The sequence below is a fragment of the Candidatus Hydrogenedentota bacterium genome, assembly GCA_019695095.1.
In the GTDB taxonomy this organism is placed as follows: domain Bacteria; phylum Hydrogenedentota; class Hydrogenedentia; order Hydrogenedentales; family SLHB01; genus JAIBAQ01.
Genome location: JAIBAQ010000034.1, coordinates 1 through 40,421, shown reverse-complemented (window position 1 = coordinate 40,421; position 40,421 = coordinate 1). Strand labels below are relative to the sequence as shown.

At 59.3% G+C, this 40,421-nt stretch carries 27 protein-coding genes; 17 read left to right on the top strand and 10 right to left on the bottom strand.

Annotation, left to right across the window (positions count from 1 at the left end; translation table 11 throughout):
* Positions 1–16 precede the first annotated feature (16 nt).
* The 7 genes from K1Y02_08155 to K1Y02_08125 form a co-directional block, all read right to left on the bottom strand.
* Positions 17–2,809, bottom strand: a complete 2,793-nt coding sequence (locus K1Y02_08155) for a hypothetical protein (GenBank protein MBX7256322.1) — start codon at positions 2,807–2,809, stop codon at positions 17–19.
* A gap of 178 nt (positions 2,810–2,987) precedes the next feature.
* Positions 2,988–5,045 carry a hypothetical protein gene (locus K1Y02_08150; GenBank protein ID MBX7256321.1) on the bottom strand — a complete coding sequence of 686 codons (2,058 nt, stop codon included), beginning with the start codon at positions 5,043–5,045 and terminating at the stop codon, positions 2,988–2,990.
* An 83-nt stretch (positions 5,046–5,128) separates the two neighbouring features.
* Positions 5,129–5,641, bottom strand: a complete 513-nt coding sequence (locus tag K1Y02_08145; GenBank protein ID MBX7256320.1) for a chemotaxis protein CheW — start codon at positions 5,639–5,641, stop codon at positions 5,129–5,131.
* Between the two features lie 46 nt (positions 5,642–5,687).
* A complete protein-coding gene (locus K1Y02_08140) occupies positions 5,688–6,137 on the bottom strand; it encodes a hypothetical protein (GenBank protein MBX7256319.1) in 450 nt (149 codons plus the stop codon).
* Between the two features lie 253 nt (positions 6,138–6,390).
* Positions 6,391–7,800, bottom strand: a complete 1,410-nt coding sequence (locus K1Y02_08135) for a sigma-54 dependent transcriptional regulator (protein MBX7256318.1) — start codon at positions 7,798–7,800, stop codon at positions 6,391–6,393.
* Positions 7,801–7,995: 195 nt separating this feature from the next.
* Complete coding sequence (locus K1Y02_08130; GenBank protein MBX7256317.1) at positions 7,996–9,531, bottom strand: response regulator; 1,536 nt, start codon at positions 9,529–9,531, stop codon at positions 7,996–7,998.
* Between the two features lie 253 nt (positions 9,532–9,784).
* On the bottom strand, positions 9,785–10,828 hold the full coding sequence (locus K1Y02_08125; protein MBX7256316.1) for a ketose-bisphosphate aldolase: 1,044 nt from the start codon (positions 10,826–10,828) through the stop codon (positions 9,785–9,787).
* A gap of 226 nt (positions 10,829–11,054) precedes the next feature.
* Here K1Y02_08125 and ispH point away from each other — a divergent pair, with 226 nt between their 5' ends.
* The 10 genes from ispH to K1Y02_08075 all read left to right on the top strand — a co-directional run bounded on the left by ispH (position 11,055) and on the right by K1Y02_08075 (position 24,852).
* Positions 11,055–11,984, top strand: a complete 930-nt coding sequence (gene ispH / locus K1Y02_08120) for a 4-hydroxy-3-methylbut-2-enyl diphosphate reductase (protein MBX7256315.1) — start codon at positions 11,055–11,057, stop codon at positions 11,982–11,984.
* A 209-nt stretch (positions 11,985–12,193) separates the two neighbouring features.
* The gene (locus tag K1Y02_08115; protein MBX7256314.1) at positions 12,194–14,611 is read left to right on the top strand and encodes a sigma-70 family RNA polymerase sigma factor; all 2,418 of its coding nucleotides are present in this window, start codon (positions 12,194–12,196) and stop codon (positions 14,609–14,611) included.
* 557 nt (positions 14,612–15,168) lie between these two features.
* Positions 15,169–16,164: a type I glyceraldehyde-3-phosphate dehydrogenase gene (gap, locus tag K1Y02_08110; GenBank protein ID MBX7256313.1), complete on the top strand. Its 996-nt coding sequence runs from the start codon at positions 15,169–15,171 to the stop codon at positions 16,162–16,164.
* Between the two features lie 71 nt (positions 16,165–16,235).
* A complete protein-coding gene (locus K1Y02_08105) occupies positions 16,236–17,468 on the top strand; it encodes a phosphoglycerate kinase (GenBank protein MBX7256312.1) in 1,233 nt (410 codons plus the stop codon).
* A 147-nt stretch (positions 17,469–17,615) separates the two neighbouring features.
* Positions 17,616–17,888 (top strand): 30S ribosomal protein S15, encoded by a 273-nt coding sequence (gene rpsO / locus K1Y02_08100; protein MBX7256311.1) that lies wholly within the window; start codon positions 17,616–17,618, stop codon positions 17,886–17,888.
* A gap of 147 nt (positions 17,889–18,035) precedes the next feature.
* The gene (gene pnp, locus K1Y02_08095) at positions 18,036–20,342 is read left to right on the top strand and encodes a polyribonucleotide nucleotidyltransferase (protein ID MBX7256310.1); all 2,307 of its coding nucleotides are present in this window, start codon (positions 18,036–18,038) and stop codon (positions 20,340–20,342) included.
* A 288-nt stretch (positions 20,343–20,630) separates the two neighbouring features.
* The gene (locus K1Y02_08090) at positions 20,631–21,905 is read left to right on the top strand and encodes an insulinase family protein (protein MBX7256309.1); all 1,275 of its coding nucleotides are present in this window, start codon (positions 20,631–20,633) and stop codon (positions 21,903–21,905) included.
* Positions 21,902–22,354 carry a dUTP diphosphatase gene (gene dut, locus K1Y02_08085; GenBank protein MBX7256308.1) on the top strand — a complete coding sequence of 151 codons (453 nt, stop codon included), beginning with the start codon at positions 21,902–21,904 and terminating at the stop codon, positions 22,352–22,354. The genes K1Y02_08090 and dut overlap by 4 nt, the downstream gene beginning before the upstream one ends.
* Before the next feature lie 235 nt (positions 22,355–22,589).
* Positions 22,590–23,207: a glycerol-3-phosphate 1-O-acyltransferase PlsY gene (plsY, locus tag K1Y02_08080; GenBank protein ID MBX7256307.1), complete on the top strand. Its 618-nt coding sequence runs from the start codon at positions 22,590–22,592 to the stop codon at positions 23,205–23,207.
* 343 nt (positions 23,208–23,550) lie between these two features.
* On the top strand, positions 23,551–24,852 hold the full coding sequence (locus tag K1Y02_08075) for a neutral/alkaline non-lysosomal ceramidase N-terminal domain-containing protein (GenBank protein ID MBX7256306.1): 1,302 nt from the start codon (positions 23,551–23,553) through the stop codon (positions 24,850–24,852).
* 97 nt (positions 24,853–24,949) lie between these two features.
* On the opposite strand, the gene K1Y02_08070 is transcribed toward K1Y02_08075, so the two are convergent.
* Positions 24,950–26,149 (bottom strand): Gfo/Idh/MocA family oxidoreductase, encoded by a 1,200-nt coding sequence (locus tag K1Y02_08070; protein MBX7256305.1) that lies wholly within the window; start codon positions 26,147–26,149, stop codon positions 24,950–24,952.
* Positions 26,150–26,441: 292 nt separating this feature from the next.
* Between K1Y02_08070 and rnk the strand changes: the two genes are divergently transcribed.
* On the top strand, positions 26,442–26,858 hold the full coding sequence (rnk, locus tag K1Y02_08065; GenBank protein ID MBX7256304.1) for a nucleoside diphosphate kinase regulator: 417 nt from the start codon (positions 26,442–26,444) through the stop codon (positions 26,856–26,858).
* A 69-nt stretch (positions 26,859–26,927) separates the two neighbouring features.
* Here the strand turns inward: rnk and K1Y02_08060 are convergent, their stop codons facing one another.
* Positions 26,928–30,005, bottom strand: a complete 3,078-nt coding sequence (locus tag K1Y02_08060) for a sigma-70 family RNA polymerase sigma factor (protein MBX7256303.1) — start codon at positions 30,003–30,005, stop codon at positions 26,928–26,930.
* Positions 30,006–30,207: 202 nt separating this feature from the next.
* Between K1Y02_08060 and K1Y02_08055 the strand changes: the two genes are divergently transcribed.
* On the top strand, positions 30,208–31,320 hold the full coding sequence (locus K1Y02_08055; GenBank protein MBX7256302.1) for a DUF418 domain-containing protein: 1,113 nt from the start codon (positions 30,208–30,210) through the stop codon (positions 31,318–31,320).
* Between the two features lie 87 nt (positions 31,321–31,407).
* Positions 31,408–33,084, top strand: coding sequence for a cellulase family glycosylhydrolase (locus K1Y02_08050; GenBank protein MBX7256301.1), 1,677 nt, complete (start codon positions 31,408–31,410; stop codon positions 33,082–33,084).
* On the opposite strand, the gene K1Y02_08045 is transcribed toward K1Y02_08050, so the two are convergent.
* A complete protein-coding gene (locus tag K1Y02_08045; GenBank protein MBX7256300.1) occupies positions 33,059–33,793 on the bottom strand; it encodes a class I SAM-dependent methyltransferase in 735 nt (244 codons plus the stop codon). The two genes, K1Y02_08050 and K1Y02_08045, sit on opposite strands and share 26 nt — an antisense overlap.
* Positions 33,794–34,215: 422 nt before the next feature.
* Between K1Y02_08045 and K1Y02_08040 the strand changes: the two genes are divergently transcribed.
* The 4 genes from K1Y02_08040 to K1Y02_08025 form a co-directional block, all read left to right on the top strand.
* Positions 34,216–36,264: a right-handed parallel beta-helix repeat-containing protein gene (locus tag K1Y02_08040; protein MBX7256299.1), complete on the top strand. Its 2,049-nt coding sequence runs from the start codon at positions 34,216–34,218 to the stop codon at positions 36,262–36,264.
* 29 nt (positions 36,265–36,293) lie between these two features.
* Positions 36,294–37,418, top strand: a complete 1,125-nt coding sequence (locus tag K1Y02_08035) for a hypothetical protein (protein ID MBX7256298.1) — start codon at positions 36,294–36,296, stop codon at positions 37,416–37,418.
* Positions 37,419–37,457: 39 nt separating this feature from the next.
* A complete protein-coding gene (locus K1Y02_08030) occupies positions 37,458–39,116 on the top strand; it encodes a LamG domain-containing protein (protein ID MBX7256297.1) in 1,659 nt (552 codons plus the stop codon).
* A gap of 638 nt (positions 39,117–39,754) precedes the next feature.
* On the top strand, positions 39,755–40,421 hold a 667-nt coding region (locus K1Y02_08025), incomplete at its 3' end, for a helix-turn-helix domain-containing protein (GenBank protein ID MBX7256296.1).

Sequence of the window (40,421 nt, the reverse complement as noted above, 5' to 3'; positions counted from 1 at the left end):
ATACCTTCTGTCCCGCTTAGAAGTCCTTCATCTCATCGTCATCCAGAGGCAATACCTGCTCGGGGTTGGCTACGTGTGACCGCGCCGGCGCCGATGCCAGCGCTGTCCTGCCAGTGGAACCGGATCGGCGGTCGATGCTCTTGATCGCATGGCCCGGTGCTGCTGCTCGCCGCGCGCCATGCCCGCTCGAAGTACGCCCGCCGTTGTATCCCAGGTCATCGTTTGCCGCGGCACGGCCCCTGATCAGCGCCGTAAGATTGGCCACCATCTCGTTCAGTTCGCGCGCCTGGGCCGACAACTCCTCGCCCGCCGATGCAGCCTCCTCCGAGTTTGCCGCTGTCGTCTGCGTTACCTTGTCCATCTGCGCGACAGCCGTCGAAATTTGCTCGATACCCTGCGCCTGCTCATTGCTGCCCGCGGAAACCTCTGCCATCAGCGCAGCCACGTTTCCTACCGAACCCGCAATCTGCTCCAGGATCGCTGCCACCTCCTCGGACGCGGCCACACCCCGATCGGAGTTTTTCTTCGACTCGTCAATCAGTGCCGCCGTGTTCTTGGCTGCCTCCGCGCTGCGCTGGGCCAGGTTGCGCACCTCCTCGGCCACAACCGCGAATCCTTTGCCCGCATCGCCGGCGCGCGCCGCTTCCACCGCCGCATTCAACGCCAGCAGATTCGTCTGGAACGCAATTTCGTCGATGGTCTTGATGATCCGTGCCGTCTCGTCCGACGATGACTTGATCTGGGCCACCGCTTCCATCATGCCCTGCATGGCCGCGCGCCCTTTGTCTGCTCCGTTGCGCGCTTCGATGGTCATGGAGTTCGCCTTTATTGCATTGTCCGCGTTCTGGCGCGTCATCGACGTCAGCTCTTCCAGCGACGCAGAGGTTTCTTCGAGCGATGACGCCTGCTCGCTTGCGCCTTCCGCCATCGACTGACTCGCCTGCGCCACCTGCTGCGACGCGCTGTTCACCTGCGCCGCGCCTTCCCGCAAGCCGCCAATGATGCCCGTGATCGAGTGTGTAATACTCCGCGTTATCAAGAGCGCCAGCACGATGCCAATCGCCGCCGAAATACAGAAACCAATCACTATCTGCGTTGATGCGTCAGAAACTGCCGCCGTCGCTACCCGCGCCGTATCCTCCATCCCAAGCTTGGCTGTGCTCTCTGCCTGTGCGAGAACTTGATCGCCCGCTTCCTGCCGCTTCGCGCCGAGTTCGGCCAGTTCCACCATGGCATCATGTAGAACCGTCATTGCCGCCTTGTATTCCTGTGCGGCCGCCCGCGTCTTCTCGATCTGCTCCAGGTTGGCGGCCTGAGTCGTGATGGGAACCAGTGACGCCAGTTCCTTCTCTATTTCATCCAGGTTCCCGAACGCACCCTCAATGAGCTTGGGGTCGCGCGATGCCTGCGCCTTCCACACGGCCACCCGCGTCTCTTGTCCTAGATTGGCAACCCTGTTTGCCGTGGCAATCTTGCCCAGCCGTTGCATCAGCTTTTCGGGAGCCGACGCAACCTTCGTCGGTCCTGCGTGTGAGGTCTCGCCGGCCGCAACGTGCCCAGGCGCGCCCGCCGGTTCCGCAAGAAGGCTGCCCAGGCGCGGATGCGGCCCCAGCCACTCGACCTCGCCCGAGTCCAGGTGATACATTGCGCCAATGACCTTCGTCTTGCCCGCCTTCACCCGTTCCTGAATGGCAGGACTGCGGCGCAGCATGTCCTCGATCGACTGCCATACGTTCGCGCGAATCGACGCGTCTACCAGCGCGTCGCCCGACAGATTCGCCGCGCCTGCCTTCGCCGCGGCTACCGCCGGGCCGATGTTGTCCACCAGACCCGGCAGGTTGCCGTGGAGCGCTGCATTCGTTGCAACCGCCGTCACCGCGCCGCATTTCGTGTGCCCAAGCACCACAAGCAACGGCGTCTCAAGATGGTCCACTCCATACTCGCTTGAGCCGATTTCGTCCGTGTCGCAGACATTCCCCGCCACGCGCACTACAAAAAGCGTCCCGATCCCCTGGTCAAAGACCACTTCCAGCGGAACGCGCGAATCCGAACACCCGATGATAGTGGCGATTGGCTTCTGACCGTTCTGTGCCGTGTCCGTTCTCCGGCTCGCCGTCGCATCCGGGTGCTGGCTGGCGCCGGCCACAAACCTGCCGTTCCCTTCCTTCAACTTCTGTATCACCGCATCGCCGTCCGGACACTCCGGCACCGCCACCGGGGCCGCCTCGGTCTCTTTGGCGGCCGCGGCATGCTGAGCCGGCTCGGCCTGCGTGGCCGCGGGTGCGGCCTCGCCCGTGATGTCGCTCGCCATGCTCTTTTCCTGGCCTGCCAGGTACAAAGCGCACTGCTCCATAAATGTCTGGGCCGCCTCATTAAGCTTTGTGCGGCTTTCCGTGATGGCCGTGATCTTTTCGTTGGTCTGCTTGGCGAGCCGTTCATACTCCAGCGCGTGCTCCTCGGCGACTGTCGCGGCCTCCAGCAGCTTCGCCAGGCGCGGAGTGCTTCCCCCCAGCGTCTTCGCGTCCGTCAAATACTTCTTTACCGCATCCAGATTCTTGTTCGTCTCTTCCCAGTACTTGGGTTCCTCGCTCAGAGCGAACCCGCGCATCTGGTACATCGTTTTGAGTGAATTGCGCTCCACCTCGTTTGCCACTTCAACTTCGGGGAGGTTCTCCGTCGTCAGATGAGTCACCTGCTGTCGAACTGCCCCGATGTTCCAAACGGCCAGAGCGCCCAGAAGGCCCATCAGAATCATCAGGATCCCAAAGCCCCCGGCAATCTTTTTCCCAAGCGTCATGCCTGAATACATTCGTTTCTCTCCTCTAGCAGTTTTTCGATGGCATTGCGGAAGGTACGCTGTTGCTCGTGTGTAGTCCGCGGCGACATTTCCCAGTTCCGCCCATGCATCGCGCACTCACAATCTCGGAGGTGTGGAGTCCCGGCCGGTCGAAACCGGCCGGGATTACCACTCGTTCCACTCGATAGCCCTAGAAGTCTTTGATGTCCTCGTCAAGAGGAATCACTTGCTCCGGACTGGCTACGCGTGAACGCGCCGACGGCGCCGCCAATGCGGTGCCTGTCGAGGACTTGGAGCGACGGTCTCCGTTGCCGCCTGAGAAACCGAGCGTGGCGACACGGCGTTTACCGGAACCGAGAGCAAGTCCGTTCCCGTCGCTCCTAAGATCTGCTTCCGCTGCCGCGCGCCCTTTGATGAGCGCGGTCAGCGAGGCCACCATTTCATTCAATTCGCGGGCTTGCGCAGACAGTTCCTCGCCCGCGGAAGCCGCTTCTTCCGAATTCGCTGCTGTTGTTTGCGTTACCTTGTCCATCTGTGCAACCGCCGTCGAAATCTGATCGATGCCTTGCGCTTGTTCATTGCTACCCGCGGACACTTCGGCCATCAGCGTTGCGACCTTGCTGACCGAATCGGCGATCTGCTCGAGGATCGACGCGACTTCGTCGGAGGCCGCCACGCCGCGATCGGAGTTCTTCTTCGATTCGTCTATCAGGGCAGCGGTGTTCTTTGCCGCTTCCGCGCTGCGCTGCGCCAGGTTGCGTACTTCCTCGGCGACCACCGCAAAGCCTTTGCCTGCGTCGCCCGCCCGTGCCGCTTCCACCGCCGCATTCAGCGCCAGCAGATTCGTCTGGAACGCGATTTCGTCAATGGTCTTGATGATGCGCGCAGTCTCGTCGGACGATGACTTGATCTGGGCCACTGCTTCCATCATCCCCTTCATGGCCGCGCGGCCCTTGTCGGCGCCGTTGCGCGCTTCGATGGTCATCGCGTTGGCCTTGTTGGCGTTCTCCGCGTTCTGCCGGGTCATCGAAGTGAGTTCTTCGAGAGACGCGGAAGTTTCTTCCAGCGATGACGCTTGTTCGCTCGCGCCTTCCGCCATCGATTGGCTCGCCTGGGCTACTTGCTGTGAAGCGCTATTAACCTGCGCCGCGCCTTCGCGGAGATTGCCGATGATAATTGTGATCGCGCGCGTGATGCTGCGGGTGATGAGCAATGCCATTACAATGCCAATCGCCACGGAGATGCAGAATCCAATGATGATTTGGGTGGAAGCATCCGACACCGCCGCCGTCGCCACGCGAACCGTGTCGTCCATACCCATCTTCGCCGTACTCTGGGCCTGGTCGAGCACGGCTTGCGCAGCCTCGCCCCGTTTCGTCGAAATATCGGCGAGCTTCGTCATGGACCCGACAAGTTCTGTCATGGCTGTCTTGTATTCCATTCCGGCCGCATTGCACTCTTCGATGCGCTTTAGGTCCTCTTCCAGGTGCGTGATCGGCTTGAGGGATTCAAGCAACTTGGCGATTTCATCGAAGTTCTTCAGGGCCTCCTCAATCGACTTTGCATCGTTCAGGGCCTGGCCCTTCCACACGGCAATTCGAGTCTCATTGCCTTGGTCGATAATGTTGTTGACGATCGTGACCTTGTCTGCTCGCTGGACCAGCTTATCCGGCGTAATCGCCCCCGTCGTCGCTCCTGCTTGCGCCGTTGCGTCGCCTTCGGCCGCTTTGCCGGTCAGCTCCTCGCGCAGCTTTGCTTCCTGACCTGCCAGGAACGCGTAGCAGACGTCCATGTACTTCTTGGCAGCTTCATTCAATGTCTCGCGGTCCTTGGCGATTTGGTCGATGGTCTCCTTGGACTGCTTCGCCAATCCTTCGTACTCCAGCGCATGCTCCTCTGCAATCGATGCAGCCTCTTTCAGCTTCGCCAGTCGCGGAGTGCTGTCGCCCATCGCCTTCGCGTCGGTGAGATACTTCTTTACCGACTCGAGTTCGGTCGCGCCCTGATCCCAGAATTTCGGGTCGTAACTCAGCGCATACCCTCGCATGTTGTACATCGTCAGCAGTGAATGCCGCTCCACGTCGTTAGCGACTTGCACTTCGGGAATATTCTCGGTGGTCAAATACGTGATTTGCTGGCGTACCGAACCAATGTTCCACACGGCCAGACCGCCCAGAAATGCCATGAGGAGCATCAACGTGCCGAAACCGACGGCAATCTTCTTTCCAAGCGTAAGATTTGTGAACATGTCTTCTATTCTCCTTAACCGTTCGCTATCCCCGAACGTACTTGAACGCGGGCCAGTCCCAATTAGCTTTGACGATGGAGTGTCTACGCCTTGCCTTCTGCCGCTGCGACAATGGCCGCGCTAGACAGCGTGCGCTCCAAATCCAGTAATTCACACACTTTGTCGCCGACTTTCGCGATGCCTTTCAGGAAATCGATTTCCACCGAATCTCCAAAAGAAGGTGGTTCTTCGATTTGCTCTTCCGTGATGGCCAGCACTTCGGAGACCGAGTCGACTATGATTCCCGTCGTTGACGGAATACCGTCTTCGCGTTTGGTTTGCAGCACGATGATGCAGGTTCGCTCTGTGTCTTGCGCCGCTTCCAAACCAAACTTCAGCCGAAGGTCCACGACGGGGATCACTTTTCCGCGAAGGTTGATTACGCCCCGCACGTAGGCGGGCGTGTTGGGTACATGCGTCACCGGCAATATGCCGATGATCTCCTGGACTGTCAGGATTTCCAGTCCGTACGTTTCCTCCCCCAGGGTGAAGGTCAGATACTTGCCCGCCGCCCCGAACGAGCGCCCTGTAGTGGTTTTCGCGTCTGAATAGGTCATAATCGCTTTCTCCCTGTTTTGGGTACCCAACTACCTTCAGAACCGGTCACTCGTCCGCCGCTTTGGTATATGCCGCTGCTCGCCTGGGAGACGGACCGCCCGGACTGCAATTGCCTTCTTCCGTTTCAGAGCGCATCAGCTTGTCCACTATCGCCGCGACTTCGCCGAAGTCGTCCTCGACGCTTAGCACGAGGCTGGGATGAAAGATGTGTGCAATGGTGATGCTCTCGTGACCCATTTCAGGTAATACGACGACTACGCGGATACCTCGTAAGAACATGCTGTGGATCGCAAGCTGAACGAGATGCTCTTTGTCGCGCACGCGAATGATGGTGAGCATAATGTCGTCGAGTGGACCCAAAAGCCGTTCCAAGAGAGCTTTATCGGAGTCGAAGTATTCGACTCGATGATCAAGTCCCGCTTCGGAGAGGACCCCGCGCAAACGTCTGCTGACATGGTCGAGATCCTGATCCAGGAACAGGATTCGTGATCCCATAGCCGCATACCCCTTCGCGTCTATCCGCAGTCCGCAACCCATACGAGGCTTGGGGCAATAGCATTGGCGATGCCAGAAATCGCGGCTCAGAGTTAAGATAATTATTACGAAAGGTTTACGGGGTTTATTTGCGCCGAAGAAGGAAGACTAGATGGCTGATGAGGAGCGAGAATTATTGTGCGGCAATAAGGAAATTCTTGTTGCGCAATAAAAAGCGGCCTAATCGCCGGATGAATACTCGAAATACGATGCGTCAGCCGCCCTTGCGAGAGATTTCATATTGCTTGAGGAGGGCGTACAGCCTGGGTACGGAAAGCCCCGATATTTTGCAGGCCGCGTTAATGTTGCCTTCCGTCAGCGCCATTAAATCCTCCAGGTAACGCCGCTCTGCGGTCGCAATGGCGGCATCCCGCATTTCTTTCATCGCAGGCAATGACGCGGGTTTGGGCCGTACGTCAGGGGAGATGGCGACCTGGGGGACTTGGCCGTGGACGCCGTAGCGCGACATTTTCACCCGCAGTTCCGTCGGAAGGTGTTTGGGGAAGAGGACGTTGTCTTCGCGTGCATAGGCAAATACACGGTCCAACGCGTGAACCAGTTCCCGCACGTTTCCAGGCCAATCGTAGGCCGTGAGCATGCTGAAGAAGTCCGGAGAGAACCCCTTGGTCGCAACCCCGTGCTTTTCGCAGAGCATGTTCACATGGTGCATCGCAATGGCCCGAATATCCTCCTTCCGCTCTCGCAATGGAGGCACTTCGACAGTCAGCACGCGCAGACGAAACAGCAGATCCTGACGGAACTCACCAGCCCGGGCCATGGCCTCCAGGTCGCGATTGGTCGCCGCGATAAGCCGGAAATCGCTGGAAAATACTTCATGTCCGCCGACGGGCCTGAAGCAGTGTTCCTCCAATACGCGCAGAAAGGACTTCTGTAGTTGCAGCGGGAGCTCTCCGATTTCGTCCAGAAATAGCGTGCCGCCGTCTGCCTGCAACACGAGACCTTCTCGATCCGTGTTCGCCCCCGTGAACGCGCCCTTTACGTGTCCGAAGAGGATGCTCTCGACCAGTGTCTCGGGCAATGCGGCGCAGTCCACCACGACAAAACTCTTCTGCTTGCGCGCCCCATTCTCATGAATGGCAGACGCAATGAGTTCCTTGCCCGTGCCGGTCTCTCCGACAATCAACACGCTGGCGTCACTTTCCGCGGCCTGCGCCGCCGCTTCGAGACACAAACGCAAGCTGGGAGAATCGCCCACAATGGCGGACCGATTGAATAAACGGGTCTTCTTGGTTTGGCGTTCTCCGCGGTATTGAAGCGCCCGCACCAGGGGCAGGGTCATTTCCTGGCGCGTTGCCGACTTCTCAATATAGTCCCACGCGCCCGATCGGATTGCGAGCGATGCGCCATCCGCGTTGCCAGCCCCTGTAATGATGATGGTTTCCGGATGCGAGTGGGCTTGTTGCAGGAGTGGCAGGATTTCCAGGCCGTTGCCGTCGGGCAGATTCACGTCCAGATACAGCACGTCGTACGCGTGGGCACTCGCTGCCGACAATGCTTTGGCACAGGTTCCTACGGTGTCCGTGTCGTGCCCCAGACGTTCAACGGTGTGTGAAAGCACGCGAGCAAATGCCTCGTCATCGTCGACAATCAAGACTCGAGCCATTCGTTTACCACCCTCTCAACGCGCATTGCCGGCATGCTGAGATGCATGCTCGTGCGACACGCGTTCCGCAAACTGCCAATGAAGGCCGCCAGGAATCCAACCCCGTCGCAATCATGAGAATTCCTCAAATGGAGTGCGCAATGCAATGCGCATGCTTGCGCCGCTGCTGTGCGGCGCACGCAACCGCGATTTGAATCACGCACTTGAGCGCAGCGCTTTCTCAATGGCCTGCGCCATGACGGGCGTCAGTATCGGTTTCGAGAGCAAGGCTCGAATACCCGCTTCGTAAACGACCTCCTCCGAGACTTTCTCGCTGTATCCCGTGCAGAGGATGATGGGGATATCGGGCCGGATTTGGAGCATCTCGCGCGCCATGTCGATTCCTGTCAATTGGGGCATGGTTTGATCCGTGACCACGATGTCGAATGCGTCAGGAGACGCGCGAAACAAATCCAGGGCCTGTTGACTGTTCGTGGAACTCACGACGCGATAGTTGAGGCGAACCAGCGATCGCTCCCCAATGCTAATGATGGACGGCTCGTCGTCCACGAAGAGAACCAATTCGCCGTTTCCACTCGGACCGTCGTCGAGCAGCCAGGCGTCATCATCTGGCACGGTATCCGCGACTACGGGCAGGAGCATTTCAAACGTCGACCCACAAGACGGTTTGCTTGTTACCTTTATCTTTCCCCCATGGCGCTCCACGATTCCGTGAACCGCGGCCAATCCCATGCCGACCCCTTCACCCTTGGGCTTGGTTGTGAAATAGGGATCAAAGATCCGGCAGAGCAGGGCATCGTCCATTCCTACGCCGGTATCCTGTACGACAATGCTTGCATACGGGCATGACGTCTGAGGTTGACCGTCTCTGCACATAGGCTTCAGACCCAGCACGATGGAGAGCGTGCCCCCGTTTGCCCGCATGGCATCGCACGCGTTTGTGCTCAGATTCAAGAACGCCATGTGCATTTGGGCGGCATCTCCCTTGACCACCAGTGGCGAATCCGGAAGGCTCAATGCGATCTCGATATTCGCGGGTTGGGATGCCCGCATAAGCCGGGCGACGTCGGTTGCGATCGGCCTCAGATCAAGGGGTCTATGCTCTGCCGGTTTCCGTCTGCCGAACGCCAGAATCTGCTGAACAAGCCTTTTGGCGCGCCGTGTCGCGTTGAGCGCATCCGACAGAAACTCCCGAATTCCTGTCAGCGACTCGGGGAGGTCCTCCAGTGCCAGGTCGAGGTTTCCATCGATAGTTGCGAGGATGTTGTTGAAGTCATGACCGAATCCTCCCGCCAGTACGCCGATGGCTTCCATCTTCTCTGCGTGACGCCGATGCTCTTCGGCCAGTCTCCTTTCGGTCAGGTCTTCAACGGCTACCAGAATACAGTTGGGCGCCTTGCCGTCCTCCGAAAGGGAGCTTGCGGATACCTGTGCGAGGAAGGTGCGGTCTCCTTTGCCATTCAGCCGAGCTTCAAATGAAGCGCCACGGCGCTTACTGGCAAAGATGGGTTTAAGGTGTTTTCCGGCCAGGCCCGCGTCGTCCTGAAACACCAGTTGGTTCCATGTCAGTGCAAGGAGCTCTTCGCGCGTGTAGCCAAACGCGCGGCAGAACGCATCGTTCACGCTTCCCCATGCATAGTCAGTCGAGAGCACTGCCATGCCAACAGGCGACAGTTCGAAGATGCGCTTGGCCAACGTGTCGCTTACGGTGCTCGGTGAAGTGTCTGGCACGGATCGAATTGACTCCATGAAGATAAGACGCCGTCGCGGACCCCAGTCACACTCTTGAGTCCAAGAGTATCACGCCGCGTGTTCCTATGACTAGACCCTGCTACGGGAAATTGTTGGGGCGTCCGTGCCGATTTTGAGCCTACGGCCGAGAGGGCCGGTCTCGGATTCGGACCGAACCTGCCGAGTGGCAACGAAGAAGCGCCTCCGGACGAATCCGGAGGCGCTTTGGCAAACCAACTCGGGACGAAAGCGATTAACCCTTCGCGTACACCGCTTTCATATCGTCGAGCGACATCTGCTTGTAGTCCCCAGCATGTCCAGCCTGGCCGAATGCGCGCATGCGGTCAAGATAAACCTGCTTCGCGGCTTCGCGCGCAGGTCCGAGCCAATCGCGCGGGTCGAACTTCGCCGGCGTCTCGACGAACACCTTACGCACCGCGCCGGTCATCGCCAAGCGGCTGTCCGTATCGACGTTAATTTTGCGCACGCCGTGACGGATACCATCCTGGATCTGCTCGACCGGAATGCCGAAGGTTCCCGGCATCTTGCCGCCGTACTGATTGATGATGTCGACGAGTTCCTTCGGAACGCTCGACGAACCGTGCATAACCATGTGGCAATTCGGCATACGCTTGTGGATCTCGTGAATACGGTCCATGGCGAGGGCCGGGGGCAGCACTTCGCCCGTCTTGGGATCGACACGGCCGGACTTATACGCGCCGTGGCTCGTGCCGATAGCGACGGCAAGCGCATCCACGCCCGTCAACTTCACGAAGTCTTCCGCCTGAGCCGGGTCGGTCAGGTGGTCGTTCACTTCTTCGGCGGAGAGGCCCGCGCCGTGGCCGTCTTCGATGCCGCCAAGGCAACCCAACTCGCCTTCGACGGTGACGCCGTACTTGTGCGCCATGTCGACAACGGCCTTCGTGACCTCGACGTTCTTCTCGTAGCTGTTCGGCGTCTTGCCGTCTTCCGCAAGGGAACCGTCCATCATCACGCTGGTGAACCCAAGCTCAATGGCCTGCTCGCAGGTCTTGATGCTGTTGCCGTGATCAAGGTGCATCGAAACCGGGATGTTCGGATATTCGATGACAGCCGCTTCCATAAGCTTCTTGAGGTAGATCATGCGGCTGTACTTCAAGGCGCCGCGGCTTGCCTGGATAATCACGGGGCTGTTCGTCTCGTTCGCAGCTTCCATGATCGCCTGGATCTGTTCCATATTGTTAACGTTGAACGCGCCGACGCCGTAACCGCCCTTTGCGGCCTCGTCCAGGATTTGACGCATGGGTACCAATGGCATGGGGTGAATCCTCCTAAGTATGGCTTTGCGGGCGATCCCCCTGGTCCTTGCACCCGCTCGTGCTCGTGGGATAATCGGGACGGAATACTATAGCATTTGCCCGGCAATCGACGCAAAAGCGGTGTTCCGCCCGCGATTGTTGTGTTAAGATGATCGTCTATCCGTCGGCAGAGGAATACCCCCGTGCGCCGGTCTGTTGAGCTATGTAGACCAACCAGGAGGTTCCATGAAGATCATTCTCGCCCGGCCCCGTGGATTCTGCGCGGGCGTCGAACGTGCCATTCGTTGCGTCGAGCAGGCGCTTGAACGCTACGGCGCGCCGGTTTACGTGTTGAACGACATCGTTCACAACGCCCATGTTGTCAACGATTTAAAGGCGAAAGGGGCCGTATTCGTCAAAGAAATCAACGATGTCCCTGAAGGCGCTCACCTCTTGTTTAGCGCCCACGGCGTCTCTCCGGACCGTTACGCCCACGCCGACAAGTACCAAATGCAGGTCATCGACGCAACGTGCCCCCTCGTGGAGAAAGTGCACAACGAGGCACGGCGCTTCGCTTCCAAGGACTACACCATCATCCTTATCGGCGAGGACGGCCACGATGAAACCGTCGGCACCATGGGCTGGGCGCCGAAGAACATCCGCCTCGTGTTTACCGACGAAGACGTCGAGCGCCTCGAAGTGCCCAATCCCGACCATGTCTCCTACATCACGCAGACCACGCTGAGTGTCGAAGACTGCGAACGCGTCATCAACGCGCTCCGCAGGAAATTTCCGAAGATCCAGGGTCCGCCCAAGGCCGATATCTGCTATGCGACGACCAATCGACAGGCTGCCGTGAACGCCTTGTCGCCGCAGGTCGATTTGGTGCTCGTCGTGGGCGACCGCGAGAGCGCCAATTCGAATCGCCTGGCTGAGATTTGCCACGCCAAAGGCAAACCCGCGCACCTCATCAGTTCCGCCGACATGATCGATGAAGAATGGCTCGAAGGCGTCAACGCGATCCTGCTTACGGCAGGCGCTTCCGCTCCCGAGACGCTCGTGCAAGGCGTTATCGCCTACTTCCGCGCACGTGGCCCGCTCGAAGTCGTGGAAAGCGAAATCATCACCGAAGACGTGCATTTCAAACTCCCCGCCGCGCTGGCCACAGCGAAGTAGCGCAGCGGCGAAAAACGTGTGGCAGGCATCTTGCCTGCCTCTTTTTTATTTCCAAAATGGCAGGCAGGATGCCTGCCACACTTTCAATAACGTTCTTCTCTTTCGTAGTACCCGGACTCCGATTCTTCGCGCCGCGCTACCCATCGAGTGGCCCAAACGCGCTATCATGGCGACATATAGGCAGACCATGAAATTAAGGAGGTTCTGCCATGAGTGCCACTTTGGATTCGGCTTGGGTCCGTTGGGTTAGCCGGCGCGAGCCGCAAGCTTTTGAAGAGTTGGTTCGTCAATACGCGGCCATGGTGTATGGCACCTGCTTGCGCGTGTTGCGTAATCCCACCGATGCGGAAGATGTCGCTCAAGAGTGTTTTGAGGAGTTGGTCCGCAAACCCGACTTATCCGGCGTGCGCGTTCCGGGCGCGTGGCTGCACGGTACGGCCACCTACCGTTCGCTTACGCGCCTTCGCTCCGATGAACGCCGCAAACAACGCGAGATCGCCTATGCCGAGGATCTCGCCTCAACGACCCCGCCGACGCGGGAGGAGTTGGCGGATTGTGTTGACGAGTGCATCGCCGAACTGCCGGAAGAAACACGCTTCCTGTTGGTGCAGTATTTCCTCTGCGGACGTACGCAGCATGACATCGCGCGTGAACTGGGCATTCCGCGCCGAACCCTGGGGCATCGTATCGAATCCGGGCTGAATCTGCTCGGAGCCGCCATGCGCAAGCGCGGAGTCGTGGTCGAAGCGGTTGTGCTGACGGGACTACTCGCAGCGCTATCATCCTCGGCATCCGCCGCGCCACAGACCTTGATGGCCGCGCTGGGCAAACTGGCCATGGCGCAAAGCGTGCGTTCCGCGGCAATGCCCGCGGCGGCCTCGTCGTCCATGCTGGCGTCGCTCAAGCTGCCCGCGATCATCGCGGCATTGTGCATCGTGGCTCTTGCGGGGGTCTTGGGGTATACGTACAAGAGCGCGCCGCAAGCTACTGACATATCAACGAACGCAGCAACCGCCTCGGGCGGCATTTCTAATACGCGGAACACGGACACACCAGCCTCTACCGCGACGGCACCGCAAGCGGAAAAGGCTGCGGAACCGGCTGCGCCAACCGCCGAGCTTTCGAACGTAACCGTATCGGGTTTTGCCGTGGACGAAGACAACCTGCCTGCAACCGATGTGCGGATTGGCCTGCAACGAAAGGGTCTGTTCGGCCCGACCGCGGAAAACGCCGTGCCGGTTGATGGCGAAGGCAAGTTCGTTTGGACCGGCCCGCTTCCGGAGACCTACGAGGGAAATCCTCCCGGCGAGTACACGCTCTATTACTGCTCGGACACCGTTGCGAACGCAGACCGTTCCAACCTCATCTATGGCCGCATGCAGATACTGGCCGTCGAGTCTCCCTCGCTCAAGTTGACTCCCGGACAGAGCGCCGAAGGGGTCAGGGTCGTCGTGCCGTCAAAACGCTACGCCATTGAGGGCAAGGTGTGCGACGCGCAAGGCAAAGGCATTGCGGGCGTTGGTCTTACGATATTCTCGGGACTTCCCAACGGCCAGACCCTCTCCGATGGACAAGGCAACTTCCGATTTGCCCGGCTCTACCCCTATGGCGCTTTGAATCCCAAGGCCGTAGGCGACCACCCCAACGAGTGGTTCTCAATTAACGTTACCCATCCGGACTACGACACGCCCGGCGACGTCAATGTCCGATTGGGCGCGAAAAACGTACAAATCGTCCTGCCCGAAAAGAAGCGCGGATGGATTTCCGGCACGGTGGTAGATGAAAAGACCGGCGCCCCGCTCGTCGGAACCAAAGTGTGGGTGAGCAAGGTACTGCGCAGCGATGGCGTGGACATGTATTGGAGCAGTGAAGAAAGCGGGGAATTCCTCGAAAACGGCAAATTCACGTTGAAGGACATTCCCGAGGGCAAAGCCGAAGTGTGGGCCTCCGCACCGGGATGCGGGCCCGTCTGCGAAAACGTGGATGTCCAGACGGGTCAAGGCACAGAAGGCATCGCGCTTGTGCTGAACAAGGGCGGCAAGGTCGTGTTCTCTCTTGGGGACATTCCCGAGGGGTGTCCGGCTCAACTTGAATACGCCTACGCCTATCAGCCCGAGAAGGACGCGACCATCAACTTCAGAGGCAAGGACCAAGATAATGGAAGCTACACCATCGACCTTGCTCCCGGCCAATACACCGTGGTCGCCGTCGTGCAGGTTTACGGACGTTACTGCTATGCGCAACAAGTGACCGTCGAAAGCGGCGAGACACTGAATCTTGAAGCCGGCCCGGTTGGTTTGGCTCGCGTAAAAGGGACGATCACGCCGCCCCCAGGCAATCCGCGGTTGTCGTTTGTGCTGCGCTTTGGCGAGCAGACCACGCCCGTGTCCCAGAAGTATGCGAACACGTTTCCGTATCGTAAAGGCGGCTGGTACTTGGACCTCGTGAAGGACGGCATTTTCGCGTGCGCTCACTGCAAGACGGACTACGAACTCGGTTGGCTGCAACCGGGCACGTATACACTGACGATTCTCTCGTTCGACGACGTAACGGAAGAATTTACGCAGACTTCAAAGACGTTCACGCTGGGCGAAAACGAGGAATCCACGCTGGACATAGCCTTCTGATTCGCAACCACGGGCAATGTCCGATCTCGCATGGTGCACAGGCGTCCCCAGGCGCTTGTGCACCGTGCTTTCGATAATCTCCTCGCTACGCCAATTCCGGTGAAACGGCCCATTTCCGTGCCGTCTTTGACTTGAACCGTTCGCGGCGAGCGTTGTTGGTGTCCCAGGGGTTCCCTTCGGAGGGCGTATCGCGCCCGCGAGAAAGATGAGTCCCGCCAAGGCGGACTGGGCGAATTGTTCGTGGCACTATGTTTGACTTGTCTTTCCGGTTTATGGCATATTCTGCGGGATTGAAAAGAGGAACGAGAAAGCGGCCCAAAAGGGGCATCAAGCCGGGTCACACACGCTGGTGCCTGCCTTAGACCGGTTCAAATTGCCCGGTTGGGGGACAGGGCGATAGACGCCCTACAAGGGGTTTGCCTTCCACAACTTTGACCTCATGTCAGTGAACTCGTTTCCCGCACCGTGCCGAAGAGAGGCATGGGACCCAGGGGGGCGGGAAATCTCTATAGATTCGGCTGGCGCAGCCGAACCAGAACGCGAAAGGACTCTACGCTATGGCTACCAAAATCGGCATCAACGGGTTTGGCCGCATCGGTCGCAACGTCTTCAAGTTGTTGCTCGAGACGCCGGGATTCGAGGTCGCGGCCATCAATGACCTCACCGACGCAAAGACGCTCGCGCATTTGCTGAAGTACGACAGCGTCAACGGGCCGTTCAAGGGCACCGTTGAAGTGAAGGACGATACGATCGTCGTCAACGGCAAAGCGATCAAGATCACGAGCGAGAAAGACCCCGCCAATCTTCCGTGGGGAGCCTTGGGCGTAGACCTCGTCGTCGAATCGACCGGCGTGTTCACCTCGAAAGAGAAGTGCCTCCTTCACGTCCAAGCGGGCGCGAAGAAAGTCCTTCTTACCGTGCCGCCGAAGGATGCCGTCGACGCCATCATCGTGATGGGCGTGAACGATGACACCCTGAAGCCGACCGACCAGGTCGTCTCGAATGCGAGCTGCACGACGAACTGCCTTGCCCCGATGGCGAAAGTCCTTCACGAGAACTTCGGCATCAAGCGCGGCTGGATGACCACGATCCACGCGTATACGAACGACCAGCGCGTGCTCGACATGCCGCACAAGGATCTTCGCCGCGCCCGTGCCGCCGCTGCCAACATCATCCCGACGACGACGGGCGCTGCCCGCGCGGTCGGCAAGGTGCTTCCCGCCCTCGCCGGCAAGTTGGATGGTATTGCGATGCGCGTCCCCGTACCCGACGGTTCGGTGACGGACCTTGCGGTCGAGCTCGAAAAGCCGGCCACGAAGGAAGAAATCAATGCCGCTATCAAGAAGGCCGCCGAAGGTCCCTTGAAGGGCATTCTCCAGTACTGTGAAGATCCGATCGTGTCGAGCGACATCATCGGCAACAGCAATTCCAGCATCTTCGACGCGGCTCTGACCGGCGTCATGGACGGCAACTTTGCGAAAGTCGTGTCCTGGTATGACAACGAGTGGGGTTATTCCTGCCGTTGCATCGACCTGCTGAAGAAGATGGCCTAACGATTTCAGCGGCCCCGCCGGAGGGTCTGGCGGGGCCGCTTTCGTTATGACTCGGAAGTGAGAACGGGCTTATGAACAAGCTGACAATTCAAGACCTCGATGTAAAAGGCAAACGCGTCCTCATGCGCGTGGACTTCAACGTGCCGCAGAATGCGGACGGAACGGTCCGCGACGATACCCGCATCCGCGCCGCGCTTCAGAGCATCAACTACGTCCGCGAAAACGGCGGCAAGCTGATCCTGATGTCGCACCTGGGCCGCCCGGGCAAGCCCGAGAAGGCCGAGACCGAGGAAGAGAAGCAGAAGATCATCAAGAAGAACGCCCTGCTCAACATGGGTCCCATTGCGGATCGCCTGCGCGAGTTGGTCGGCGGCAATGTGAAGAAGCTCGATTCGCTCGTCGGTCCCGACGTTGAAGCGGCCGTCGCGGCCATGCAACCCGGCGACATCATCGTTTTGGAAAACACCCGGTATCACAAGGGCGAGACCAAGAACGACGAAACCCTTTCGCAGGAATTGGCGAAACTTGGCGATGTGTACGTCAGCGATGCGTTCGGCAGCGTACACCGCGCCCATTCGTCCACCGAAGGCGTCTGCAAGTTCATCAAGCAAAGCGCCGCGGGGTACCTCGTTGCGAAAGAAATGCAGTATTTCACCAAAGTATTGAACAACCCCGATCGTCCCCTCGTGGCGATCCTCGGCGGGGCCAAGGTTTCCGACAAGATTACCGTCATCGAGAACCTGCTCAACCTCGTCAACACGCTGATCATCGGCGGCGGCATGGCCTATACCTTCATGAAGGCGCAGGGCTATGAAATCGGCGATTCGCTCCTGGACGAAGGCGGCATCGAAGTGGCCAAGACCGTCCTCGCAAAAGCGAAGGAAAAAGGCGTAGAATTGCTTCTTCCGGTCGACACCGTGGTCGCCGATGCCTTCTCGAACGACGCCAACACGAAGATCGTGGGCTTGGGCGGCATCGAAAAGGGCTGGCAAGGCCTCGATATCGGTCCGAAGACCATCGAACTCTTCAGCGACGCCATCAAGCGTTCGAAGACCGTGGTATGGAACGGCCCGCTTGGAGTGTTTGAAATGGAGAAGTTCGGCACGGGCACGAGGTCCATTGCCGACTTGTTGGCCACATCCCCCGCGATTACGAGCGTGATTGGCGGCGGCGATACGGCGGCGGCTGTCACGCAGTACGGCCTTGCGGACAAGATGTCCCACGTGTCGACCGGTGGCGGCGCATCGCTGGAGATGCTGGAAGGCAAGGTTCTTCCGGGTCTCGCGTCATTGACAGATAAATAACGGGCTGCGTCCCTGGCACTGCCGGGGGCGCGCTTCATGTTAGATTTTGCGCCGAATGGTTCGGCGCTGTATGCAGATAGCCGGTTCTCGGGCGTGCAATTCACCACTGCCGAGCTGGGATCCGGCCGAATGAAAGGAACAGGTGAAATGTCGACATTGCAGAAAGACCGCAAGACCCAAATCATCAAAGACCATGGTAAGCACGAAGGCGACACCGGCTCCGCCGAAGTCCAGATCGCGTTGCTGACCGCCCGAATCAACGACCTCACCGAGCACTTCAAGTCGCACCCCAAGGACTTTGCCGGCCGTCGCGGGCTGCTCAAGCTCGTCGGACAGCGCCGCAACTTGCTCAACTACGTCCGGGCTTCCGATATGGAGCGCTACCGCTCGATCGTCAAGGCCCTCGGTCTGCGTAAGTAATGCCGTCCAAATGACAACCACGGCGTGTGCGTTCGCAATGCGGATGCACACGCCGTTCACGCTATTAACAAGGAGTGTTCACATAGAGAACGAAATGAAGGAACGTTGTGGGAGACGTTCCGCCAAAGAATGGAGAAAAGAAAGAACATGATTGAACGTCTCTCAGTGACCGTCGGTTCCACCGAGATAACGCTGGAAACCGGACGGATCGCCAAGCAGGCCCAGGGGGCCGTCTTGGTTACCTGTGGCGACACCATGGTGCTCTCGGCGATATGCGTCGCCAACGACACCAAAGAAGGACAGGACTTCTTCCCACTCACCGTAGACTACCGCGAAAAGAGTTCCGCGGCAGGCAAGATTCCGGGCAATTTCTTCCGGCGTGAAGGCCGCCCCACTGAACGCGAAGTGTTGGTTTGCCGTTTGACCGACCGTCCGCTTCGCCCTCTCTTCCCGAAGGGATTCGTAAACGAGGTGCAGGTGTTTTCGACCGTCTACTCGACGGACAACGAAAACAACCCCGCCATCCTTTCGATTATCGGGGCATCCGCCGCGCTTCACATTTCGAAGGTCCCCTTCCTGGGCCCGATTGGCGCGGTACAGGTGGCCTTGATCGACGGCGAACTTGTCGTGAATCCGCCCATGTCCAAGATGCTGGAAAGCGAACTCGATCTGATGATCGCTGGCACCAGCGAAGCCATCACCATGGTGGAAGGTGGAGCCAAGGAGCTCTCCGAAGAGAAGATGCTCGAAGCGCTCGAGTTCGGCCACCAGCACATCAAGAAGATCTGCCAGGCCATCGAGGATTTCCGCGCGAAGGTCGGCGTCGAAAAGATGACCTTCGAGCCACCGAAGACCGACGAAGAAGTCGTCGCCGACGTGGAGGCCCTGGCCGGTCCTGGCCTGAAGGCGTTGCTTGAACCCACGGACAAGCATTCTCATGCTGATGGGTTGGACGCACTCGGCAAGGAAGTCCACGCCAAACTTGCGGAAAAATACGGCGAGGAATCGTATGCCCTCCGCAAAGGCGATATTACCGCCGCGTTCGACGCGCTCGAAAAACGAATCATGCGCGAGAACGTAATCAAGACCCACACGCGTTTGGATGGCCGCGATTTGACGACCGTCCGGCCAATCACCATCGAAGTGGGGCTTCTGCCGCGCGCGCACGGCTCCGTGCTCTTTACGCGCGGCGAAACGCAGGCGCTCGTGACCACGACGCTCGGTACGAGCCGCGACGAACAGCGCCTCGACGAACTGACCGGGGAAGAGTTCAAGCGGTTCATGCTGCACTACAACTTCCCGAGCTGGTCCGTGGGCGAAGTGCGCCGCATTTCGGGCCCGGGCCGTCGTGAGATCGGTCACGGTAAACTCGCTGAGCGCGCCCTTGAAGGCATGGTGCCGGTCGAGGAAAACGGCAACGGCGAATTCCCGTACACCGTTCGTATCGTATCCGACATCACCGAAAGCAATGGTTCCAGCTCGATGGCAACCGTCTGCGGCGGTACGTTGAGCCTCATGGACGCGGGCGTACCGATCAAAGCGCCGGTCGCCGGTATTGCGATGGGCTTGATCAAAGAAGGCGACGAGGCGTGTGTCCTCTCCGATATCCTCGGGGCGGAAGATCACCTCGGCGACATGGACTTCAAGGTTTGCGGCACGCGCAACGGCATCACCGCGTTCCAGATGGACTGCAAGGTGATGGGCGTACCCCGCGAACTCATGAGCAAGGCCCTTCACCAGGCGCGCGATGGCCGCTTGCACATCCTCGGTAAGATGGATGAAGCGCTGTCCGCCCCGCGCGAAGAAATCTCGCAGTACGCGCCGCGAATCATCTCCATTTCGATTAATCCCGACAAGATCCGCGATGTGATCGGACCGGGCGGAAAGGTGATTCGCGAGATCCAACGCACATCCGGCGCGGAGATCGAGATCGAAGACGACGGTACAGTCAATGTCGCGGCAGTGGACGCCGAAGCCGCTAATGCCGCTATCGAGATGATCCGCAGCATCGTTGCGGAACCGGAAGTCGGCCAGATCTATGCCGGCAAAGTCACGCGCATTATGCCGTTCGGCGCGTTTGTCGCGGTGCTTGGCGGCAAAGAAGGCTTGGTGCACATCTCCGAGTTGGCCACGACGCACGTGCGCAACGTGACCGACGTGGTGCAAATCGGCGACGAGGTGCGCGTCAAAGTCATCGAAATCGACAAGCTCGGCCGCGTGAATCTCTCCAAGGTTCAAGCGGACCTTGACCTCGGTCTCATCACCGAGGAAGAGTACGAAGCGCGCGAGCACTCGGGCGGTGACCGTGACCGTGGTGGAGACCGCGGTGGAGATCGCGGCGGAGACCGTGGCGGACGCGGCGGAGACAGAGGCCGCGGCGGACACCGAGGCGGTGATCGCGGTGGACGTGGCGGCGACCGTGGTGGCCGCGACCGTGATCGTGGACGCCGGTAATCCAACTTAAATCGAATGGCGCTTCCTTCGGGGGGCGCCATTCGTGTATCTGCTCAAAATCATTGCATAATACGGACCGCACTCCCCAGGCCCGCAATTTGCACCGGCGCAACTGAGCGCCGATGCAAATTGCTGAAGTGTAAGACGTTGAGGTTATGCCATGAGGATTTCTAGCGAACACACACTGTTTGTGGAGAACTGTCATTATTTTCGCTGCAAGTCTGGCAAACACATCGGTTACGTCTAGCCTCGTATGTGTTCGCCAGAAATCCGGACCAGGAGGAATCCATGCCCGAGACCCTTCCATATGCCAACGGCGCCGTGACGATGAAGCGCTTACCCAACGGCCTCACGGTCTTGATGGAGCCTTTGCCTTACCTTCGTTCGGCATCGATCGGCGTGTGGATCAAGGCCGGTTCCGCCAACGAGAATGCGAAGCAGGCCGGCATCTCGCACTTTCTCGAACACCTGTTTTTCAAAGGCACAAAGACGCGCACGACGCGCCAAGTGATGGAGGCGGTCGAGTCCAAGGGCGGCCACCTCAATGCATTCACTTCGCGCGATTACACGTGCCTCTACGCGAAGATGCTCAGCGATCACGTCGACCGCGGTATCGAGATTTTGGCGGACATCACCAAGAACTCCTTGTTCAACGATTTCGAGAAGGAACGCAACGTCGTCCTTGAAGAGATTGCGAGCATCGAAGATGTCCCTGAAGATCACGTACACGACATCTTCACCGAATTCATTTGGCCCGACCATCCGCTGGGCCGCCCTGTCACGGGGTACATCGAGACGTTGACCGCGATGACCGTCGACGACGTGCGCGACTATTACGCGACCTGGTACCGGCCGGAGAACATGATCGTGTCCATAGCCGGGTCGTTTGACGAACAAGCGGTCCTGCGTCAAGTCCAAGACGAGTTCGAGCCCGTGGAGCCTGGCTCGGTGCCGCCCATCGCGGGACCCGCGACCTGCGCCGCTGGCACACGCATCGAAGACAGCGACATCGGCCAGCATCACGTATGTTTCGGCTTTCCCGGCCCGGGTGTTCACGACGATACGCGCTATGCCTACAACCTGCTCAGCAACGCGCTTGGCGGCGGCTCGACTTCTCGCTTGTTCGACAAGATTCGCGAGGAAGCGGGACTTGCCTATTCGATCTACACCTTCAACTCGCATCACTGGCATTCCGGCCACATGGGCGTCTATGCAGCCGTCGCGCCGGAGAACCTGAATCAGTGCCTCGATCTCTGCGCGGGCGAAATCAAGCGCATCTGCGACGAGCCAGTATCGGAAGACGAGCTTTCACTGAATCGTGAACAGATCAAAGGCAATATGCTGATGAGTCTTGAGAGCACGTTCAACCGGATGACGCGCATGGCGAAATCGGTCATGTACTACGGCCGCGTGGTCGGTGTCGACGAAGTCATCGCCCGTATCGACGCCATCACGGCCGACCAAGTGCTGCGCGCGGCTCGCGAGTGCCTCTCCGCAGACAAGTGCGCCATGATTGTGCTCGGTCCCGCAAAAGACGCCAATGTCAAAGGACTGCCTCTATGACCCGTGCCGTTGAAGTCGCCATTACCCGTGAACCGGGAACCGACGATATTCCGCTGCCCGCCTACGAAACCGAGCATGCCGCGGGCATGGATGTCCGCGCCTCCGTGACGGAACCGCTCACACTTGCTCCTGGCCAGCGTGCTCTCGTTCCCACGGGCTTGCGCATTGCTCTGCCCGAAGGTTACGAAGCGCAGATCCGTCCGCGCAGCGGACTCGCTATCAAGCACGGCATCTCGCTGCTGAATAGCCCCGGCACGATCGATGCCGATTACCGCGGCGAGATCCGCATCATCATCGCCAACCTTGGACAAGAACCCTTCACCATCGCTCGCGGCGACCGCATCGCTCAGATGATTGTTGCCCCCGTCACCAAAGTCGAATGGCGTTCCGTCGACTCGCTGGACGAGACCAAGCGCGGCGAAGGCGGCTTCGGCCACACGGGACGGTGATACGCATGCATTTCTCGTTGTTCTGGCCCGATACGGACTATTCAAGACTGAACTCCAATTGTCATTCTGAGCGCAGCGAAGAATCTGGAACAAAATGCCCCTTTGTTATTGCCAGATTCTTCGCTGCGCTCAGAATGACAGTGTTCCGTCTTGTTTACATGGCATCGCGGATACTGTTTCGCCGAATTCGAGTTGTGGCACATTCTCTGTATTCAAGTCACCGATGGGTTGCACCATGTTAGTAACCATTGCCTCAATTATCTTGTCTTACGTCCTCGGTTCCATCCCCACCGGCCTATGGCTCGGTCAATGGCTGCGGGGAATCGATATTCGCGAACACGGCAGCAAGAACATCGGCGCCACCAACACGCTTCGTGTGCTCGGTAAAGGACTCGGCGCAGCCGCCCTCGCGGGCGATGCCGCCAAAGGCATCATCCCTGTTCTGCTCGTCGCGCGTCTCAGCGATTGGCCTTATGCGCCCGTGGCCTGCGGAATCGCCGCCATCGTGGGCCATCTCGCATCCGTGTTTCTCAAGTTCAAAGGCGGCAAAGGCGTCGCCACCAGCATGGGCGTGTTCCTTGCCCTCGCACCGATTCCCATTCTCATCGCGACCGCGATCTTCGCGACGGTCGTCGGCGCAACGCGCATGGTCAGCGCCGGTTCCATCTCCGCGGCCATTGCGCTCACGATCACTGTTTTTGCCCTTCCTCCCCACTGGGCCACCGCGCCGACCCATCTCTTTCCCGATGTATGGACCCTGCGCGTAGTCGTGGCCATTCTTGCGGCACTTATTGTCATCAAACACCGCAGCAACATCCAACGCATCCTTACAGGAACTGAGAACCGCTTCTGACCACATGCTCTCTCTACGTTCTGTTGGCAGATAGTCTGCCCAGCTTCTTCCGTCTGTCCCTCTATTGTGCTCCAATTTGAGCTGCGCGTCTGTGACCAAAATGAGCAATAGAAGACGATGCCGCCCAAGACGAGCTACGCGCGTTGCTGATGTGACACGTGACTCTTTGAGACGAACGCTATCTCTCGAAGCCTATGTGCGCGGTCATTGACGAGCAAATAGGCCTCAAACCTCCGGAACTCCAGGCATCACGTGGTGGACTTGTTCCCGCTGAACACCCCGACCATTTGTTTGGCCGCCGCACCATGCCGTAACATAACCGTCTTCACAGGAGGCTGCGGACATGAAAGAACTCACCTTGATTCTGGCACTTTGTTGCATGGCGTTGCCGAGCTTGGCCAATGGCGCAATCCCCCTGAAGGTGGGCGTCGCGCGCGTCAGCATCAATCCCATGGAGGCGAATATCCCCACGCAACTCGGTGGATACGGCGCGCGTGAAGGCAAGCCAGCAATCGGCACCCTCGACACGATCTACGGAAAGGTGTTGCTCTTCGATAATGCGGGCGAAAAATCCGCACTCGTAACCGTCGATATTTGCAGCGTGCCTATTTGCCTCGTCGAAGAGACGCTCGCCAAAGCCAAGATCGACGGTCTCACGCTCGATCGCACGCTCATGACCGCCAGCCATTCGCATACGGGCCTGGAAGGGTACGCGCTTGACCGCCGTAATGTCGCAAACAATCCCAACATCGGTATCTTCAGCGAACCCATGCTCAACTTCGTAACCGATCGACTGGCCGAAGGGCTTCGCCAGGCCAACGCTGCGCTCCAACCGGTGAAAGCGGGATCCGCGGCCGTTGACCTGCCAAACATGAACCGTAATCGCAGGAACAGCAATCCGCTCGATCAGCAGATGACCGTGTTGCGCCTCGACACAGCCAGCGGCGCGCCCTTGGCGGTGCTCGTCAACTACACGGCCCACGGAACCTTCGTGGATGAAACCGACATGTTGGTATCCGGCGAGTGGGCGGGAAGCATGCAGCGCACTGTTGAAGACTTGATGGGCGGCGGCGTGACGTGCCTGTACACCAACGGCGCGGAAGGCGACGTGTCCCCGCGCGGTGCGGACGCGGGCAGCCACTATGAGAAGGCCTACAACTACGGACGCAAGGTGGGCATTGCGGCCTCGCGTCTGGCGGAAGCCATCCCCTCGGAAGAGGTAACCGCGTTTGCAGTCCAGAACGTGTGGGTAACGTTGCCGGAGCGCAAGGCCGCTCCCGATTTCACCAAGATCGCTGGTGACGAATACAAGGTTACGCAAGAAGAAATAGACATGATGGTGAAGATCCTCTTCCCGGAGAAAGCGCCTCTCTTCACGGTGCGCGTGAACGATTTCCAGCTCGTATCGTTCCCGGGCGAACCCATCAGCGAGATCGGACTGAAAGTAAAGGACACTCTCCACGCAGCGGGCATCGAAAATCCCTGCGTCGCGGCCCTTACGACCGACCAGATTGGTTACATCCTGACCAAAGACGAATACGCCAAGAGCGGCTACGAAGTTACCGCGTCCTTCTACGGAGACAGCCTCGGCGTGTTGCTCACGGACGAAGCCTGCAAACTGGCGACGGCGGTGGCCGCAAAGTAGTCACGCAGAGCCGACAGGGCCCGCGACGTTGTGCGGTCGACACAGGAGTTTCGTAAACTCCGTGCGACTCAGCGCCTCCCCGCGAGAATTCTTGCTCTTACCAACTGTACTGCGGGATCTTCATCAGTTCCCCGTCTTTCAATGCGGACTGATGGGCGACGATCCCCGCCACAGTCATGTTGAGCGCGTGGGCGACGTGCACCAGCGGACGGCGCTCTTGAAGTATCGACGTGACGAACTCTTCGCAGAGGTATCCGTGCGAGCCGCCGTGACCTCCGGGGATTACGTTGGGCGGCAGTGGCGGCTTCACGATGTCCACCTTGGAAATGTCCTCCAACCCCTCGTACTTGGTGCCCGTCATAGATCCCTTCTCGCCGCGCACACGTCCCACTTCGCCACCCAGACCAGGCGTGTCCTTGCTCATGGTCATGCGAGACATGCCGCCTTCGCTCGTTCGGAGCAACGCCACTTCCGTTCCAAATGGATTCTTGTATTGATTGTTTCCCGGCTCCAAGTGCTCGATCTTGCTGGGCATTCCGAAGCATGAGACTTCCGTGAAGCTCCCGCCGCTCACGCAGGTGTAATACGCCGTGGAATGCGTCGGATACCATAGCGGAGGACACCCGATGCGCCAACCCTTGTACGAGTCGATGGGCGTGTCGACGTAGTGGTAATACTCGCCCTCGGAGTAGACAAGCTTCCCGAAACCGCCCGCGTTGTACACCGCGCGCATCGCATAACAGTCGTCGCGAAACGCGCTCGTCTCGAACATCATGTAGTTGAGTCCCGACGACTTCACGGCCTCGAACAACTTGTCGGCATCCTCGAGATTGCCGAATACCGCGGGCACGGCCGTCGCCACATGCTTGCCGTGTTTGAGCACTTCGATACAGTGACGGCAATGGCTGGGCGCGTCGGTCGCGACGAACACCGCTTCGATGGCCGGATCTTTCACAAGCTCTTCCAGCGACGGATAGGTCTTGTCGCAGTAACAGAGCTTGGTCATCTCCTGGCATCGCTCGGGGATGAGATCGCTCACGGCGACTACTTCGACATTCGGATGGTCCTGGATGCAGAACGCGGGCCCGAAACGGCACACGCCGTTGCCCACAATCCCAAACTTAATCTTGCGATCGCTGATCGGCTCCCACTTTTTATCCGCTGCCGCATTGGTTGCGGTTTCGTCAAAACCCTGAATCTTCTTTTCTTCCGCCGCGGCGGCGGTACGCATCGTGGCCAACGCGCCAGCGGCCGTGGCGCCCTTGATAAATGAACGGCGAGTGACTGTGTGTTTCATGACGTCCCCCCTCATGGATGTTGAACACAAAAACGATACTCCAAATCCGTACCCACTGCCAACTTGCAGCACTTCAAGGAGTTACGACGCAAGTGCGCATGAGGTATACTATAGTAAGGGTGACCGCACTGACGCTTGCGCTGCTAGCGCGACGCATTGTGGCCTCCGAAAGATTATGTGAATCAGGCACCAAACGGGACTGACAAGGCCCTCCGCGAGACTTCGTGGCTGGCGTTGTCGGTCCCTTCATTCTTGTATGCCGCAACGTCGATGAGAATAGGAGTGGAATGCCATGGCAAAACGAAAAATCTACATCACCACACAGGATCGAGCCCGTATTGAGAGTCTCCTGTGCGAATTGCCGCACTCCGCCCTCCGTGGAGAGACGGACCATGTAGACCTTGAGCAGGAACTCAAGTCGGCAAGAATTGTGGAGCCGAAAAAGGTTCCGCCCACGGTGGTCACGATGCGTTCGCGGGTGGTGCTGAGCGAGTTGGAGTCCGGAGCCCGGCGCGAGTTGACGCTCGTGTATCCGAATGAAGCCGATGTGGATAGGGGCAAGATTTCCGTGCTGTCTCCCGTAGGAAAAGCCATCCTCGGGTATTCCACGGGCGATACAGTGGCATGGAAAGTGCCAACCGGAGTCAAGCACTTCCGAGTCGAGCAGGTTCTGTACCAACCTGAAGCCGCCGGACACTACCAACTGTAAGTGATAAGCAGACAGAGGGCAGAGACTCGGTAGTCTCTGCCCTCGTCTACTTCAATCCAGTGCCTGTTGCTACCAATGAATCTCGCGCCGTTCGCCGGCCTTCAACGTGATGTTCTCCTTATGCCAGATCTGGAGGCCGTACGAATGCACCATGTACCGCCCTGGTGCAAGTCTATCGCAATAAAACGTACCGTCGTCGTTGATTGGAACACATTCATTCCAAATGGCCTCGTTGCCATCCATCCAGAAAATAGTAACGCCGCCCCCCAACCCATTCGGATCGACCGGCGTGGCAACGCTTCCCGTCAACACCGCCTGCGGTTCCATCTCCAGTCTGAACGGCGTGGAGAAAGGTACATCGTGAAGCCAGTACCGGCCGTACCCCGTGCATTCGACGGCAACCCAGCCTTTGCTATCAGCCCAATCGGGGAACGAAAACACGCCTTGCGCGTCAGTTGTGGCGTGCTGCGACCCAGGGAAATTCGTGACGGTACTGTCCCAACCGGAGAACGGAAACGAGTACGGAAACGTCCCGGCTGCAACACCGTCGGCCTCATTGATGGAGATCCGCGCACCGTCCAACGGCACGCCGGTCGCCCTGTCCACAATCACGCCATTGAATCCACCCGGCATCGGCGAGGCTGTCAATTCGATACGCGGGCTGTCCATGCCTGAGTTGCCCACGGAATGCAGTCTCACGCGCGGAACAGTCGCCAGCGAGTATCCGTCCGCGCGTACCGTAAGCCTCCCGTGAACACCCGCCTTCGCCTGAATGTCGCCGAGTTGGAACGTGCCGTCTTCTGAATTGACCAGCACTTCTTCACCATAAACTCGGAAGTCCATCGGGCTTGTGTCCGTTGAATGGCTAATCTTGATCCAGAATCGTTGAATGGGCTTGTGCGTGACCTTGTCCAGGACCTGTCCAACCACCTCGCATTCGGGTGTTTGAACGACGATGCGCTGATTGCCGCGGTTAACCTGCAACTCCGCGAGTGTGCCGCCAGGGCCCGTATCGCCGCGAGAAATGGCGCGGACCTTGATGCGGCCATCCTCAGTCAATCCCTCAAGCCGGAACTCACCCATAGCATTCGTCATTGCGCGCGCCTCATTCGAAACCACCGTGACGCACGACAAGGGCTCGCCTTCATTGTCTACCACGCTTCCCGTTATCCAATTGCCTTCGGACGACGGCATGACTACCTCTTCGGCGGTTTCCTCGACCGCTTCCACCGGTTCGTCTGAAGGCCCCGCGTAGGCATTCATAAACGTGGGGACATCTTCTTCGTACTTGGCGGAAGGATCTCGTCGCAGCTGAATATCGATGACCGCAGTACGGCTTCCCGAATCAAAACTTGCCCACGCGGTCCCGTCGACTTGCCGATACCCGTTGCTGCGCGCCATGACGGGCAAACGAGAGTGCTCCGTATCGACTCCCGAGATTGTGTAGGCACCATGACGGTCCGTTATCGCGAGACAGTTCGATAGCTGGAAACCCGATCCCGACAAGGCCAGCTTCACGGGCACTCCCGGCATCGGCTTTCCCCCGCTTCCCGTCACTCGGCCACGAATAGTCCCCGCCGCGCGGGCGCGCAGCTCAAGAGCAACGGCGCTTGTACCGCCAGCGAACGCATGCGAATAGCAGTACCAGGCGTCGTCCACGACCGCGAGCGTATTGTCATAGTTCCGGTGAAGGGCTTTGAATTCAAACCTTCCCGCAGCGTCCGTGCGAAGCGCCTGGCCCCCGCTTGAGACCACGATGACCCCCGCGAGCGGAATCCCCGTGGCGTCATCGACCACAATGCCTTTCACCGAAAGCCCAGGCTCGACCCGCGTTTGCGTGTAAAGGGTACTGCCCTCCGCTACCACGATCGGCGCGCTGCAACCGCCATCGATTCCAGCCATACCTTGCCACTGCGCAGCGAGACTATACTTTCCGGGAGGCAGGTCAATGCTGAACCAGCCGTCCGCGTTGCTGCGCGTCTTCCCTGCAATAGCAACACGCGGCCCGCGCCATGTGTGGAACATGACCTCGGCGCCGCCGGCGGGTTCATCATTCAACGTAAGAATCTGTCCAATAATCTCACCCTTCCGGCCGGTATGACGAAGCGGGCCGTCCCACTCGTGTATCGGGCTGTCCGGAGGATGAACCACAATCGCTTTCAAGGCTGGAGACGTTTCGGGTGCGGACACCGGATCTACCGCCGTTGCCGCCGGAGTTGCCTCCTCAGTGACATCACGCTCCGGTTTTGCATGCTCGACGGGCGGTGAAGGGGACGTCTTCGTATCGACTTCTACCGCGCTGCTTGACTCGGTAACCGAATCTGCCAGTGGTTCCGGTTCGGACTGAACGCCCGCATTCCACCCCGACAACAGCACCAACAGTACGGCCACGCCGCCGGCTGCGCTTGCCCAAATCCCCGCGGTTAGCGGACCACGCGTGGTGAGCACTCCCAACAGACTCTTCACGATTCCCGCCCCGACGGTGGCCGCTCCCGCCTTGGCCATCGTGCCCACGGGTATCGCGGCTATTGCCGCCAAGACGCCCGCCGTGAATCCTGAACCCGGACGCGTGCGAGATAGCGACGCCTCGACGACTTCCGCGACTTGCGCGCGCAGGAATTCACGGCCCCGATGCAGCCGTTGGCGCACTGCCGCGTCGGACATCCCCAAGGTCTTGGCCACCTCCTCTACCGACCGGCCTTCCCGGTAGTAGAGGATGAGCGGTATGCGGAAGCCTTCGGGGATCTTCTCCAGCGCATGCCAGACAACAGCCTCGTGTTCGCGCTTAATTGCCGCTTCTCGCGGCGTCGGACTGGGATCGGCCACGCCTCGCCCTGTTTCGAGCGCGGCGGTCTTCGTGAGAACGTCCCTCTGCCGTTTCCGGAGCCACGTCAGGCCAACGTTACGCGCAATCCCGCAGAGCCACGAACGAAATGCGCTGGGGTCGCGCAGCCGATCAAGATGTGTCCACGCGGCGACAAAGGTCTCTTGGGCAAGGTCTTCGCTCGCGTGCATGTCGCCCGTCGTGCCGTAGGTGACCGCGCACACCAGATGTTTGTACTTCTCAACAAGCAGTCCGTATGCGCTGCGATCGCCGCGTTGCGACGCCGCCAATGCCGACGATTCGGATGAGGTGAATGGGGCCATGTTTGGAATCCCTCTCTAGTGTATCACCAGTTCTTTCCAAGCCCGTGCTTCCGGGATTCACTACATAAGTCGCAACTTGGGGCGCTTGCGTGACACGTTTTGCCTTAAGCCATGCCAATTGAGCACAATCCCTCTGGAACCGCCGCCCTAGCGGCCGCATTCGGACTCAATTGGGGGTGCGAGATGATGTGGGGGATCGTGCGTGGAACGTGATCGAGCCTCGGTTGTTTCCGGCAAACGCGCACGGGTTCTGGGACTGGACGTTGCGCGCGCCGTTGCCATCTTCGGAATGGTCTTTGTCAACTATAAGAACGCCATGAACGCGCGCGGAGGCGGCCCGAGTTGGCTGCTTCTGCTACTGGACCGGTTCGACGGACGCGCCTCGGTCACGTTCGTAACGCTCGCCGGCATGGGGGCCATCCTGCTCTCCGAACAGGCGCGCGAATCGAACGACCCCGCCCTTCGCAGTGCCGCGCGTGCGCGCGTATTCAAGCGCGCGGTGTTCATCTTCGTGCTGGGATTGGGACTGTTCCGGGTCTGGCCAGGGGACATCCTGCACTTCTACGGACTCTACATGGCCACTGGAGCACTGCTGATTTACGCCCCCACGTACGTGTATCCCTTGCTTGCGCTTGCAGCACTTGCGATTTCGATTCCAATGCGTTTCTCGCTGGATCACGGTGCGGGATACGGCCCCGACCACATGTGGTATCTGGATTTCTGGTCCCTCGCGGGCTTCCCGCGTAATTTGTTCTACAACGGCTTCCACCCCTACTTCCCCTGGATAGGGTTCTACCTTCTGGGAATGTGGCTCGCGCGCCGTATTCTTGGGAATCCCGAGCGTCGCGCCCGCTACCTGGCAGTTTCCGTTAGTGTGGCCTTGGCTGCGGAGTTCGGAATGCGAGGGTGGGAGCAAATGCTCTGGCGCATGACCTCGTATGCGCCCGCGCTGCGGCAATCGATTATGAAATGGCATGCAGTCATGCCAAGTGTGTTCAATTTCACTGCCTCACAGGCCACAGCCATTTCGGTCATTCTCATCTGTCTCATAATCTGCGAACGCCGTCCGGACTCAAGAACCGTTCGCGCACTCGCCAACACGGGGCAACTCGCGTTGACTCATTATTTGGGTCATATCATCCTTGTGTTGGGACCGCTGCTCATCTTCAATCAGCTCGAATACATCCATCCGCGCCTCTACTCTGTCGCATTCGCGCTTGCATACTTCGCCGCCGCCGTACTCTTCTCCGTGGCGTGGCGGTCGCGCCATGCCCAGGGTCCTTTGGAATGGATCATGCGCCGGACGGCGGGATAGTCGCGATCCGAGTAGTGCCCGTCTTGAGAAAGGGTGTATGGTTGTGTCGAGCAGAAATCGAGATTGATCAACCGATGGGGTAGTGTCATGAGAATAGCAATTGCCAGCAGTTTCCTAATCGCGCTCGTGGCAGCGCTGGGATGCGGAAAGTCCGTTCAGCCGACTCCGGATGTCCCTCCGCCCACGGAAAAGCCTGTTGTCGTACCCGAAACGACGACACAGGAGGCAACACCACAGCCACCACCCGTTGCAGTCATTCCGCCGAAGAGGTCGCCGTTCGTGTCGGTTAAAGATGGCGCCTTTATCGATTCCGAAGGCCGTCAACTGCTATTGCACGGTATGGCCGTGATCAGCAAGGACCCCAAGGAGAACTACCAAAGCTGGCACGGCCCGGAAGACTTCGCGCAGATGCGCCGTTGGGGGATGAACTGCATCCGGCTTGGAATCATCTGGGACGGCTTGGAACCGGAGCCCGGCAAATTCGATGAGGAATACCTCAAGAAGGTGGATCAGCGTATCGAGTGGGCGCGCGACAACAAGCTCTATGTCTTTCTCGACATGCACCAGGACTTGTTCAGCGTGAAGTACAGTGATGGCGCGCCGGAATGGGCCACGTTGGATGAAGGTCTGCCGCATACCACCGGCGCCGTGTGGAGCGACTCCTATCAACTGAGTGCCGCGGTGAAGAAGTCCTTCGACAACTTCTGGGCGAACAAACCCGGCCCGGACGGCGTCGGAGTTCAGGAGCGGTTTGCGCTGGCGTGGCAACACGTGGCGAAACGCTATGCGGACAATCCGACGGTGATCGGTTATGACCTCTTCAACGAACCCAACGAAGGTAGCGGCATACCGGATCTTCAGATCCTGATGGCCTCGGCTTTTGCAGAAGCCATGGCCGCAAAGGATGGTACGAAGCCAGACGTCCTGAGTGTCGCCTCCAAGTGGATGGACCCGAAAGGGCGCAGCGAATTAATGACGCGCCTGCAGGACATCGACATCTTCACAAAGGTCGTCGATGCGCCGCAGGAAGCGGTTCAAGCATTTGAGCGCGCACACGTGGTGCCGATGTTTCAGCGGGTCGCGAACGCGATACGCGAAGTCGACACGAATCACATTTTGTTTCTCGAGACTCTTATGGCATGCAACATGGGCATTCGTACCGGACTCGAACCGCTGATGGGACCGGACGGCCAGCGCGATCCGCTGCAAGCCTACGCGCCGCACGGCTACGACATCGTGGTAGACACGCCGGATTTGACGAACGCGTCGAACGAGCGCGTGAAACTCATCTTCGACCGGCACGCAGAGTCGGGCAAGCGACTGAATATGCCCGTTCTCATCGGCGAATGGGGCGCTTACGGCGGCGCCGGTCCAGCAATCGTTCCCACTGCCGAATTCACGGTTCGCGAGTTCGAGCGCCATGGATTCAGCGACACGTTCTGGGAGTACGGCCGATACGTCAAAGATGCGGCATATCTTCCTGCGCTGCACCGCGCTATTCCATTGCACGTGGCAGGGTCGCTGGTTTCCTATGGGAAAGACCCCGGAGCCGGATCGTTCCTCTTCGTATGGAACGAAGACCCGGCCATCACGGCACCCACGCAGATCTTCATGCCCGAAGATGAGAAGATCGACTCCTGGGACATTTCCGGCGGCCCATCTGTCTCTCCCGAGTTCGACCAGAACGAGAAAACGATGTTTATCGTGCCTCCGCAAGGGAAAGCGGCCGAAGTGCAGCTTAAGATGATGCGGAAGCCCTCATAACGTAGAAGACATATCCGTACCAGGCCGAATAGGCCCTGAACATCTCGAATTCCTTTTCCTCTTCATTGAGCAACCGAAGGGCCTCGGGATCGTCGTGATACTTCTCGCGTAGGGCTGCGACGCGCGCTTCGAGCGGCGCGTAGTAATGCGTCCACCAGTCATCGTCCGGCAACGTGAAGTGACCTACGATGTCGTATTGGGCAGCGTGGGCACGCCCCAGGTTTGTTTCAATGTCGGCCATGGCGGGGTAAACGGTTTCCCAAAATGTGCGTACTGGCTCTGGTGGACGGGGCTTTAACCAAGAGAGTTCCGTGATCGCGACGTATCCGCGCGGCTTCAGGAACCGCCGCCACGCACGCAGTCCATTCTCGACGCCCATGAAGTAAATGGCTCCCTCGGACCAGATCGCGTCAAACGAAGCGTCGGGAAAATCCAACTCGAACATCGACTGGTTACGCGTCTCAATGCGATGTGCCACGCCTGCCGCGCGAGCACGCCGGTTCAACTCGTCAAGATACGGCGCATGCGTATCGACCGCGATGATCGGGCCTTCTGTGAGCGCAGACAATTCCAGCGTCTGCATGCCTGGACCGCACCCGATGTCGAGGACAGCGGCATCCTTAGGCAACTCTTTCATCAGAGCATAGGCCGCACGCGTCGATTTGTTGCTTCCCGGACCTTCCCGAGGCAAACCGCTGTGTATTTCCATGAAGATGTCCAAGTGCCCCTCCTTCTTCGCGCTACAACGGTTTCAGAGCAGAACGAGCTTAGCATGATCCTCAGAAAGAGAACTTCTCTTTGACCAGACTTGTCGCAAACGCTCTGCACGCGAAGACTCGTTACTCTGGAGCGCTGCAAGCGCGAAATATTCCAGCTTGGGTGAAATTCGCGACCGAGATCTGACCCGTTTCTCCGGAGCGCTGCAAGCGCGAAATACTCCAGCCTGGGGTGAGATTCGCGTCCCTGACGCGAATCGAAACCCCAGGTATCAGCCCCCCTTCCCATCGTGCGCCCTGTAAGGGCGCGAGTGGCTCGCCTCGCGAGAAACGCGCCTCTGTATTCAGGCCAATCGACCAATTGCCCTCGGCATTTGTGTAGAATCTCCCGAACCACAACGACAAGGGAAGTATCATGCGAATACTGGTTGCCGCAATGCTGATTGGCGCGTGCAGCGCGTGGGCCGTGGAACTGCACGTGGCCTCTACGGGGAACGACGCAAACACGGGAACGGCGGATTCGCCGTTCGCCACACTGGCGCGAGCCCGCGAAGCCGTGCGAGCACTGCGGCAGAACGGTGCACTTCCCGACGGGGGAGTGACCGTCTCCATTCACGGAGGTGAGTACCGTTTAACCGAGAGCTTCATGCTGGGCAGTGAAGACAGCGGACAGGGTGCAGATCGGCCCGTGACCTATCGGGCCGTTCCCGGAGAAACGGTACGTTTCACCGGCGGTGCGATCATTCCCGCGGAGGCCTTTGCCCCGCTGACAGACAACGCGATCCTGGATCGCATGGATGACGCGGCGAAGACTCCCACGCTCTGCGTGGACCTGAAGGCCTTGGGCATTACGAACCTCGGTGCGATGCCCGACAATTTTGTTGAGCCGCCAAATGTGCCAGAGCTGTTCTTTGACGACGCGCGGATGACGCTTGCCCGTTGGCCCAACGGCGACTGGGCGCACATTGCGCGCGTCGTCGAGAGTGGTCCCGCGCCCTGGCGAAACGTAACCTCCGACAAACCGGGTATCTTCGAATACGAAGGCGATCGTCCCGTACGCTGGAAGAACGCGCCGGGCGTGTGGCTGCTCGGCTATTGGTGCTTCGACTGGGCCAGCGAGACGATTAAAGTCGCGTCCATCGACACGGAAAAGCGCCAGATCACGCTGGGCTTCAACCACGTCTACGGAATTGGCGGTGGCAATCCCGCGCCGAGACGTTTCTGCGCCATTAATCTGCTCGAAGAACTCGACCAACCCGGCGAGTATTACATCGACCGTGAAAACGCACGCCTGTACTTTTGGCCGCCCAAACCCTTAACCGGCGCCCGTGTTGTCCTATCGACGCTCACGACGCCGATGATTGTCATGAAGGACGCCTCGCACATCACGGTCCAAGGGGTGACGTTGGAGACCAGTTGCATGCGCGGCATCGAGATCTCCGGCGGCCGCGAAAACCGTATTGCCGCGTGCACAATACGCAACATGGGCCTCGACGGCATTGCAGTGGACGGCGGCGAGAAGCACCAAATTGTCGGGTGCGATCTCTTCGACCTTGGCACGGCGGGCATCAGCCTCGGCGGCGGAGACCGTAAGACCCTGACGCCGTGCGGCCACGAGGCGATCAATAACCACATCTATCAAGTCTCGCGCCGTAGACGGACGCATGCGTTTCCCGTCCACATATCAGGCGTTGGCGTACGCATCGCGCACAATCTGATCCACGACACCCCGCACCAAGCCATCGGCCTTGGCGGCAACGATCACATTATCGAGCTGAACGAGATCTACAACTCGGGTCTGGAGAGCGACGATTGCGGCGCCTTCTACATGGGCCGCAATCCCTCCGAGCGCGGCAACGAAATTCGCTTCAACTACTGGCACGATACCGGCAGCGCCATGAGCCACGGCAGTTGCGCGGTGTATTTCGACGACGGCACCGGCGGCCAGAAGGTATTTGGCAATGTGTTCTACCGCGCCGCAGGCGGCTCTTTTGGCGCGGTGTTCATTCACGGCGGCCACGACAATGTCGTCGAGAACAATGTGTTCGTCGAGTGCAAACGCGCCATGGGACATGTACCTTGGGACGACAAGGGGTGGAACGAGTGGCTCGGCGGCGATTTGTGGCGCACGCGCCTGCTTGAAGAAGTGGACATCACCAAACCTCCCTACATCGAGCGTTATCCCCAATTGCAGGGATTCATGGACCAGACTCCGAAGATGCGCGTGAATCGCGCAACACGTAACCTCATTTACAGGTGCGAAGATGAGGCATCGGGCAACTGGAGCCTGTCGAACAACTGGATTGCGCAGGAAGATCCGGGATTCGTGGATGCCGCGACGCAAAACTTTCAATTGCGCGACGGTGCGCCCGTATTTGAACATATTAAAGGTTTCGAGAAGATCCCCTTCGATACTATTGGCTTGTATAAGGACGAGTTCAGAACGGAATTAGCGGTCCGCTGACGGACCACCCACCGTAAGGAGATTCTATCGTGGTTTCGATGGTTGCAGTGGCGTTGCTTCTCTCGGCGGCGGTCGATACCTCCGCGCCGCAACAGAACGGATCGTATCTTCTACGTACAGCCGCGCTGATGGAAGCGTGCCGTGCGGACATTCCATCGATGACCCCCGTTGCGGAAATCGCCGCGAAGAAACTCGCGGACGGCGGGCGTCTATTCGCGTCGGGAGATCCCGGCCTCGTGAGCGAGGTCAGTGGACGCGCAGGCGGCTTCATGATGATCCGTTCGCTGGGCGACACCAAACTTCAGCCTAACGACGTCGTGATGCACTTCGCCATGCCCGGAGACACCGCCGCGATACCCGGCGGCGCCATCGTCTTCGGCGGCAAACCCGGACAAGGCGAATCGGCCTGCTACCCAGGCCACGCAGATGCGACCGGCGTGTCGCCACGCCTGGCATACGCCGCAGACGCGTGGATCTTCACCGGCGAACTGATTGCCGCACTGACGCGGATTGGCAAGACGCCCGTCCTCTTCGAGAGCATTGGCGCTTACACCGGCAACGCGCGTATCGTTCAATACAAGAGCGGCGAGATTGCCTACCACGACAACCTCACGGTGCCGCCAGTGAAAGCAGGCGAGCTCGGCAATCGTTTCGTCGACGAAATCACGCGCATGGTCAAACGCGTCGAGTCGGAAGAGCGCGCGAAGCTCGACAAAGCGGGCGCCTGGGCGCGAGAAGCGCGCGCGAAGGGCGGCTCGTTGTACATGTACAGCATGGGCCACATCTTCCCCTTCGAAGTGGAGCAGACTGCCATTGGCAGCCTCTTCAAGTCGGCGGTATGGAATGCGGGATTTCACGGCGCGCACCCCATGGACACCTACGGACCGAATGACCTCGCCGTACACATCGGATACCAGCAACCCACGGACATCTTGCTGCGGCGCGCGCGGCCCGCGGGAGCGCGTGTGGTCTACGTGACCGTGCGCGAAGACCGCGATTTCGTGAAAGATGACGGCGTAATATGGATCGATCCCATGTGGGACTGGCCCGATGCGTGTGTACCGATGGAAGGTTACGATGTACCCGTCCTCGCGGCATCCGGCCTCGTCAACGGAGCCATCGCATGGGAAATCTATCGGTTGTCGAACGGCTAATCCTGCTCACATAGACGCAACGTAAGGAGAATCCCGGCCATGATGCGGTACGCGCTTGTCTTTGTGATCGGAACCGGCCTTGTATGGTCGGCACGCGCCGCTGAACCCATTGCGCATTGGCCGCTTGTCGCGGATGGGCAGGACGCTTCCCCCAACGCACGGCACGCCGTGAACCACGGCGCCGTGTTTGACTCGCCCTCTCCGGACGGCACACGCGCCGCACGCTTTGATGGCCGCGCCGCGTATCTCGAAGTGCCAAGCGAGCATGCCCCCGCGTTGGGCACGGGTGACTTCACGATCTCCGCGTGGGTGTGCACGGAAGCCTCGTTGGACGACGGGCTCGGCGATATCGTCGGCATGTACGACGCCGCCGCGCGGCGCGGACTCAACTTCGGTATTCTCGCGGCGACCGGCGTGACCAATTCGCAGCCCAATTACCGGACGGTCTACGCGGGCATCGACAACGCGCAATCGGAGCCGCAGTGGACCGATTGCGGGCGGCCCGGCAACGCGATCTTCATCTTCGGCATGGCCGTGCACGAAGGGCAGTTGTACGCGGCAACCTGCGAGCCCGGCGAGAAGGAATCGGGCCATGTGTACCGGTACGACGGCGGCACGCAGTGGATTGATTGCGGCAGCCCGGACAAGAGCAACGCCGTGGCATCGCTCGCGGTGTACGACGGCCATCTCTATGCGGGCACCGGTTGGTATGACACGACCGGTTCCTCGCTCGGTGCGTCGCCCAACACCACGCCGGGCGGCAAAGTCTATCGTTACGATGGCGACACGAAGTGGACGTTCTGCGGCGTGCTCTCGAACCCAGAAACCGGCGAAGCCGCCACAATGGGCGGCATGGGCGTATACAAGGGCAAGCTGTACGCAACGACGCTCAAGCAACCCGGATTCGGATTGTACCGGTACGAAGGCGGCACTTCGTGGACCTACTGCGGCAATCCGGGCCGGCGCGTGCTGAATCCGTGCACGTTCAACGGCAAGCTGTACATGGTCTCCTACGATCAGCCCGGCGGCCCTTTCACGTATGACGGAACCGACTGGGCGTATGTGGGCGGCACCATCGATCCGCCGATTTACCAGGACTACTCGTTCACCGTCTACGAAGGGCGCCTGCACGTATCCACGTGGCCGCAAGCGTACGTCTACAAGATGGACGAGAAGGGCGTGTTCACGCCGCGCGGACGCACCGCCGAGGAACTCGAAACGATGGGCATGATGGCCTACAACGGCAAGCTCTACGTGGGCACGCTGCCTTCGGCGCAGGTCTTCCGCCTGGATGGCGAAAACACGTGGACGCCTTTCGGTCAGCCGCTTGATACCACCGACACGAAGTACCGCCGCGCATGGTCGATGGCGGTCTATAAAGGCAAGCTGTTCTGCGGCGTGTTGCCGACAGGCAGAGTCTTCAGCATCGAAGCCGGCCGCAACGTCACGTGCGACACCGCCCTGGAGCCGGGTTGGCGTAACGTAAGCGTCGTGCGCAAGGGTGGCAGCCTAAGTTTGTACATAGACGGCAAGCTGGTATCCACCAGCGCGCCGTTCGATCCCGCGCAATACGACCTGTCGAACGGCCAGCCATTCCGGATTGGTTTTGGCGCCGCCGACTACTTCAACGGCTGGATCAAGGATGTCCGCGTCTACAACGAAGCCGTCGTTCCCGATGCAAAGCCCGCGTTGAATTGAGAAATGCGCGTTCCGTCGCGCATCAGTTCAATGAGCAACTTCCGCGATACGAAGTGCATCATTCGATGATCGGACACTCGTCCGATGCTGCGTCCGCCTCCGGCGGAGGAAGTCTCTGGTTTGCCGTCGGACGGCCCCGGTTCGTCTGTGGCGCTGGGACTCTATGCCGGGAAGGCTGGACTTTCCGTAGTGAGAGCGCTCGCCTGACCACGAATTACACGAATGGGAGAATGTGCAAGCAGGCGCTAAGAGCTTGCCAGATAGATAGCGGCAACGTGAGGCAGGCATCTTGCCTGCCTCTTTAGACGCATGACTGCCCCTGGAAAGAGGCAGGCAAGATGCCTGCCACACGTTTAATACGCCTGTTCCTTTCGGTAGAGCCCATTCTCCGTGCCGGGGGGCCTGGCCTTCCGCGCTACACAGTCCGCCGCCCAGGGGGTCCCCAATGTGACGATTCGAGGGGTCGAGCGGCAGCCGAGGGCGGCTGCCGCTCGAGTTTCAGATGAAGAGAGTTGACCACGAATTACACGAATCACGCGAATGGGTAGAGGGAAGTGTCCTAGTCACGACTTGATTTGACACCTGACACGAGAATTGGGTCAGGTATCCCTTTGGCGCCAACCAAAGGAGAGATAACCATGACCCAATCCAACAAGCTCGTACGAGCCAAGCTGAGTCTACTCGAGTTAGGGGAACTGCTCAACAACGTATCCCAGGCATGCCGGACAATGGGGGTGTCTCGTCAGCACTTCTATGACATCAAGCAGGCGTACGAAGAAGGCGGTATCGAAGCCCTTCGCGAGCAGTCACGGCGAAAGCCGAATCATCGTAACCGCGTGGCCCCGGAAATCGAGGAGGCCATTGTGAAAGTAGCTGAAGACTTCCCCGCCTACGGCCAGGTGCGGGCGGCCAATGAGTTGCGCCAACGGGGCTTTTCCATCTCGGCCGCCGGCGTACGTTGCGTCTGGATGCGACACGACCTGGAGACTTTTAAGAAACGATTGAAGCGGCTCGAAGTAAAGTCGGCCCAGGAAGGCGTCGTGTTCACCGAGGCACAGCTGCAGGCGCTCGAACGAGCGCGGAAGACCCGTGAGAGCGACCCGGATGAGGTCGAAACGCACCACCCCGGTTACCTCATTTCCCAAGACACGATGTACGTGGGCTATATCAAGGGTGTGGGCCGTATTTACCAACAGACGGTGGTTGACACCTTCGCGTCAGTCGCATTCACCAAGCTGTACGACTCCAAGACACCGCTGACGGCCGCGGACGTGTTAAACGAACGGGTCCTGCCCTTCTTCGAGG

Coding starts and splice junctions, on each gene's coding strand:
- K1Y02_08155 (MBX7256322.1), bottom strand. CDS start 2,809: ATGTATTCAGGCATGACGCTTGGGAAAAAGATTGCCGGGGGCTTTGGG.
- K1Y02_08150 (MBX7256321.1), bottom strand. CDS start 5,045: ATGTTCACAAATCTTACGCTTGGAAAGAAGATTGCCGTCGGTTTCGGC.
- K1Y02_08145 (MBX7256320.1), bottom strand. CDS start 5,641: ATGACCTATTCAGACGCGAAAACCACTACAGGGCGCTCGTTCGGGGCG.
- K1Y02_08140 (MBX7256319.1), bottom strand. CDS start 6,137: ATGGGATCACGAATCCTGTTCCTGGATCAGGATCTCGACCATGTCAGC.
- K1Y02_08135 (MBX7256318.1), bottom strand. CDS start 7,800: ATGGCTCGAGTCTTGATTGTCGACGATGACGAGGCATTTGCTCGCGTG.
- K1Y02_08125 (MBX7256316.1), bottom strand. CDS start 10,828: ATGCCATTGGTACCCATGCGTCAAATCCTGGACGAGGCCGCAAAGGGC.
- ispH (MBX7256315.1), top strand. CDS start 11,055: ATGAAGATCATTCTCGCCCGGCCCCGTGGATTCTGCGCGGGCGTCGAA.
- K1Y02_08115 (MBX7256314.1), top strand. CDS start 12,194: ATGAGTGCCACTTTGGATTCGGCTTGGGTCCGTTGGGTTAGCCGGCGC.
- gap (MBX7256313.1), top strand. CDS start 15,169: ATGGCTACCAAAATCGGCATCAACGGGTTTGGCCGCATCGGTCGCAAC.
- K1Y02_08105 (MBX7256312.1), top strand. CDS start 16,236: ATGAACAAGCTGACAATTCAAGACCTCGATGTAAAAGGCAAACGCGTC.
- rpsO (MBX7256311.1), top strand. CDS start 17,616: ATGTCGACATTGCAGAAAGACCGCAAGACCCAAATCATCAAAGACCAT.
- pnp (MBX7256310.1), top strand. CDS start 18,036: ATGATTGAACGTCTCTCAGTGACCGTCGGTTCCACCGAGATAACGCTG.
- K1Y02_08090 (MBX7256309.1), top strand. CDS start 20,631: ATGCCCGAGACCCTTCCATATGCCAACGGCGCCGTGACGATGAAGCGC.
- dut (MBX7256308.1), top strand. CDS start 21,902: ATGACCCGTGCCGTTGAAGTCGCCATTACCCGTGAACCGGGAACCGAC.
- plsY (MBX7256307.1), top strand. CDS start 22,590: ATGTTAGTAACCATTGCCTCAATTATCTTGTCTTACGTCCTCGGTTCC.
- K1Y02_08075 (MBX7256306.1), top strand. CDS start 23,551: ATGAAAGAACTCACCTTGATTCTGGCACTTTGTTGCATGGCGTTGCCG.
- K1Y02_08070 (MBX7256305.1), bottom strand. CDS start 26,149: ATGAAACACACAGTCACTCGCCGTTCATTTATCAAGGGCGCCACGGCC.
- rnk (MBX7256304.1), top strand. CDS start 26,442: ATGGCAAAACGAAAAATCTACATCACCACACAGGATCGAGCCCGTATT.
- K1Y02_08060 (MBX7256303.1), bottom strand. CDS start 30,005: ATGGCCCCATTCACCTCATCCGAATCGTCGGCATTGGCGGCGTCGCAA.
- K1Y02_08050 (MBX7256301.1), top strand. CDS start 31,408: ATGAGAATAGCAATTGCCAGCAGTTTCCTAATCGCGCTCGTGGCAGCG.
- K1Y02_08045 (MBX7256300.1), bottom strand. CDS start 33,793: ATGGAAATACACAGCGGTTTGCCTCGGGAAGGTCCGGGAAGCAACAAA.
- K1Y02_08040 (MBX7256299.1), top strand. CDS start 34,216: ATGCGAATACTGGTTGCCGCAATGCTGATTGGCGCGTGCAGCGCGTGG.
- K1Y02_08030 (MBX7256297.1), top strand. CDS start 37,458: ATGATGCGGTACGCGCTTGTCTTTGTGATCGGAACCGGCCTTGTATGG.